This window comes from Aeromonas sp. TECH754, assembly GCF_056279295.1.
The window spans coordinates 288,551-346,221 of sequence record NZ_JBWBRA010000001.1 but is presented as its reverse complement, the minus strand read 5'-3'; the positions used below and the strand labels follow the sequence as shown (position 1 = coordinate 346,221).

46 protein-coding genes and 3 pseudogenes (2 of these 49 running past the window's edge) are annotated in these 57,671 nt (G+C 61.8%); 21 read left to right on the top strand and 28 right to left on the bottom strand.

The genetic code is table 11. From position 1 onward, the window contains the following. The 3 genes from ligA to ACZ9IL_RS01545 all read right to left on the bottom strand — a co-directional run. Nucleotides 1-1,083: the 5' portion of an NAD-dependent DNA ligase LigA gene (gene ligA / locus ACZ9IL_RS01555; RefSeq protein WP_476001907.1), read on the bottom strand. It extends 924 nt beyond the left edge of the window; only the first 1,083 of its 2,007 coding nucleotides appear in the window; the start codon lies at nt 1,081-1,083; the stop codon falls past the left edge of the window. A gap of 100 nt (nt 1,084-1,183) precedes the next feature. Then, the gene (gene zipA, locus ACZ9IL_RS01550; RefSeq protein WP_476001906.1) at nt 1,184-2,317 is read right to left on the bottom strand and encodes a cell division protein ZipA; all 1,134 of its coding nucleotides are present in this window, start codon (nt 2,315-2,317) and stop codon (nt 1,184-1,186) included. A gap of 15 nt (nt 2,318-2,332) precedes the next feature. Beyond that, nucleotides 2,333-5,704 carry an AAA family ATPase gene (locus ACZ9IL_RS01545; RefSeq protein WP_476001905.1) on the bottom strand — a complete coding sequence of 1,124 codons (3,372 nt, stop codon included), beginning with the start codon at nt 5,702-5,704 and terminating at the stop codon, nt 2,333-2,335. Between the two features lie 204 nt (nt 5,705-5,908). Here ACZ9IL_RS01545 and cysZ point away from each other — a divergent pair, with 204 nt between their 5' ends. Together cysZ and ACZ9IL_RS01535 are read left to right on the top strand one after the other, a co-directional pair. Continuing rightward, nucleotides 5,909-6,673, top strand: a complete 765-nt coding sequence (cysZ, locus tag ACZ9IL_RS01540) for a sulfate transporter CysZ (protein ID WP_476001904.1) — start codon at nt 5,909-5,911, stop codon at nt 6,671-6,673. 135 nt (nt 6,674-6,808) lie between these two features. Then, nucleotides 6,809-7,423 carry a trimeric intracellular cation channel family protein gene (locus ACZ9IL_RS01535; RefSeq protein WP_476001903.1) on the top strand — a complete coding sequence of 205 codons (615 nt, stop codon included), beginning with the start codon at nt 6,809-6,811 and terminating at the stop codon, nt 7,421-7,423. Between the two features lie 93 nt (nt 7,424-7,516). On the opposite strand, the gene ACZ9IL_RS01530 is transcribed toward ACZ9IL_RS01535, so the two are convergent. The 3 genes from ACZ9IL_RS01530 to ACZ9IL_RS01520 all read right to left on the bottom strand — a co-directional run bounded on the left by ACZ9IL_RS01530 (nt 7,517) and on the right by ACZ9IL_RS01520 (nt 10,074). Next, nucleotides 7,517-7,768 carry a DUF3862 domain-containing protein gene (locus tag ACZ9IL_RS01530; RefSeq protein WP_476001902.1) on the bottom strand — a complete coding sequence of 84 codons (252 nt, stop codon included), beginning with the start codon at nt 7,766-7,768 and terminating at the stop codon, nt 7,517-7,519. Between the two features lie 129 nt (nt 7,769-7,897). Further along, nucleotides 7,898-8,443, bottom strand: coding sequence for a peptidoglycan L,D-endopeptidase MepK (mepK, locus tag ACZ9IL_RS01525; protein ID WP_042639648.1), 546 nt, complete (start codon nt 8,441-8,443; stop codon nt 7,898-7,900). A gap of 146 nt (nt 8,444-8,589) precedes the next feature. After that, nucleotides 8,590-10,074, bottom strand: a complete 1,485-nt coding sequence (locus ACZ9IL_RS01520; protein ID WP_476001901.1) for a L,D-transpeptidase family protein — start codon at nt 10,072-10,074, stop codon at nt 8,590-8,592. A gap of 484 nt (nt 10,075-10,558) precedes the next feature. Here ACZ9IL_RS01520 and ACZ9IL_RS01515 point away from each other — a divergent pair, with 484 nt between their 5' ends. The 5 genes from ACZ9IL_RS01515 (at nt 10,559) to ACZ9IL_RS01495 (ending at nt 16,038) form a co-directional block, all read left to right on the top strand. After that, entirely contained in the window at nt 10,559-11,104 is a 546-nt protein-coding gene (locus tag ACZ9IL_RS01515) for a hypothetical protein (protein WP_476001900.1), read from the top strand. A gap of 54 nt (nt 11,105-11,158) precedes the next feature. Further along, nucleotides 11,159-12,163: a glycosyltransferase family 2 protein gene (locus ACZ9IL_RS01510; protein ID WP_476001899.1), complete on the top strand. Its 1,005-nt coding sequence runs from the start codon at nt 11,159-11,161 to the stop codon at nt 12,161-12,163. Then, the gene (locus tag ACZ9IL_RS01505) at nt 12,160-12,531 is read left to right on the top strand and encodes a GtrA family protein (RefSeq protein ID WP_476001898.1); all 372 of its coding nucleotides are present in this window, start codon (nt 12,160-12,162) and stop codon (nt 12,529-12,531) included. Before ACZ9IL_RS01510 ends, ACZ9IL_RS01505 begins: the two co-directional genes overlap by 4 nt. Beyond that, nucleotides 12,531-13,691, top strand: coding sequence for a hypothetical protein (locus tag ACZ9IL_RS01500; RefSeq protein ID WP_476001897.1), 1,161 nt, complete (start codon nt 12,531-12,533; stop codon nt 13,689-13,691). The genes ACZ9IL_RS01505 and ACZ9IL_RS01500 overlap by 1 nt, the downstream gene beginning before the upstream one ends. Before the next feature lie 223 nt (nt 13,692-13,914). Beyond that, nucleotides 13,915-16,038: an alpha-amylase gene (locus tag ACZ9IL_RS01495; RefSeq protein WP_476001896.1), complete on the top strand. Its 2,124-nt coding sequence runs from the start codon at nt 13,915-13,917 to the stop codon at nt 16,036-16,038. 65 nt (nt 16,039-16,103) lie between these two features. Here the strand turns inward: ACZ9IL_RS01495 and ACZ9IL_RS01490 are convergent, their stop codons facing one another. Beyond that, a complete protein-coding gene (locus ACZ9IL_RS01490; RefSeq protein WP_476001895.1) occupies nt 16,104-16,730 on the bottom strand; it encodes a glutathione S-transferase N-terminal domain-containing protein in 627 nt (208 codons plus the stop codon). Nucleotides 16,731-16,888: 158 nt separating this feature from the next. On the opposite strand from ACZ9IL_RS01490, the gene ACZ9IL_RS01485 reads away from it, so the two are divergent. The 5 genes and pseudogenes from ACZ9IL_RS01485 (at nt 16,889) to ACZ9IL_RS01465 (ending at nt 20,751) form a co-directional block, all read left to right on the top strand. Then, the gene (locus ACZ9IL_RS01485; RefSeq protein ID WP_476001894.1) at nt 16,889-17,533 is read left to right on the top strand and encodes a response regulator; all 645 of its coding nucleotides are present in this window, start codon (nt 16,889-16,891) and stop codon (nt 17,531-17,533) included. 9 nt (nt 17,534-17,542) lie between these two features. Beyond that, nucleotides 17,543-17,644: pseudogene (locus tag ACZ9IL_RS01480) on the top strand (DNA-binding response regulator); the annotation flags it as partial. Nucleotides 17,645-17,944: 300 nt separating this feature from the next. Then, nucleotides 17,945-18,526, top strand: a complete 582-nt coding sequence (locus tag ACZ9IL_RS01475) for a TetR/AcrR family transcriptional regulator (protein ID WP_476001893.1) — start codon at nt 17,945-17,947, stop codon at nt 18,524-18,526. Between the two features lie 57 nt (nt 18,527-18,583). Beyond that, nucleotides 18,584-19,432, top strand: coding sequence for an alpha/beta hydrolase (locus tag ACZ9IL_RS01470; protein WP_476001892.1), 849 nt, complete (start codon nt 18,584-18,586; stop codon nt 19,430-19,432). Nucleotides 19,433-19,605: 173 nt separating this feature from the next. Further along, entirely contained in the window at nt 19,606-20,751 is a 1,146-nt protein-coding gene (locus tag ACZ9IL_RS01465; RefSeq protein WP_476001891.1) for a patatin-like phospholipase family protein, read from the top strand. 13 nt (nt 20,752-20,764) lie between these two features. Here the strand turns inward: ACZ9IL_RS01465 and ACZ9IL_RS01460 are convergent, their stop codons facing one another. After that, complete coding sequence (locus ACZ9IL_RS01460) at nt 20,765-22,723, bottom strand: cation:proton antiporter domain-containing protein (protein ID WP_476001890.1); 1,959 nt, start codon at nt 22,721-22,723, stop codon at nt 20,765-20,767. A gap of 322 nt (nt 22,724-23,045) precedes the next feature. Between ACZ9IL_RS01460 and ACZ9IL_RS01455 the strand changes: the two genes are divergently transcribed. Further along, nucleotides 23,046-23,939, top strand: a complete 894-nt coding sequence (locus tag ACZ9IL_RS01455) for a GGDEF domain-containing protein (RefSeq protein ID WP_476001889.1) — start codon at nt 23,046-23,048, stop codon at nt 23,937-23,939. Between the two features lie 53 nt (nt 23,940-23,992). Here the strand turns inward: ACZ9IL_RS01455 and tilS are convergent, their stop codons facing one another. Beyond that, nucleotides 23,993-25,330 carry a tRNA lysidine(34) synthetase TilS gene (tilS, locus tag ACZ9IL_RS01450; RefSeq protein WP_476001888.1) on the bottom strand — a complete coding sequence of 446 codons (1,338 nt, stop codon included), beginning with the start codon at nt 25,328-25,330 and terminating at the stop codon, nt 23,993-23,995. A gap of 269 nt (nt 25,331-25,599) precedes the next feature. Here tilS and ACZ9IL_RS01445 point away from each other — a divergent pair, with 269 nt between their 5' ends. The 4 genes and pseudogenes from ACZ9IL_RS01445 to ACZ9IL_RS01430 all read left to right on the top strand — a co-directional run bounded on the left by ACZ9IL_RS01445 (nt 25,600) and on the right by ACZ9IL_RS01430 (nt 30,881). Further along, nucleotides 25,600-27,633 (top strand): M13 family metallopeptidase, encoded by a 2,034-nt coding sequence (locus tag ACZ9IL_RS01445; RefSeq protein ID WP_476001887.1) that lies wholly within the window; start codon nt 25,600-25,602, stop codon nt 27,631-27,633. 113 nt (nt 27,634-27,746) lie between these two features. Continuing rightward, the gene (locus tag ACZ9IL_RS01440) at nt 27,747-28,184 is read left to right on the top strand and encodes a PliI family lysozyme inhibitor of I-type lysozyme (protein WP_476001886.1); all 438 of its coding nucleotides are present in this window, start codon (nt 27,747-27,749) and stop codon (nt 28,182-28,184) included. 383 nt (nt 28,185-28,567) lie between these two features. Then, nucleotides 28,568-30,298 carry an ABC-F family ATP-binding cassette domain-containing protein gene (locus tag ACZ9IL_RS01435; RefSeq protein WP_476001885.1) on the top strand — a complete coding sequence of 577 codons (1,731 nt, stop codon included), beginning with the start codon at nt 28,568-28,570 and terminating at the stop codon, nt 30,296-30,298. A gap of 60 nt (nt 30,299-30,358) precedes the next feature. Beyond that, nucleotides 30,359-30,881, top strand: a pseudogene (locus ACZ9IL_RS01430) (GNAT family N-acetyltransferase). A gap of 53 nt (nt 30,882-30,934) precedes the next feature. On the opposite strand, the gene yjeH reads toward ACZ9IL_RS01430, so the two are convergent. After that, nucleotides 30,935-32,221, bottom strand: a complete 1,287-nt coding sequence (gene yjeH / locus ACZ9IL_RS01425) for an L-methionine/branched-chain amino acid transporter (RefSeq protein WP_476001884.1) — start codon at nt 32,219-32,221, stop codon at nt 30,935-30,937. 134 nt (nt 32,222-32,355) lie between these two features. Further along, nucleotides 32,356-33,651, bottom strand: coding sequence for an HAAAP family serine/threonine permease (locus tag ACZ9IL_RS01420; RefSeq protein ID WP_476001883.1), 1,296 nt, complete (start codon nt 33,649-33,651; stop codon nt 32,356-32,358). A gap of 501 nt (nt 33,652-34,152) precedes the next feature. Here ACZ9IL_RS01420 and ACZ9IL_RS01415 point away from each other — a divergent pair. Then, a complete protein-coding gene (locus tag ACZ9IL_RS01415; RefSeq protein WP_476005288.1) occupies nt 34,153-35,079 on the top strand; it encodes a LysR family transcriptional regulator in 927 nt (308 codons plus the stop codon). An 86-nt stretch (nt 35,080-35,165) separates the two neighbouring features. Beyond that, entirely contained in the window at nt 35,166-36,572 is a 1,407-nt protein-coding gene (locus tag ACZ9IL_RS01410) for an MATE family efflux transporter (protein WP_476001882.1), read from the top strand. 96 nt (nt 36,573-36,668) lie between these two features. Here ACZ9IL_RS01410 and accA read toward each other — a convergent pair whose 3' ends face one another. The 17 genes and pseudogenes from accA to rpsB form a co-directional block, all read right to left on the bottom strand. After that, nucleotides 36,669-37,619: an acetyl-CoA carboxylase carboxyl transferase subunit alpha gene (accA, locus tag ACZ9IL_RS01405; RefSeq protein ID WP_476001881.1), complete on the bottom strand. Its 951-nt coding sequence runs from the start codon at nt 37,617-37,619 to the stop codon at nt 36,669-36,671. Nucleotides 37,620-37,635: 16 nt separating this feature from the next. Then, nucleotides 37,636-41,115, bottom strand: a complete 3,480-nt coding sequence (gene dnaE / locus ACZ9IL_RS01400) for a DNA polymerase III subunit alpha (protein ID WP_476001880.1) — start codon at nt 41,113-41,115, stop codon at nt 37,636-37,638. Between the two features lie 2 nt (nt 41,116-41,117). Continuing rightward, the gene (rnhB, locus tag ACZ9IL_RS01395; protein ID WP_476001879.1) at nt 41,118-41,708 is read right to left on the bottom strand and encodes a ribonuclease HII; all 591 of its coding nucleotides are present in this window, start codon (nt 41,706-41,708) and stop codon (nt 41,118-41,120) included. Between the two features lie 80 nt (nt 41,709-41,788). Then, complete coding sequence (lpxB, locus tag ACZ9IL_RS01390; RefSeq protein WP_476001878.1) at nt 41,789-42,928, bottom strand: lipid-A-disaccharide synthase; 1,140 nt, start codon at nt 42,926-42,928, stop codon at nt 41,789-41,791. Next, nucleotides 42,921-43,712 carry an acyl-ACP--UDP-N-acetylglucosamine O-acyltransferase gene (gene lpxA, locus ACZ9IL_RS01385; protein WP_476001877.1) on the bottom strand — a complete coding sequence of 264 codons (792 nt, stop codon included), beginning with the start codon at nt 43,710-43,712 and terminating at the stop codon, nt 42,921-42,923. Before lpxA ends, lpxB begins: the two co-directional genes overlap by 8 nt. A gap of 2 nt (nt 43,713-43,714) precedes the next feature. Beyond that, entirely contained in the window at nt 43,715-44,176 is a 462-nt protein-coding gene (gene fabZ, locus ACZ9IL_RS01380) for a 3-hydroxyacyl-ACP dehydratase FabZ (RefSeq protein ID WP_277605030.1), read from the bottom strand. A 24-nt stretch (nt 44,177-44,200) separates the two neighbouring features. After that, on the bottom strand, nt 44,201-45,220 hold the full coding sequence (lpxD, locus tag ACZ9IL_RS01375; protein ID WP_476001876.1) for a UDP-3-O-(3-hydroxymyristoyl)glucosamine N-acyltransferase: 1,020 nt from the start codon (nt 45,218-45,220) through the stop codon (nt 44,201-44,203). Between the two features lie 3 nt (nt 45,221-45,223). Beyond that, nucleotides 45,224-45,736, bottom strand: coding sequence for an OmpH/Skp family outer membrane protein (locus tag ACZ9IL_RS01370; RefSeq protein WP_476001875.1), 513 nt, complete (start codon nt 45,734-45,736; stop codon nt 45,224-45,226). 145 nt (nt 45,737-45,881) lie between these two features. Then, nucleotides 45,882-48,305 carry an outer membrane protein assembly factor BamA gene (gene bamA, locus ACZ9IL_RS01365; RefSeq protein WP_476001874.1) on the bottom strand — a complete coding sequence of 808 codons (2,424 nt, stop codon included), beginning with the start codon at nt 48,303-48,305 and terminating at the stop codon, nt 45,882-45,884. Nucleotides 48,306-48,339: 34 nt separating this feature from the next. After that, nucleotides 48,340-49,692 carry a sigma E protease regulator RseP gene (rseP, locus tag ACZ9IL_RS01360; protein ID WP_476001873.1) on the bottom strand — a complete coding sequence of 451 codons (1,353 nt, stop codon included), beginning with the start codon at nt 49,690-49,692 and terminating at the stop codon, nt 48,340-48,342. 58 nt (nt 49,693-49,750) lie between these two features. Further along, the gene (gene ispC, locus ACZ9IL_RS01355; RefSeq protein WP_476001872.1) at nt 49,751-50,947 is read right to left on the bottom strand and encodes a 1-deoxy-D-xylulose-5-phosphate reductoisomerase; all 1,197 of its coding nucleotides are present in this window, start codon (nt 50,945-50,947) and stop codon (nt 49,751-49,753) included. Next, nucleotides 50,947-51,804, bottom strand: a complete 858-nt coding sequence (locus ACZ9IL_RS01350; protein WP_476001871.1) for a phosphatidate cytidylyltransferase — start codon at nt 51,802-51,804, stop codon at nt 50,947-50,949. The genes ispC and ACZ9IL_RS01350 overlap by 1 nt, the downstream gene beginning before the upstream one ends. A 27-nt stretch (nt 51,805-51,831) precedes the next feature. After that, a complete protein-coding gene (gene uppS / locus ACZ9IL_RS01345) occupies nt 51,832-52,608 on the bottom strand; it encodes a polyprenyl diphosphate synthase (RefSeq protein WP_476001870.1) in 777 nt (258 codons plus the stop codon). A 72-nt stretch (nt 52,609-52,680) separates the two neighbouring features. Next, a pseudogene (frr, locus tag ACZ9IL_RS01340) lies at nt 52,681-53,239 on the bottom strand (ribosome recycling factor). A gap of 94 nt (nt 53,240-53,333) precedes the next feature. Next, the gene (gene pyrH, locus ACZ9IL_RS01335) at nt 53,334-54,068 is read right to left on the bottom strand and encodes a UMP kinase (RefSeq protein WP_042639589.1); all 735 of its coding nucleotides are present in this window, start codon (nt 54,066-54,068) and stop codon (nt 53,334-53,336) included. 71 nt (nt 54,069-54,139) lie between these two features. Further along, nucleotides 54,140-55,021, bottom strand: a complete 882-nt coding sequence (gene tsf, locus ACZ9IL_RS01330) for a translation elongation factor Ts (protein ID WP_476001869.1) — start codon at nt 55,019-55,021, stop codon at nt 54,140-54,142. A gap of 104 nt (nt 55,022-55,125) precedes the next feature. Beyond that, entirely contained in the window at nt 55,126-55,854 is a 729-nt protein-coding gene (gene rpsB, locus ACZ9IL_RS01325) for a 30S ribosomal protein S2 (protein WP_042639587.1), read from the bottom strand. A gap of 360 nt (nt 55,855-56,214) precedes the next feature. Between rpsB and map the strand changes: the two genes are divergently transcribed. Both map and glnD read left to right on the top strand, forming a co-directional pair. After that, complete coding sequence (gene map, locus ACZ9IL_RS01320; RefSeq protein WP_476001868.1) at nt 56,215-57,003, top strand: type I methionyl aminopeptidase; 789 nt, start codon at nt 56,215-56,217, stop codon at nt 57,001-57,003. Between the two features lie 74 nt (nt 57,004-57,077). Next, nucleotides 57,078-57,671, top strand: partial view of a bifunctional uridylyltransferase/uridylyl-removing protein GlnD gene (gene glnD, locus ACZ9IL_RS01315; protein WP_476001867.1) — the beginning only. The gene runs 2,085 nt beyond the window's last position; the window shows 594 of its 2,679 coding nt (coding positions 1-594); it begins with the start codon at nt 57,078-57,080; its stop codon lies beyond the right edge, outside the window.

Below are 57,671 nucleotides of genomic sequence, written 5' to 3'. Positions count from 1 at the left end.
GTCGGCATTGTGCAGCGTCGCGTTGGATACGGTGACGCCACCGACGAACACGGGTTTGAGCTTGGCGACCGGCGTCACGGCGCCGGTGCGACCGACCTGGAACTCGACGTTCTCCAGCAGGGTCATCTCTTCTTCTGCCGGGAACTTGTGGGCGGTGGCCCAGCGCGGGGCGCGCGCCACGAAGCCGAGCTCCAGCTGCAGCGCTATGTCATCCACCTTGTAGACCACGCCGTCGATCTCGTAGGGCAGCTCGCCGCGACGGGCCAGGATGTCGTCGTGGAAGGCCTGGCAACCGGCGGCGCCCTCCTTGAGTTTCACCTCGGGGCTGAGCGGCAGGCCCCACTCTTTCAGTTGCTTCAGACGGCCGAAATGGGAATTCCCCAGTTCATCACCGCCGATGCCGACCCCGTAGGCATAGAAGCTCAGAGGGCGGTTGGCGGTGATCCGTGAATCAAGTTGACGCAGGCTGCCCGCCGCGGCGTTGCGCGGGTTGACGAACACCTTCTCGCCGGCGGCCAGGGCTTTGGCATTCATCGCCTCGAAGCCGGCCTTGGGCATGAAGACCTCCCCTCTCACCTCCAAACGAGCGGGCCAACCGCTGCCACGCAGGAGGAGCGGGATGGCCTTGATGGTGCGCACGTTCTCGGTGATCTCCTCACCGCTGGCGCCATCCCCACGGGTGGCCGCCTGCACCAGTTGCCCATCCACATAGAGCAGGCTGACCGCCAGGCCGTCGAGCTTGGGCTCGCAGCAGAACAGGAAGCTTATCTCGCGCTTGAGGCGATCGCCCATGCGCTGCTCGAATGCCAGCAGTTCCTCGGCGCTGAACACGTTGTCCAGGCTCAGCATGGGGATCTCGTGACGCACCTGCTTGAAGGCCGCCAGCGGCTGGCCACCGACCCGTACGCTGGGGGAGGCCGGCGTCTTCAGCTCGGGGTGCTCGGCCTCCAACGCGATCAACTCGCGCATCAGGCGATCGTATTCGGCGTCCGGCACAGTGGGGTTGTCCAGCACGTAGTACTGATGACCGTAGTCGGTCAGTAGCTCACACAGTTGACGGTGACGGGAGAGGATGTCGCTCATGGAGAAGTCTCGGACTGTGATTGAAATAAGAAGGTAGCCATACAAACAAAAATGCGGCACCTGGGTACCGCATTTTTAATCTCATCGACCCGCAGCTGCCTTAGTCGCGGCTCGCCTCGTAGGCCGCCAGCTCGTGACGGCAACTGGCGATGTCATCGTCGCTCAAGGGGCTGCGGCTGGCATCGGTCAGCATGGCATCGAGATCGCTCGCCAGCTGGTCCGCTGCCTGCAACATGTGCTCGAATGCAAAGGCCGCGTTGCTGCGCAGGGGCAGTTGCATGAACAGGGAGACACCCGGGGTGCTGAACTGTTCCATGCGGTAAGGATTGAAGGTGCCCGGCTTGACCATGTTGATCATGGAGAACAACACCTCACCCTTGCCACCCAGATCCTCGTGGCGGTGGAAGATGTCCATCTCGCCAAACTTGAAGCCCAGCGCCAGCAGGGAAGAGAGCAGCGTCGCCCCTTGCAGATCGTGACCGGGGCGGGCCATCAGGTTGATGACATAGACATCCTGCCAGATCTTCTCGACCGGCGGCTGTTCGAAGCGAGGCTCTGCCACCATGGGCGCCTCATAGGCAGGCTCGTCGTCATAAGCCGGCTCTTCATAAGCGGGGACCGGCGCCGCGTGACGGGCCTGATGCACGGGGGCAGGCTCACGTGCGCCGAAGGTTGGCGCCTGGGCGTAAGCCGGCTCCATCAGCGGCTCTTCATCGAGCGGCTGCATCATGGGTTCGCGCTGGGGACGGGAGCGGTGCACCGGGGTACGACGGATCACCTGAGCAGGCTTGCGTACCGGGGCGGCAGGCACCTCTTCCAGGGGCTCGGCCGTCGGCGCATCATATTCTTCCTCGTCTTCTTCATAGACAGGAGCTGGCGCAACCGGACGAGCAGCAGGTTTGCGAACCACGGGGGGCGGCAGATCCTCGACCTCATCGTCTTCATCATCGAAGTCGGGAACGGCGGCACGACGGCTGACCTCAGGCTGGCGAGCCTCATCGTTGTGCAGCTTGGGCTCGGCACGACGCCCGCCGCTGACCACACGTACCTGGCCGACGCCATCCTTGTCGAATGAATCGTTGTCGCGTTCCCGTGACTTGGATTCCATCCGGCCCATTGGTTTCTCTTTGATCGGTGCCTGACGGTTTTTTCTGTTGCTCCACAACCCGTGAATGAGCAATGCCGCGATGGCAATTCCGCCCAGGGCAACCAAGATGTAACGCAATTCCTGCATTAGCTGCTTCTCTTTCTAGTTTTGCTCAGCCAAAGCGACGGCTTCACCGATGTCGACCGACACGATGCGCGAAACCCCGGGCTCTTGCATCGTGACGCCTATCAGCTGTTCGGCCATCTCCATGGAGACCTTGTTATGACTGATGTAAACGAACTGTACTGTGCTCGACATCTCTTTGACAAGAGAACAGAAGCGACCCACGTTCACTTCATCGAGCGGTGCATCCACTTCATCCAGCAAACAGAAGGGCGCTGGATTGAGTCTGAAGATGGCAAAAACCAGCGCAAGGGCGGTTAGCGCCTTCTCCCCCCCGGAAAGCAGGGCAATGGTAGCATTCTTCTTGCCCGGAGGTCTTGCCATGATGCTCACTCCGGCCTCCAAAAGATCATCGGACGTCAGCTCGAGCCAGGCACTGCCCCCCCCGAACACTTTGGGGAACAGGGATTTTAAATCTTCGTTGACCTTATCGAAAGTGTCGCGGAAGCGTATTTGTGTTTCTTTATCAATTCTTTTAATGGCTTGGCTCAATGTTTCCAGCGCTTGCTCCAGATCCTGGCACTGGTTTTCGAGATAGGTTGAGCGGGTTTTCGCCTCCTCATACTCTTCCAGTGCGGCCAGGTTGATGGCGCCTAACGCATCCACTTGTGCCTCCAGGGTCTGGATCTCCTGCCGCAGCTTGCCGCGATCGGCGGCGATCAGCACCGCCTGATCGAGATCGATCAGGCGCACGCCCAGTTCCTCGAACTGTTCATGCAATCCCTGACGCCGGGTCAGGTTGCGTTCCCGCTCCAGCCGCAGCGTCGCCAGCTTCTCTTGTATCTGCACGAGCTGCTTGTGATCGGCGCTGCGGGTCTGCTCCAGCTCGCTCAGTTGTTTCTCCAACTCGGCGAGTCGCTGATGGCAAGCCAACTGCTGCGTCTCGAGGTTGCGCTGCTCGCTCAGCAGGGGGGAGATGTCCTGTACAACCTGCGCATCCGGCCCCTTCAGCTCGGCCAGCTCCAACCCGAGCCGCGCCAGCTCCTGCTCACGCAGGGTGATGAGCTGAGACAGATTCTGCTGCTCCAGTTGCCAGCGCTGACAGCTGGCCTGCTGCTGCTCGCGCCGTCCCCGCGCCTCCTCCAGCGCCCGCTCGGCACTGCCGACCCGCTCCTGAGCCAGCAGCAGCGCCTCGGCCAGCGGCTCCCCCTGCTCCTGCAACTCGGCAAGCTGCGCCTCACCCAGCTCGAGCTGCGCCCTGGCCTGCGCCAATCGCTGTGCCTCATCGGCCTGCTCCCTGTCAAGGCGCAGCAGCTCTTCGCCGAGCTGACCGAGCCGTTGCAACCGCGCCTGCCGCTGTCCCTCGCGCAGGCTCCAGGCTTCACGCAGTTGCTGCCATTTCTGCTCCAGCTCGCGCACCCTGTGCTGGCTACCTTCATGGGCCCCATGCAGTTGGGCACGCTCGGCATCGGCCGCACTCAGCCGCTCATTTAACTGGAGCAGCGCCTGTTGGCCCGCCGCCAGCTCGGTATGTAACCGCTCACGTTCACCGAGCAGCCCCAGGGTGCCGAGCGCCCCGCCCTGACCGAGATCGGCCCAGTTCGGGCCAAACCAGTCCCCCGCCGGGGTCAGCAGTGACTCACCGGCCACAAGAGCTGACTGGCGGGCCAGCGCCTCTGCTCTGTCTGCCACCAACCAGATGGCGTTGAGGAAGGCAGGAATGTGCTCGCCCTCCAGCTGCGCCGCCAGGGTGCCGGGCAGCGCAGGCTGGGCCGGCCCAATCCAGAGTCCATCCTGTTCGAGATTGCACTCGTCGGCGGGCAGTGCGGTGAGCCAGCGGCCGAGCACCTTGTCCAATGCCTGGGCCCACTCGGGCGCCACTTGCAGACTGTCCGCCAGGTTGGCCCCCTGCATCTGCTCCCCCAAAATTTGGTCAAGCGTGGTGAGGCGGGCCTCCAGTTCCCGCAGCAAGCCAGTCTGCCGCCCCTGCTGCGCCTTGCCCTCTTCGTGGCGAATCACCGCCGCCTGCCACTGCTGCTCCAGCTCGGCCTGGCGGGCCCGGCCGAGTTCCAGCTCGGCGGCCAGGGCGTCGAGCCCGGACTGCAACGCCTCCACGCCTTCGAGCGGGCCACTCTGTTCGTCTTCCAACTTGAGCCTGGCCAGCCGGGTCTTGGCCTGCAGCTCCTGCAGGCCGTTCACCTCGGCCCGGGTCTGGTTGAGCTGCCCCTGCAACTGTCCAAGCCGCTGCTGCCACTGCTGTTGATGCTGGCGCGCCTGCTCCAGCCCTTCGGAAGCGGCAAGTCGCACCGCTTGCTGGTCGGTGAGCAACTGCTCACACTGCTCGAGCCGCGCGGACTCCAGCTCCCCCTGCAAGGAGCCTTCGACAAGCAGCTCATGCTGGCTCACCAGCTGAGTCTTGATGCCGTCGATCCGCTCGCCAAGCAGAGCGCGCCGGGCCTGCCAGTCACGACCGAGTTCGGTCTGATGGAGTTGTTGCTGTTCGAGCCGGGCGATGGCCTGGCCACCGAGGAAGAGTTGCTGCTGACGGCTGGTCTGCTCGGCCTGGGCCTCCTGGCGGGCCACCGACAGGCTGACGTGGCGCCCCTCGTCCTGGGTGCGCTTCGCATCGAGAGCGGCCAGTGCCTGCTCAGCCTGGGTCAGTTCGGCCTTGGCCTCGCCGAGCCGGGTCTCCAGCGCCCACAGCTCCGAGCCGATGAGCTCGGCCCGGGCCGCGCGGCTGCGCCCCTTGAGCTGCTTGTAGCGCTCGGCGGTCTCGGCCTGGGCCCGCAAGTGTTCGAGGCGTGAACCCAGTTCGCCGCGGATGTCGCCGAGCCGCTCCAGGTTCTCCTGGGTGTGGCGGATGCGCAGCTCCGTCTCCCGCCGCCGCTCCTTGTAACGGGAAACCCCGGCGGCTTCTTCCATGAACAGCTTGAGATCGGCCGGGCGCGACTCCACCAGCCGGCTGACGGTGCCCTGCTCTATGATGGCGTAGCTGCGGGGGCCGAGACCGGTGCCGAGGAAGAGATCGGTGACGTCCTTGCGGCGGCACTTCTGACCGTTGATCTGATAGTGGTTGGAGCCGTCGCGCAGCACTTCCCGGCGCACCGAGATCTCGCTGAAACGGCCAAATTCACCGGGCACCCGGTTGTGGGGATTGTCGAACACCAGCTCCACCGAGGCGCGGCCATGGGCGCTGCGATTGAGGGAGCCGTTGAAGATGACGTCCGTCATGTTCTCGCCCCGCAGATGGCGGGCCGAGCTCTCCCCCAGCACCCAGCGCACCGCGTCGATGACGTTGGATTTGCCGCAACCGTTGGGCCCGACCACGGCGGTCATGTCGGCGCTCAGCTCGATGCGGGTCGGCTCGACAAACGACTTGAAACCGGCGAGTTTGATCAATTTCAGACGCATGAGGGCCTATCTGAGTAACAAAATAAAGGGAGAGGCGGGTTGCCGGCGTGACCGGATCCCACGTTGCATCTGTTGGCAACCCCTGGCCGTCGTCCATCGGCATCCGGCACAGCCGGGTCGGCAGAGGAATGGACAGGCGACTTTACCAAATCAAAGGCTTGTTTGTAATATGCAGGCAGTTTCCCGTTAACAGATGGAGCTCCGATGAGCCAATCCCCCCACATTGCCAAAGATTCAGTCAGCGGCGCAGATTACTTCCTGCGCGGCTTCACGCTCATCCGTCAACCCGGCATCCGCACCTTCGTGCTGATCCCCCTGCTGGTCAACGTCGTGCTGTTTGCCGGCGCCTTCTACGCGCTCTTGCTGCAACTGGACGGCCTGTTCGCCTGGCTGCACCAGCAGATCCCGTCCTGGCTCAGCTGGCTCGACTACCTGCTGTGGCCCATCGCCCTGGTCACCATACTGGTGGTGTTCTCCTTCATCTTCAGCTCGGTGACGAACTGGATCGCGGCCCCCTTCAACGGTCTGCTGGCAGAGAAGGTGGAGCAGGTCCTCACCGGCGAAACCATGAGCGACACCGGCATGCTGGACGTGGTCAAGGACGTGCCGCGCACCTTCGGCCGTGAGTGGACCAAGCTGAAGTACTACCTGCCCAAGGCCATCGGCTGCCTGATCCTGTTCCTCATCCCGGTGGTGGGCCAGACGCTCGCCCCCGTGCTCTGGTTCCTGTTCAGCGCCTGGATGATGGCGATCCAGTATGTGGATTACCCGTTCGACAACCACAAGATCGACTTCATCACCATGCGCGACGCCCTCAAGCAGCGCCGTGGCAAGTGCCTGAGCTTCGGTGCCCTGGTCACCCTCTTCTCCGCCATTCCGGTGGTGAACCTGTTCGTGATGCCGGTCGCCATCTGTGGCGCCACCGCCATGTGGGTGGATCAATACCGAGCCGAACAGCTGCGCCGCTAGGCCGGCTTTGAGATAACCAAAAACGGGGGCGAAAGCCCCATTTTCATTACTTAATCTAATGCCAATATGAGATAGCTTGTCCAGCCAGCACAGGCTTGTTAGGATGCGGGCCTTTCTCGCACCCTGGGATATCTCATGTTACATGCACTCTTCTTGCTCGGCCTGGTGGCCGAAGGGATGACTGGCGCGCTGGCGGCGGGTCGGCGACGGATGGATCTGTTTGGCGTGGTGATCATCGCCTCGGCGACCGCCATAGGTGGCGGCACCATCCGGGATGTGCTGCTGGGGCACTACCCCCTGCTCTGGGTAGAGCACCCCGAATACGTGCTGCTGGTGGCCGGCGCCGCCATGGTGGGCGTCATCTCGGCGCCGCTGATGCGCTATCTCGGCAAGCTGTTCATGGCGCTCGATGCGCTGGGGCTGGTGGTGTTTTCCATCTTCGGTGCGGCCCGGGCGCTGGAGATGGGCCACGGGGCCGGCATCGCCTGCATCATGGCGGTGGTGACGGGGGTCTTTGGCGGAGTATTGCGCGACTTGTTGTGCCAGCGTATTCCGCTGGTGTTTCGCCGCGAGCTCTATGCCGCGGTGTCGCTGGTGACGGCGGCCCTGTACTGTTTCGCACTGGATCAGGGCCTGCCCAATGACTGGGCCGCCTTCGGTGCGATCGGCATCGGCTTCGTGTTGCGGTTGCTGGCGGTGCGCTTCAAGTGGGGATTACCCACCTTCAACTACCAGTACGCCACTCACTGAGCGCGCCAATTTCTGGCGATTCTGAATGGATCACGACCAACAAAAAAGCGCCTTCAGGCGCTTTTTTGTTGGGGGTCACAATGAAAAACTGGCTCAGTTGATCCCTTCCGAGCTGAAGAAGGTGGCCTTGTCGGCGATGAAACGGACCTGGATGTTCTTGCCCTCACCGCCCCAGATGCAGCTGGTGGTACCGAGCGCATCGTCGCAGCGCTCCGCCTTGCCAAGGACGGTGCTCGCCTCGGCGTAGCTCATGCCCATCTTCAGCTTGTCGTAGTTCTCCCGGTTCAACTTGCTGCAACCGGTCAGTAGCAGGGCGATCAAGCCCCCGATCAGAATCTGCTTCATCTGCTTCTCCTCTGGCTAGAGACCAGAGCCTAGCAGCTGGCACCCGTTCATTGCCAGTGCCAACCAGCTACGAACGGGGCCTTCATCAGAGTCTGTGACACTATCCCTTGGGTCAGACAACACCAGGGACTACCAGCTACGAACCGGGCCGGTATCGAGGTGCACGAAGTTATCCGACGGATAGTAACCCACCCCGCCGACCTTGAGGTTCAGGGCCGCCTTGCGCAAATGTGCCAGCTGTACGCCGGGGATGCGCACGTCCACCGCCTGCCCCAGGGTGTGATAGCTGTGCTTGGCGACGCCCCGGCTCTTGCGACGCTTCTGGTTGTTCGTCTGGGGAGAACGATAACCTGAGATAAGCTGGATCTCGCCCTGGCGGCCCAGCTTGTGTTGCAACAGAAACAGCTGATCGAACAGCTTCTTGTCGATGTTGAACACCTCGTTGCGACGGTAGTCGCGGAAGATATGGTTGAGCTCGGCCAGACCGTCGCTCAGGTAACGCCCATTCTCCCAGTAGCTGGCCTGCACCCGCTCGCCGGTATTGAGGTTGAAGAAGCTGAGTTCACGCCCCGAGGTACTGCGGCTCGCCATGGCCGGGAACGACAACAGGCTGGCGCCCATCAGGCAACCGGCTCCCAGTAGCAGACGGCGTCGGCTTATCTCTTGTTCAAGCATCTGTCCGTCCATCGCATAGTTAAGTAAAACTGATGAGTAAATTTGATACAGACGTCTGAAACTACCTGTCGATAAAAGCCCTGTCAAACCGCAAACGCCCATAGAAAAGCCCGGCATGAGCCGGGCTTTTCACTCTGTGGCGAGGATCACAACAAGCGGCTCTGGAAGCTAACCCGATCGAAACCATAGATGTCATTGCGCAGTTGCTGGCGCCCCTCCTCGTCGATCCAGCTGCTCCAGTAGACGGTGAACACCGGGATCGGGCTGGTCAACGGCAGCCACTTGGTCTGGCTCTCCTTCAGGATGTTGGCGACCTTGTCCGGCTGGTAGCGGGAGTCCGCCAGCAACAGCTCGGCCAGATCGTCTGCATGTTCGACCCGAATACAGCCGGAACTGAAGGCCCGCGCCCCCTGCTCGAACAGCGCCTTGCGCGGCGTCGAGTGCAGGTAGATGGCATCGTTGTTAGGCAGATAAAACTTGTAGCGACCCAGCGCATTGTGATCGCCGGGCTTTTGCCGCAGCCGATAGGGGAAGCCCGAGGCCAGCGCCTGATGCCAGCCATCTTCACTGAACTGCACCGGATTGCCCTCCCCATCGATCACCTCGAACTGCTCCCGATCGAGGTAAGCCGGATCCCGCCCCAGCTTAGGCAGAATGTCCTTGCTCAGAATGGAGCGCGGCACGTGCCAGGCCGGATTGAGCACGATGGAGCGGATCTCGCTGGCGAGGATCGGGGTGGCCCGCTGCTCTTTGCCAACGATGACCCGGCTGGTGAAGACCTCGTTGCCGGACTCCACCACGCTCAGGCGGTAATCCGGGATATTGACCAGCACATAGCGACCGGCCAGGTGATCCACCAGATCCCGGCGCCACAGGTTGCGCAGCAGCAGGCTGGCGCGCACTTGCGGTCCGGTGTTGAGCCAGGAGCGGGTCTGACGGCCAATGATGCCATCGGCGGTCAGGCCGTGGCGGCGCTGGAACTGCTTGATGGCCGCTTCGGTGTCCGCGTCATAGATGACCTCCTCATCACCGCCCGTGGCACCGTCCCCCAACGCATTGAGGATGGCGCGGATCTGGCCGAGCTCGGCCGAGCTCTCGCCGGAGCGCAGGGTGGGTATGTCCAGATTGGGCCAGTGCTTGGCCATGGGCATGGCCAGCAATTTGCGCACTTCCTCGCGCACGGCTTCGTACTCGGCGACCTGGGGCCTGAGCTGCTTGACCTGATCCAACAGGTTGTCGCCCACCGGCTCATGGACCAGAGGCTTGGTCAAATCCAGCTTGAGAGTCTGCATCTGCTCACGGGCGACCAGATCCATGGCACGCCAGGCTTGCTGAAAACGGGCCAGCTTGCCAAAGGCTTCATCGTAGAGCGCACCGCGCCGCTCGGCGGGGGTCTTCTGCAACTGTTGCCAGAGCCGGTAGAAATCCGGGTGCAACTGGGCCAGCACCGCCTCCTGCAACTGGCTCTCCAGCTCGTGGCGCGCCAGCTCCGCGGAGCTGTTCTGATACCAGTCGTGCTGGACGCTGGGACTGGCCATCACTATCTGTTCTGCGCTGGCATGCGCCATGCCTGCGGGCCAGCAACCCAGCCAGATAAGATTCGCCAATGCCAACCAATACTTCTTACCCATGCTTACCTCAAATCGGTTCACTTCGGCCTGTCAGGCGCAACGGTCAGAAACCCATGATGCGTGAATGGCGTTGAGTTTGCTAGCATGCGGGCGCGCAACGGTGCCAGATAGGCGCCTGCTCGCCCCCCTTGCCGGGAGTGCGAGAACGGGGAGACCGTCGAGATCCCGTATCGTCTGACGACGGGACGCACCATTTTATCGGCAACCAAGAGCAAATGACGACAGATCCTGCCACAGCAATGTGCAATATCAGTCATTTGCCTGATAGGATCGGGACCTCACGAAGGGCCGTGGTCGGCGTCAGACCCCGCATATTGTGCTCACCAGCCGAAGATCCACAGATGCCAAAGGCATTTGGTGAGCAGGGGTATTGGGGTTAATATCTGAGCAAATATATTTTTGTGATCTACTATGCTTTTTTTGCAATTGGATTAGCATATGCGCGAAATCTGCCTACCCATCCGTCAGGCGTCGAGTGAGTAATATGACCTACAAAAAGTTTGGTTTTCTGGCTGCCATCCTGGCACTGAGCGGTTTTTATCTTTACACCCTCTATCTGGCCGCTCACCCCAACGTGAGCCTGGCTTACAAGCTCTATTACCTGGAAGGCAAGACCCGCTTCTGGGAGCACAACTCCAGCATGACCTACCAGCCGGGCAACGAACTCAACCTGACCAAACCGAGCCGCTTCCTCTCCAGCGAAGGCTGGGCCAAGAAGCCGAGCGCCGAAGGTACCGAACTCAGCGGCCAGGGTGGCCTCTATTTCGTGCTGCCCAAGCAGCAGGCCCAACCGGAGCAGCTCACCATCCAGGCCAGGATCAGCAGTCCACAGGCGGGTACCCTGCTCAAGGTGGCCCTGGGTCATGACTTCACCACCACGGTCAAGCTGGCCAAGGCGGGCATCAACGAGATCCGTCTCAACCTGCCGGGCGAGTCCCTGACTGCCGATCCCAAGCGCCCCAATTTCCTGGCCCTGTCCGCTCCGACGCCGCTCAACGTCCAGTCGGTGCGCCTGACCGTCGCCCAGTGAAGCTAAAAACTAAGAATCTGGTTTATCAAATCATTCTTTAATAAGGAAGTTCCCATGTCCCGTGCCGATTTTCGACTCTCTCTGGTCGTGCCCGTTTATAACGAGGAAGAGAGCATTGACGCCTTCATCAGCGCGATAGATGACGAACTGGCCCCGCTCAAAGACCAGCTTGAAATCGTGTTCGTCAACGACGGCAGTCGCGACCGCACCCGCGAAGTGGTCGAGCAGGCCATCGCCCGCGATCCCCGTGTCACCCTGGTCAACCTCGCCCGCAACTTCGGCAAGGAGGCGGCCATGACCGCCGGCCTGCATCACGCCAAGGGCGATGCCATAGTGCCGATGGACGTGGATCTGCAAGATCCCCCCGCCCTCATCCTGGAATTCGTCAAGCTGTGGCAGACCGGTGACTACGACACCGTCTACGGCATCCGGGTCGATCGCAGTGCCGACACCCCGATGAAACGCCTGACCGCCGGTGGCTTCTATCGCTTCTTCAACGCGCTCTCCACCAGCACCAAGCTGCCGGAGAACGCCGGTGACTTCCGTCTGATCGACCGCAAGGTGGTCGAGGCGATCAAGCAGTTGCCGGAACGCAACCGCTTCATGAAAGGCCTGTTCGCCTGGGCGGGCTTCCGCGCCGTCGGCGTACCCTACGAGCGTCCCGCCCGTCATGCCGGTGAGACCAAGTTCAACTACTGGAAACTGTGGAACTTCGCCCTCGACGGTCTGCTCAGCTTCTCCAGCTGGCCGCTGCGGGTGTGGAGCTACGTAGGGGTCGGCGTCTCCCTCATCGCCTTCCTCTATATCCTCAAGATCATCACCCAGGTGGTGTTCTTCGGCATCGACGTGCCCGGTTACGCCTCGCTGATGTCGGTGATGCTGTTCCTCGGCGGCATCCAGCTGCTCTCTCTTGGCATCATCGGCGAATACATAGGCCGCATGTTCGTCGAGGTGAAGCAACGCCCGGTCTACCTCATCGAAGGGGTCTATGGCCAATATGCCCAACCGGCGGCAGACAAGGCACAAGAAGCCGACAAGCAGGAGCCGACGCCTCAATGATCTCCCGTGAGGAATTCTGGCGTCTGGTTCGCTTCGGTTTCGTCGGCGGGGGAGCGACCCTCGTCGACCTTGGCACCTCGTTCGCGCTGTTTCGCAATTGGCCCACCATCTCGGAACACCTGGTCACCACCCTGGCCTTCGCGGTGGCGTTCTGGTTCTCCTTCTTTGGTCATCGTTACATCACCTTCCAGAAGCAGGGAGCGGCCGGCAAGTTCCTGCTGGTGGCGCTCTTCTCGCTGGCGGTGCGTAACCTGCTGTTGAGCGGCCTGCTGTTTGCGGGCCTTTCCGGCTTGCTGCCCGTGGTGATCGCCACCCTGACGGTGACCGTGCTCACCTATATCCTCTCTCGCGTCTGGGTATTTGCCTGATGAATGACATGACTATGCCGACTCCCGCCACCGCGGGTCCCTATCGTCCTTCTTTACGGATCAGCGGTCGCGACTGGCTGATGATCATCGCCGCCTTCGTGCTGAGCCGGGCCGCCCTCTACGGCATGGGCTACTTTGGCGTCCAGCTCTACGGCACCACCGACATAGGCCCCCTGCAGGCTTACTGCCAGTTCGACTGCGTCTGGTTCCAGCGCATCATCGAGAACGGCTATGACCTCTATCCGCGCTGGCTCAGCAAGGGCAACGCGGCAAACTGGGCCTTTATGCCGCTCTACCCGATGATCTCGGGGGCACTCTCCAGCCTGCTCAACATCGAGAGCCTGATCGGCCTGATGCTGGTGGCCAACATCGCCTTCTTCCTCAGCCTGCCGCTGATGCTGCTGGTGCTGCGCCAGCTCAAGCTGGGGGATGACAGCGCCCGCTTCGGGGTCTGGTTGCTGGCCTTCTCCCCCTTCTCCGCCTACTTCGTGTCCGGCTACACCGAGCCCATGTTCATGGCGCTGATGCTGGGCATGTTCCTGTTCGCCTATCGGGAACAGTGGTTGATGGTGGCCCTGTTCGGCGTCTTCATCTCGGGTACTCGCAACCTGGGGGTGATGATGGTGTTCCCGGTGCTGATCCTGGCATTGCAGGCCTATGGCTGGCGCGAGTTCTTCCGCTTCACCGAGCGGGCCTTCAAGGTGGTGTTCACCCTCTGGGTCATCCCGTTCGGCCTGTTCGCCTACATGGTCTATCTCTACCACCTGACCGGAGATGCCCTCGCCTTCAAGCACATCCAGGTCGCCTGGGGCCGCTACATGGACAGCCCGCTCGACTGGTGGCTGAGCGGTTTCGAGCTCGGCGGACGCAAAGCCTACCTCTCCATCATGGTGATCTTCGGCTGGTGTCTGAACGGCTATCTGTTCAGCCAGAAGCGCTGGGCCGAGGCGACCCTGATGTTCATCTGCACCACCATACCGCTGATGACGGGGCTCAATGCAATGCCGCGCTACATGTTCGGCCTCTACCCGACCCTCCTGGCCATCGTCCTGCTGGCCCATCGCTGGCCTGCCATCCGCCCGGCCATCTTGTGTGTCAGCGGCATGGTTGCCTCCTTCATCGCGGTGGCCTTCGTCAACTTCAAGTTCTTTACCGTCTGACGAACCCCTCAGCTAACAATGCCGGTCAATCGACCGGCATTTTTTATGGGCTCGTCCAGAGACCAGTACGGCAGGCATCACACTTTGCCTCCCTTGAAAACGTAACCATTTGAACTGACCTCACAAATCGGGATTTTGCCGATCCATCTCCCCTCGCCATGCCCCCTAGAATGAGTGCCTTAACGGAACCCGGATTGCTCACCCTCTGCTCAAGGAATGGCTTATGCGCCCCTCTGTTCGCCTCGATCGCCGCCGCTCACCCCTGTGGCTCGCCCTGCTTGCCTCGCCACTGTTTGCCGGCCAGGCCCTGGCCGCACCGACGGTGCACCTCTACGTGGATGGCAAGCCGGTGGCAGAGGCATTGGTGCTGGACAAGGGCACCGTCAGCCTGACCCACAAGCTTGACAAGGGCAGCCACCAGATCCGCATCGGCGACGCCGCCAACAGCTGCGGCACCAGCTTCGGCCCGAGCGAGGCCAAGCCGTTGCCGTTCGGCACGGCCCAGCCCATGGACAAGTGCGCCAAGGATCAGAGCTTCACCCTGAGAGTGATGCTGGCGGGGGACTATGAGTTCACCTTCAACCCGGATACCCCCAGCCTCAAGGTCTTGCGGGCGACCAAGAAGAGCGAGTTCAAACGCCAGCCCCCCGAGGAGCCCTGCATCGCCTGGGATGGCGGCCCGGTCACCGTTTCGCTCAAAGGGGTCTGGCCGGATGGCACAAAACTGCGGGATGCCTACTCAAAACAGGAGGCTGTGGTCAAGGAGGGCAAGCTGACGCTGACCCCATCGAAAGAGAGTGGCGGCCTGCTGCTGCTCGAGCCCGTAGCGGCGCCCCAGCCCGAGCCCTTCAGCTGGGATCAGGCCAGCGTCTATTTCCTCTTGACCGACCGCTTCCACAACGGCGATCCCACCAACGATCACAGCTTCGGCCGCCAGAAGGATGGTCAGGACGAGGTCGCCACCTGGCACGGCGGCGACTTCAAGGGCTTGACCGAGAAGCTCGACTACATCAAGTCTCTCGGCATGAATGCCATCTGGATCACCCCCATGGTGGAGCAGGTGCACGGCTTCATCGGCGGCGGTGGGCAGGGCAACTTCCCCTTCTACGCCTACCACGGCTACTGGGCGCTGGACTTCACCAAGATTGACCCCAACTACGGCGACGAGGAGAGTCTCAAGACGCTGGTGGACGAGGCCCACAAACGCGGCATGCGCATCATACTCGACGTGGTAATGAATCACGCCGGTTACGCCACCCTGGCCGACTTGCAGGATCTGGGGCTGGAAGATCTGGCCCGGAACACGGGTAAATTACCGAGCCGCTGGAACGATTGGCGCCCGAGCGGTGGCCTCAACTGGCATGGTTACAACCAGTTCATCGACTACCAGTCCTCGAACTGGAACAAGTGGTGGGGCCCTGACTGGGTACGGGCCGGGCTGCCCGGCTATCCGCAACCCGGCACCGACGACGTGACCGGCTCGGTGGCCGGGCTGCCGGACTTCCTGACTGAGTCCGGCAAGCCGGTAGGCTTGCCCCCCCTGCTCGCCCACAAGGGCGATACCCGGGCCAAGCCGCTGCCCAATGCCAGCGTGAGCGACTACCTCATCGCCTGGCACACCGACTGGGTGCGACGCTTTGGCATCGATGGCTTCCGGGCCGATACCGTCAAGCACCTGGAGCCAGCGGTCTGGGCCAAACTCAAGCAGGAAGGCACCGCTGCACTCAAGGAGTGGAAGACCGCCAACCCGGCCAAGGCCCTGGATGCGCTGCCGTTCTACATGGTGGGCGAGGTCTGGGATCACGGGGTCGCCAAGGATTTCTGGTATCAAAACGGCTTCGACTCGCTGATCAACTTCGACTATCAGCGTGAGTTCGCCCTGCCCCAGGCCCAGTGCATGGCCGGTGCCGAGCCGACCTATGCCAGCTACGCCAGCCGCATCAACCAGGATCCCGAGTTCAACGTGCTGAGCTACATCAGCTCCCACGACACCAAGCTGTTCTTCGGCGACTATCAGGATGTGCCGCTGCAACGCAGGGTGGCGAACAGCTTCATGCTGCTGCCGGGCGGCATCCAGCTCTACTACGGTGACGAGTCCGGTCGCGGCCTGGCCAAGGATGGGGGCGTGTTCGATCAAAGCGTGCGCAGCGACATGAACTGGCAGGAGCTGGCGAGCGGTGACAAGGCCGAGCTGGTCAAACACTGGCAGCGCCTCGGCCAGTTCAGGGCGGCCCACCCGGCGGTGGCGGCGGGCAGCCACCAGAAGCTCTCGGATGCCCCTTACAGCTTCGTGCGCGAGAAGGGGGCCGACAAGGTGGTGGTGGTCTTCGCCGGGCGGCAGAAGTGACCCGGCAACGAGCCTGACAAGAAGACAAAAAGGGGAGCCATCGGCTCCCCTTCATATTTCGCACCTCAGGCTGGCTGGCGGGCCTGTTCCGGCCACTGCAGCCGCGCCTTGACCAGAGTTTCCTGCCACAGGGGCCAGGCCAGCAGGGCCTGCTGATAAGCCCCGGCCTGACCGGGCAGCTGAATGCCGTAACTCGCCAACCGGTAGGCCATCACCGCGTAGAAGGCGTCGATGATCCCCGCCTCCTCGAAATAGAAGGATCCCTTCGCCTGGGCCCAGAGCGTCTGCAGGCGAGCCAGCTCGGTGATAGTCTCTACCGGCGGCTCATTCTGGGTCGGTGCCCCCAGGAAGAACGGCAGGCGGCTGCGGATCTGGCCATAGCCCGAATGCAGCTCGGCGCACAGGCTGCGGGCCAACGCCCGCTCTGCCTGATCGGCGGGATACAGTCGCCGCGTCGGGCACAGCTCATGCAGGTATTCGGCGATGGCCAGGGAGTCGTGAATGCGCAGATCCCCATGATCCAGCCAGGGCACCAGCCCGGTCGGCGAGACCCGTTTCAGCCGTGCCAGCGCCTTGGCGTCTTCCAGATCGAACACCTGCTCCTGCCACATCAGCCCGCTCAGGCCGAGCACCAGCGCCGCCCGCATCGCCCAGGTGGAGCCGGTGCCCACCGTCAATACCAAGGATCCCATTTTTATGCCTCCTGCTTGGGTTGTTGATGACCCCGTATCGGCCCTGTTGGCACGACATCTCATGGTCGCCTCACATTTGCACACCTGCGGGTTTGACCCCTCAGGGGCGCGGTGCTAGTTTGATTTTTCAAAACAATCAGTTAGCAATAATGTGAGCAATGGATAGCCAATTTACCATCGTCATCGCAGATGACCACCCCCTGTTTCGGGGCGCCCTCTATCAAGCGGTGCACATGGCCATCGACGAGGCCCATCTGCTGGAAGCCGACTCCATCGACAGCCTGACCCGCCTGCTGGGAGAGCATCCCGAGGTGGATCTGCTGCTGCTCGATCTCAAGATGCCGGGGGCCAATGGCTTCGAAGGGCTCGCCTATCTGCGCGGTCAATACCCGGACTTGCCGATCGTCGTGGTCTCCGCCTCGGAAGATCCCGCCATCATTCAGCAGGTGCTGCGGCTCGGTGCGCTCGGCTTCATCCCCAAGTCCGTGCCCATGAAGGAGCTGGTCAGCGCCCTCAATACGGTGATCGGCGGGGATAACTGGATACCGGAGGGGATCTCCCTGCATCCCGAGTCCGAGGATGGCCCCGACTTTGCGAGCAAGCTGGCCAGCCTCACCCCCCAGCAGTACAAGGTGCTGATCATGCTGCGGGACGGCAGCCTCAACAAGCAGATCGCCTGGGAGCTCAACGTCTCCGAGGCCACCATCAAGGCCCACATCACCGCCATCTTCCGCAAACTCGGGGTCAAGAACCGCACCCAGGCCGTGATCGCACTGCAGCAGATGGGTATCAAAGACGATTGAGTCATTACGACCATCAACATCCACATCACCACGACCTTCCGCACACTCGGGGTCAAAAATCGCACCCAGGCCGTGATCGCACTGCAGCAGATGGGTATCAAAGACGATTGAGTCATTACGACCATCAACATCCACATCACCACGACCTTCCGCACACTCGGCGTCAAAAATCGCACCCAGGCCGTGATCGCACTGCAGCAGATGGGTATCAAAGACGATTGAGTCATTACGACCATCAACATCCACATCACCACGACCTTCCGCACACTCGGCGTCAAAAATCGCACCCAGGCCGTGATCGCGCTGCAGCAGATGGGCAGCCGAGCTTGATAAGCAGTCTCTCGGGCTGTTTGTTGCTCGACAAATAGTACGGTCGTACTTTATGCTGCTGACAACATCGAGGAGCGCGTGATGAGCAAGGGCCGGTTGACCCGCGAGAGTATTTTGCAGACGGCATTCGAGCAGGCCAGCCAGCAGGGGCTGGAGAGCCTGACCATAGGGTCGCTGGCCAGCGCCTGCGAGATGTCCAAGAGCGGCCTGTTTGCTCACTTCCAGTCCCGCGACAACTTGCAGATAGCCGTGCTGACCTACTCCGCCGAGGTGTTTCGTGAGCGGGTGATCCAGCCGGTGCGCCAGCAGCAGCACCAGAGCCAGCAAGGGAAGCTGCTCGCCCTGCTCCAGGCCTGGCTGGCCTGGAACCAGAGTTTCGCCGGCCGTTGCATGTTCCTCGACGCCTGGACCTCGGCCCAGGAGGGGGAAGTGCAGCAGGCAGCCCGCCGGCTGGTGCGCTTCTGGCTCGACTACCTGGCCCGTCAGGTGGTGCAGGGCCAGGCCCGGGGTGAGTGGCGCAGCGATCTCGATCCCTGGCGCGCCGTCTACCGGCTCTATGGCCTCTATCTGGGAGATCAGGTGTTCAACGCGCTGGACTTGTGTCAGGATCCGGCCCGCCACTTCTGGCCCGAGGTGGAAAATCTGCTGATGAGCTGGCACTAGCTTTTAAAAACGCGATAAAAAGCACGACCGTTCGCACATAAAAACGACAGGATGACCATGAGCAGCAAGATCTACTTCAACACCCGCCGCTTCAGCCCGAGCAAATTGTTGCTGGGGCTTGGCACCCGTTTGCACCACGCGCTGGCCCCCGCCCACGCCAGGCGCACCGCCAGCAAGTTGCTACTGACCCCGCAGCGGCCCGGCCGCGATGCCGCCGCCCCTGCGGGGGTGGTACAGCAAGCGGTGCACACCAGCGAAGGGAACCTGATGAGCTACCGGCTCGGTCAGGGGCCGGTCTGGCTGCTGATGCACGGCTGGTCCGGCAGCGCCAGCCAGTTCTACCCGCTGATGGCGCATATCGCCGCCCAGGGCTTCACGGCGCTGGCCTACGATCATCCCGCCCACGGCCAGAGCGAGGGCCACACCGGGCACCTGCCCCGTTTCGTGCGCGCCTTCGATGAGCTGCTCGAGCGCTTCGGCCCCATCGAGGGCGTCATCACCCACAGCATGGGGGGCGCCGTCACCCTCGCCAGCCATCATCCCGCCCTCGACAAGCTGCCGCTGCTGCTCATCTCGCCGGTGCTCGACTACGTGCCCCAGCTCTACGGCATGGTGGCGCGCTCCGGCTATTCCATCCGGCTGTTCGATGCGGTGGTCAAAGAGATCGAGCACGAATACCAGCATCCTCTCAGCACGGTGGATCCCCTCGGTCGACTCGCGGATCGCGCAGGGCTGGCGCTCATCGTCCACGACGAGGAAGACAGATTCGCCCCCCATCAGGACTCCCTGCGCGCGGCCCAGGATGGCCGCACCCGGCTGGTGAGCACCCGTGGCCTCGGCCACGGTCGCATCCTCGCCAGCCCGCCGGTGTTCGCCGCCTTCGATCAGTTGATCCAGCCGGCCTGATCACGCCCCGCGGCCGCCATAAAAAATGATGTGTCGACCCATTTTTATATTTGATACAGCGCCTTATAGTTAAATTGCGCGGTGGCAACCCGCCCTTGCAATCACAATAAGGCGCTTCATCATGGCCGACCTCCTTTGATCAGCCGTGGCGCTATCACAATAAGGACAGCATCATGGCCAGACCCAGTACAGCTCTCCTGTTGACCGGTGGTGGTGCTCGCGCCGCCTATCAGGTCGGTGTCCTCAAGGCAGTGGCCGAGCTCTATCCCCGCAATCTCGGCATCCCCTTCCCCATACTGTGCGGTACCTCGGCTGGGGCGCTCAACATCACAGCGCTGGCCTGCTACGCCTCCTGCTTTCATCTGGGGGTACGCAAACTGGAGTGGGTCTGGCGCCGCTTCGAGACCCACCACATCTTCGACTTCCACCCCTGCCAGTTGCTGTGGCGCACCCTCTATCAGGGCTCGGCCGGCCTCATCAGCCCGGACAGCAACCGCGCCTTCCACCTGTTCGACAACGCCCCATTGCGCCGCCTGCTGGATCAGCTCATCGACTATCACCGCATCGATGACAACATCCTCTACGGCAGCCTGGAGGCCATCGCCATCACCGCCTCCGACTATGACGACGGTCTCTCCACCACCTTCTTCCAGGGCCGGGCCGAGCACCAGCCCTGGGAGCGGGCGCGGCGGCGCGGCCTGCGCACCCTGCTCACCTCGGATCACCTGCTGGCCTCCGCGGCGCTGCCCTTCGTCTTCCCGGCCACCCGCATCGGCGAGCGCTTCTACGGGGATGGGTCCATCCACCAGCTGAGCCCCCTGAGCCCCGCCATTCACCTGGGGGCGGAGCGGATCCTGCTGGTAACTCTGGACTCGCCCCCCCAGGGAGGCCTGCCTCCCCGTCAGGGGCACCTGACCAGCTCCAACATCGCCGGCCACCTGCTCAACACCGTCTTCTCCGACACCCTCAACTCGGATCTGGAACGGCTAGGTCGCATCAACCAGACCCTGTCGCTCATCCCCGAGCGGGAGCGCAATCGCTTGAAGCTGCGCCAGGTGGAGACCTGCGTGATAAGGCCCAGCCAGGATCTGGATCTCATCGCCCTCGACTACCTGCACAAGTTGCCGACCCAGCTGCGCCGACTGCTGCGGGTGCTGGGAGTGAACGGCCGCGAGAGCAGCAGCCTGGCGAGCTTCCTGATGTTTCATCCGGGTTACTGCCAGCAGTTGATCAAACTGGGTTATCAGGATGCGCTGAACGAGCGTCAGCGCATTGAGAACTTTCTGGACATCGCCGAGCGGGTGCGCGAGGAGGCTTGAAGGCGGGGGGCGCCTAGTGCCCCTCCAGCAGCCGCTGCTCGGCCTGCTCCATCGCCACCGCATTGCCAAACAGCACCAGCCTGTCGCCTGCGACCAGCCTCAGTTCGGGTCTGGGCTCCAGACTCTTGTCCCCACGCTGTATCGCCTTGATCCGCACCCCGCCGAGGGGCAGGGCCAGCTCCCGCACCGGACGCCCCACCGCCCAGGCCTGATCGTGCAACAGCACGGGGTGCAGGCGCTCGAGCTGTTGATCCGTCTCCAGATTGCTGGCGCTCTGATCCCCCCAGTAGAAACCGTGCAGGAAGCGGTATTGACTGCTGCGCTCGTGCTCCATGCGCCGGATCACCCGGCCGATGGGAATGTCGCAGTTGAGCAGCAGGTGGGACACCAGCATCAGGGCCCCCTCCTGGGATTCCGGGATCACCTCGAAAGCCCCGGCCTGCTTGTAGCGCTCGAGGAAGCTGTCATCCCGGGTGCGCACCAACACCTTGACCCCGCTCGCCAACTCCCGGACCAGCATCAGCATGGCATCGACCCGCTTGGGATCGTCGAAGGTGATGATCACCAGCCGTGCCCGCATCAGGCCGGCCGCCAGCAGGATGTCGCGCCGGCTGGCGTCGCCGAACGCCACCTGCTCCCCCGCCAGCTTGGCCTCGCTCACCCGCTCGGGATCCAGATCCAGCGCGAGGAAGGGCAGCTCCTCGAGTTTGAGGAAGCGGGCACAGGTCTGCCCGGTGCGCCCGAAGCCGGCGATGATGACATGCTGATGCTTGCTCAGGCCCGACTGGGCGACTTCGGAGCGAGAGAGCAGCGCCGTGTCGGTGAGGGAATGGGCGAGCCACTGCGCCTGCTGCACCAGCCAGGGGGTCAGGGCGATGGAGGTGACCCCGATACCGATGAGCAAGGAGACCTGCTGCTGGCTGAGCAGGCCGTGGTGACTCGCCAGCGCCAGCAGCACGAAGCCGAACTCGCCGACCTGGCTCAGCATGATGCCGGCCGCCATGGCATCGCGCTTGCGCTCCCCCATCAGCCGACCCGCCAGCAACACCAGCAAGGACTTGAACAGGATGAGCCCGAGCACGCAGGCGATGACCTGCCACCAGAAGCGCGCCACCAACTGCCAGTCCATGGTCATCCCGATGGTGATGAAGAAGAGCCCCATCAGCACATCCCGAAACGGCTTGATGTCCACCTCCAGCTGATGGCGATAGTGGGACTCCCCCAGCATCATGCCGGCCAGGAAGGCCCCGAGCGCCATGGAGAGCCCCATCCATTGAGTGAGAGACGCGGCGAGCAGGGCCACCAGCAGGGCGCTGAGCACGAACAGCTCGTCGGAGCGTGCCCGCGCCACCTCGTGAAACACCATGGGTAGCAGCCATTTTCCCACGGCGAGCAAGGCGGACAGGGCGATCAGCCCCTTGAGGGAGGCCCAGGCGATCTCCGCCAGCAGGGCGCTGCCCTGCACCTCGGGCCGGGCCAGGATGGGGATCATCACCAGCAGCGGCACCACCGCCAGATCCTGGAACAGCAAGATGCTCACCCCGAGCTGGGCACGCCGGGTGTGCATCTGCTTCAGTTCGCCAAGCTGCTTGATCACCACGGCGGTGGAGGAGAGTGCCAGGGTGCCCGCCACCACCAGCGCCTGGGGCAAACTCAGCCCCCACCACCAGGCGAGCCCGAAAAACAACGAGGTGGTGAGCAACACCTGCAGGCCGCCGACCCCCAGCACCAGCTTGCGCATGGAGAGTAGCCGTGGCAGCGAAAACTCGAGGCCGAGGGAGAACATCAGGAAAACGATGCCCAGCTCCCCTATGGTCTGCATCATGGCCTGGCCGGTGACGATGGCCACCCCGTGGGGGCCGAGCAGCATGCCGGTAAACAGGTAGGCGAGGATCACCGGCTGACCGAGACGCCGGAAGATCGCCACCAACAGGACGGCGGCAAGCAGCAGGATCAACACATCTGCATACACTTTTCCCTCCCTTCTCTCTACCGATGCAACACCCAGCGACATAACACGCTGCCACCCACCGTCACCTGGCACCATGTCCCCCTATCAAGCGCTCGATACCTCTCCACCTCTTTCTTCTCAAGCCGAATGCTTCGAGCTGAAATGGAGGCACTAGCCCCCTCCGGCGGGATCACCGAGAGGAAAAAACCGGACGCCATGGCCCCTTTTTCCTCTCTTTTTATTTCATTAAGCCTAGTTAGCCTCTTGTTTCTCATCGCGCATATTTTGGGCACAAGGATTGCAGGCAAAGCGCCAATGAGTGGAGAGGTCGAAGGGCTGCAACGTGGAAAACACATCGTCATTGAATGGCTTCGGGCATGGCATAGAGCAGTGGGTCCAGCAGATGGAGCGGCTCTCGCCGCTGGCCGGCCAGGATCGCAACCTGTTGCTCGAGCAGTTGCTGGCACAACGGGATCTTGGCGCACTGCTGGCAATCTTTGCCGAGCGGGCGGCAAGCATTGTCCGGATCCAGACCCTCTATTTTGACGCCGACCAGCCCCATGCCCTCATCTCTCATCCTCCCCAGGCCAGGCAGGTGCTGCACAGCTACAGCTTCGAGCTGCGCGGCCAGCACGATCTGCGGCTCGGCCAGCTGCAATACGAGCTGGAGCAACCCATGAGCTGCAGCCAGCAGCGGATCCTGCAGCAGTATCACCAGGTGCTTTGTCTGCCGCTGCCACTCTATCTGCGTCTGGACGGGCTGGAACAGCAGGTACGGCTCGATCACCTGACCGGGCTCGGCAATCGCTCCTATTTCGACGAGGCCATCGGCCGCGCGGTCGAGCAGCACTGCCGGGAGTCTCATGGCTTGGTGCTGGTGTTGCTGGATCTCGACAGATTCAAGCAGGTGAACGACACCTGGGGTCATCCGGTGGGGGATCTGGTGCTCAGCCGCTTCGCCCAGCTGCTCACGAGCTGCATCCGCAGCACGGATCAGGCGTTTCGCCTCGGGGGCGACGAGTTTGCTCTGCTGTTGCAACCGGCCGAGCCCGAGGCCTGGCGCCCGGTCTGGCTACGGCTGCAACATGTGCTGCACAGCCACAAGGAGCTCAGTGCCTTCGCGGTAGGCTGCAGTCTGGGGGCCGCCAGCTGGCACTCAGGGCTGGATGTGCAGAGCCTGTACGAGTCGGCGGATGCCCATCTCTACTCTCGCAAGAAGGCCGGGCTGATCGACTGACAGCGGATACCCTTCTCACGCCCGCAAGAAGGTGGGCGTCGTGAAGGCGTTGTTCACAGATTGTCGGGGATGATGGCGCGCTGCCAATGCCAGTCGATCCCTCCCTTCGGCGCCAGAAAACCGTCACAGATGAAGAGCCCCGCCACCGCCGCCACCTGCTCGCCGTAATAGAGGATGGGGATGCGACCCCGCTGCCAGGAGGGAACCCCGTATTCTTGCAGCAACTTCTTCAGCCGCCGGCTGCCACTACGCCCCACCGGCTTGAGCATGCTGCCCGCCGCCACCCCGAAGCGCACCGTGAGCGGCTCGTCCCCGCGCGGCAGCCGCAGCCCTTCCCCGGTCGAGTGCGACAGCAGGCTGACCAACCCCAGCTCGTCCGGCAATGGGATGGTTTCACCGATCCGGATCGGCAGCACCTCCTGACGCGGCGCGAGATCAGGCCGCACCAGATGGAGTCGCCCCTGAAAACGGCGGCAGTCTTGCGTCTTCAGGCTCAGGCAGGGATTGGCATCCTCCCGGGCCAGCGCCACCTCCTGCCATAGCAGGCCGAGCTGCTCCCGTGACGGCATCTCCTCCCCCTGCAGACGGATCCAGTGGCGCAGCAGGTTGTTGCGCCGGATCGGCGACAGGGCCAGCAGCGGCGCTATGTGCAGCGCCTCCCCCTCCCCGGCACTCTGCCAGTCGGCTTCGGCCAGCTCGGTGATCAACGCCTCCTGCTCGGCGCACAGCGCCATGCTGCGCGCCGCGGTCTGGGCCATGGCGGGCCAGCGCGCCTTGAGCCGGGGGATCAACTGCTGACGCAGGAAGTTGCGGTCGTACTCCAGATCCTGATTGCTCTCATCCTCCACCCAGCCATAGGGCAGCGTGGCGGCAAGCTCCGCCAGCTCGTCGCGGCTCACCTCGAGCAGCGGGCGCAGCAGGCGACCGCCAGCAAAGGGCTGGTTCGGCACTATCCCCGCCAGCCCCCGCAGCCCGGCACCGCGCTTGAGGGCCAGCAGCAGGGTCTCCAGCTGATCGTCCTGATGGTGGGCGGTGAGCAGCCACTCCCCCTCTCCCAGTCGGGCGGCGAGGCGCTGGTAGCGCACCTTGCGCGCCTGGGCCTCCAGGCTCTCGCCATTGCCGCGCACCAGTTGCACCCGCTCGACGATGAGCGGCACCGCCAGTTGCTGACACACCTCTTCGCAGTGACGCACCCAGTCATCGGCATGGGGGCTCAGGCCGTGGTGGACATGCAGGGCGCGCAGCGCCAGCCCTTGCTCGCGGGCAAACTGCGCCGCCAGCACCAGCAAGACGGTGGAGTCGAGCCCGCCACTGAAGGCCACCAGCATGCCATTGGAACCTTCCGGTGCTGGCAGAGTCTGACAAAAGCGAGAATACATACGAGAAATCATTGGCTTCCCCAACATGCTAGAGTCGATCCGGCAACCCGCGCCGACGCTCAAGTGCGTTCATCGCGGAAGTTGGGATCCCCACAGGAACTGGATTTTATACCAATGGCCGTCGATTCCGAGCAGCATATGATCCCGCTGCATCCCCGGATTGCTCCCGGGCAGGCCGCCGATGGCTCCGTCAGGCTTATCAAGCCCCGAGCCGGCTGCTAGAGTGAGGCTCCTCCCGGCATGCCAGGGAAACGGAATAACCCGAATTGGAACAAAGCAGAATGAACAATAAGAAGAGCATACTGGCTGGCCTCATCGGGCTGGCCCTGCTGATCGGTTGCAGTCAGGCACCGGACAACGGCAGCAAGCACTCCGGCCTCGCGCTGGCCAACATGGATACCCGGGTCAAACCCGGTGACGACTTCTTCCGCTACGTGAACGGCCACTGGCTCGGCACCGCCAAGATCCCGGACGACAGGCCCGCCGATGGCGCCTTCTACATGTTGCGGGACAAATCCCTGGCCGACGTGCGCGTGCTGGTGGAAGGGTTGGACGGCAAGTCGGCAGCTCAGGGCTCCCCGGCCCAGCAGATCCACGATCTCTACCGAAGCTATCTGGATCAGGGGACCCGGGATGCCAGAGGCACGGCTCCGCTGCTGCCCCTGCTCGGCGAGATCGACCAGATCCGCGACAAGAGTGCCTTGGCCAGGGCCTTTGCCCAGGCCGGCCGCAGCGGTGGCGATGCGCCCTTCGGTTTCTGGATAGGCGCCGACGCCAAGGCACCGGACAGCTATGCGGTCTACCTCTACCAATCCGGGCTCGGCCTGCCGGATCGGGACTATTACCTCAAGACAGATGCGGCCAGCGAGGCACTGCGCCAGAAATACGAGCAGCACATCGCCGCCATGCTGAGCCGCTTCGAGGAGGCGGATGCCAAGGCCAAGGCCAAGCGCATCCTGGCCCTCGAGACCCGGATCGCCCAGATCCAGTGGGACAACGTGGCCCTGCGGGATCGGGAGAAGAACTACAACAAGGGGCCGGTGAGCGAGCTCAAGCGCCTCGCCCCCGGCATCGACTGGAGCAGCTACCTGAGCCAGGCCGGTCTCACCGACCAGAGCAGTCTGGTCATCGGCCAGCCGAGCTATCTGGCGGCCCTGGATGGCCTGATGCGGCAGACTCCGATCGGGGACTGGCAGGCTTACCTCAAGTGGCACCTCATCACCGACTACGCCCCCTATCTCGACAGCCAGACCGATGCCCAGAACTTCGCGTTCTACGGCACCACCCTGAGCGGTACCCCCAAGCAGCGCGCCTCTTGGGAGCGCGCCCTCGGCGTGCTGGACAACAACCTGGGTGAAGCGATCGGCCAGCTCTATGTGGAGCGCTACTTCCCGCCAGAGGCCAAGGCCCGCATGGAGCAGCTGGTGGAGAACCTGCGCACCGCCTACGGCCAGAGCATCGAGGAGCTGGACTGGATGTCGCCGGCCACCAAGGCCCAGGCACTGGCGAAACTGGCCAAGTTCAGACCCAAGATCGGCTACCCGGACAAGTGGAAGGATTACAGCGCCATCGAGATCCGCGCCGATGATCTGATGGGCAACCTGCAGCGGGCGCGCGCCTTCGAATACGCCGACAACCTGGCACGCCTCGGCAAGCCGGTGGACAGGGATGAGTGGCACATGTCGCCGCAGACGGTGAACGCCTACTACAACCCGAGCAACAACGAGATCGTGTTCCCGGCCGCCATCTTGCAGCCGCCCTTCTTCGACATGACGGCGGATGATGCGGTCAACTACGGCGCCATCGGCGGCGTGATCGGCCACGAGATGGGCCACGGCTTCGATGATCAGGGTGCCAAGTCGGACGGTGACGGCCTGATGCGCGACTGGTGGACACCGCAGGATCTCAAGGAGTTCCGCACCCGTACCAGCCGGCTGGTGGCCCAGTACAACCGCTTCGAACCCATCAAGGGCCAGTACGTCAACGGCCAGTTCACCCTGGGGGAGAACATCGGCGATCTCGGCGGCCTCACCATCGCCCACAAGGCCTACCTGCTGTCCCTCGATGGCAAGGAGGCACCGGTGCTTGACGGCTTCACCGGTGAGCAGCGCTTCTTCCTCGGCTGGGCCCAGGTGTGGAAGGGCATGTACCGACCCGAGCTGATGCAGATGCTGCTCTCCTCGGATCCCCACTCCCCACCCGAGTATCGGGTCAACGGCGTGGTACCGAACATCCCCGCCTTCTACGAGGCGTTCAACATCCAGCCGGGTGACAAGCTCTATCTGGACCCGGCCAAGCGAGTCAAGATATGGTAACGAGGCGCTCGACATGGCACCGGTCGGCAGAGGCTGTCGGTAGCCGTGTCGAGCGCCGGTATACGGCGGGGATCTTATCCCCGCCATCAACAGCAGCAACAAGGGTCACATCCATGAAAGCCTTATTTATTACTCTCGGTCTGCTCAGCCTGCCCCTGACCACCCAGGCGGCGGACGGTTTCTTCAAACAGCTGACGCTGCCCTCCGGCCAGGTGATCACCGTCAGCCAGGGGCACGGCGAGCCCGCCTCCACCGGCAGCTACGACGTGCGCCTCTACTCAGGAGCCAACCCGCAATTTCCACTGGATCAGTTCATCGATGGCAAGGTGCTGCCGCGGGATGGCAGCATCAGGGAGCTGAAGCTGCAGGATCTCAACGGTGACAAGCAGCCCGAGCTCATCGTCATCGTCGAGAACGCCGGCAGCGGCAGTTACCAGAGCGCCGACGCCTTCACCATCAATCCACAGGAGGGGCTCGACAGCTTCAATCACGTGGAGGGGCTGGCCCCCACCGACGATGTGATCCAGGCGCTCAAGACCCCACGCGACTGAGCCCCACCCGATGAAAAGAGCCCCGCCCTGCGGGGCTCTTGTTTTGCCACGACCTCGATTAACGCTCCTGCCTACCGCTATCGGGTCTCATTTCAGTCCGACCTACCCCCATTCCCCGATAGACGGTCATTTTTTCTGCGCCTATAATCGCCGCACATTGCCATAACGAAACACAAGGAGGTAAAAAATGGTTATCCAAGCGTGTCCGATGTTCTCGGCCCGCCTGTTCGGCACATTCGAGTGCTCTTGCCTGCACACCATCGCGCTGCGATAGCGGGTTCGAGCAAAGCCGACTCCTTTCAAACCGAGACCTTTCTCGACCGTTGTCGCCAGCGCTCCTGATGACAGGGATCTTCGATCCCGTGATTTAAGAGAGCAAGAGCATGACGACCCTGATGAGTACCCATTCCCTGCAGATGACTGCGGGACACCTTCCCTTATTCGACGGCCTCGATCTCAGTATCCAGAGCGGCGATCGCATCGGCCTCATCGGCGCCAATGGCAGTGGCAAAAGCACCCTGCTCGCTCTGCTGGCTGGCCAGATCCCGCCCCAAGACGGACGTATACACAGAGCCGCCCCCTGCCGCTGCGAGTTCGTGTCCCAGCATCTGCCCACGCAGTTGCAGACACTCAGTACCCGCGACGTGCTGGCAGAGACCCTGGCATTCGACCCCAGCCTCGACTGGCAGGTGGACAAGATGCTGACCGAGCTGCAGCTAACCGAGCAGGCAGAGCTTCCGGTGGCAGCACTCAGCGGTGGCCAGCACAGCCGCCTGCAGATAGGACGCGCCCTGCTGCGCCAACCCAATCTGTTGCTGCTCGATGAGCCAAGCAACCACCTGGATCTCCCCGCCCTGCTCTGGTTGGAGCGCTTCCTGCTGGGCTGGCGCGGCGCCCTGGTGCTGGTATCCCACGACGCCCGCCTGCTCGATCGGGTGACCAGCGACACCCTGATCCTGCGGGACCGGCGGCTCTATCGCTTCGCCCTGCCCTGCAGCCAGGCCAGGCTGGCACTGGCCGAGGAGGACGACAATGCCCGTCTGCGCCGGGCCGACGAGCAAAAAGAGATCGATCGCCTGAGCGCCAGCAGCAAGCGCCTCGCCATCTGGGGGCGGGAGCACGACAACGAGAAACTGGTGCGCCAGGCCAAGTCCATGGAGAAACGGATCGTCAAGTTGCAGCAGGAGCAAAGTCAGGTCGGTGCCGGCGCCCCCTGGCGGCTCGAGCTGCACGGGCTGGGGCTGCCCGCCGACGCCCTGCTGCGACTGGATTCGCTCCCCGTGCGGCCAGCCCCCGGACTGCCGCCCTTGCTGCAAGCCGAAGGGCTCTCGCTACGCTCGGGGGACAGGGTCGCCTTGCTCGGCGCCAACGGCACGGGCAAGTCCTCCCTGCTGCGCCAGTGCTGGCGCGAGCTATGCGAACAAGTGCCACCCGAGGGCTGGTATCACCACCCCGGCGCCAGCATCGCCTACTACGATCAGGCCCTGCAGCAGCTCGACGATGGCGCCAGCCTGACCGATGCCCTTTACACCCTTGCGCCTCTGCCTGCGGTGACCCTGCGCCAGTCCTTGATCCGCGCGGGTTTCGCCTACTCCCGGCACGGCCAGCGGGTGCAGGCCTTGAGTGGCGGCGAGCGGGCCAGGCTGCTGTTCCTCGCCCTCTCCTTGGCGAACCATCACCTGCTTTGGCTCGATGAACCCACCAACCACCTGGATCTGGAGGGCAAGGAGGAACTGGCCGAGGCCCTGCTCCAGTTTGCCGGTGGCGTGCTGCTGGTCTCCCACGACAGGGATCTGATCGAGCGCAGCTGCAACCGCTTCTGGCTGATAAAAGATGGGCGGATCCACGAGGCGCACAGCGCCGAGCGAGCCTATGCCGAACTGCTCGGCACGCAAGAAGAGGACAAGGTTAGCGATTCGCCCGACGCGGCCGCCGAGCAGCCGAGCGAGACCGGGGATGACGAAGAGGCGCAGCTGGCGCGCTGGTATGAGCTGGAGGCCTTGCTCGCCGCCGATCTCGCCCGCAGGCCCAGGCACCAGACCCCAAGGCTGCAACAGGCATGGCGCGACGAATTGCACCAGCTCACCGCGCATCTTGGCCTCAACGAACGCTGAGCCAGCCTCTTCCATCCCATCCACTCAAGGGCGGCCAGCAATGGCCGCCGGGAGACACATATGCCACCACCATTCCCCCTCAGGCTGAGCCCCATTAAGGACGGCGACCTTCCCCACATCTATCGCGGCCTGTCGGATCCCGATGTCATCCATCAGCTACGACAGCCTGGCAGCGTGCCAGGCCCAGATGGATTGGTATGCCGAGATGGCCCGAACGGGCAGAGGCGCCTGGTTTCTGATCTGCAGCCGGGATACCGATGAGCCGGTGGGAGCCATCGGCTACAACGATGCCGACCCGCAGCACAAGTGCGCCGAGCTCGGCTACTGGCTCTATCCCGAGTATTGGGGCAAGGGGATCATGGGCGACGCATTGCAACAGGCGCTGGCCTTGATCTACCGCGCGACCGACCTGCATCGGCTATGGGCCGTGGTCGAGGAGCCCAATACCCGCTCGGCGCGCCTGCTCGAGCGGGCCGGCTTTCGCTATGAAAGCACGGCGCGGGAGTGCGAAATCAAAGGAAACTGCTTCATCTCCCTGCGCCATTACGCCCTGCTGCGCAGCGACCTACCAAGCATCCCGTAATCACCAAAAAGCCCCGCACTGCGGGGCTTTTGCTATCGAGTCACCAGCCGAACTTATTTGAGGGCTGAGAGGGTACCCTCATCATGCAAGCGCCGACGACGACGCACCCGGCGCCACACAGAGAAGAGGCCATAACCCGCGCTCAGCAGCACCGCATAGAGCACCTGGGAGGCGAGTGCCACCAGCACGGCGAGACAGAGCAGCACGCTGAGCCCCGCCAATCCCTTGCCCATGCCGCCGAGCAAGCGCCAGCCCGCCGCCATGCAGAGCAGATAGACCAGCACGAAGTTGCCATTGGCATAGCGAATGAGCTCATCGAGCGGCAGCTTGAGCCAGAGGATCAGGGTGATGGAAATGAGACAAATGACAAGCACCCAGCACAGGGCCGCCAGCGGCGCCCCCCGGGCCGAGAGGCGGGAGAGGGAGACCGGCAATTTGCCCTCCCGCGCCATGCTCCAGATCAGCCGCGCAAAGCCCTGCAGGTAGATGTTGATGCTGGCAAAACAGGAGAGATAACCCAGGATCGCCACCAGCCACTTGGCGGTCGGCCCGAACAGCAGCGAGAGCAGGGCCGGGATGGCGGTAGCATTTTTCGCCTCGTCCCCGTAGAGGCCATATTTCAGCACCACCAGCGAGTGGATCCAGTAGATGAGCCCCGCCAGCAGCACGCCGCCGAGCAGTGCCAAGGGATAATCCCGCTCCGGCCGCTTGAACTCCTCCCCCATGTGGGCGAAGGCTTCCAGCCCCACGAAGCACCAGAACATCACCGCCAGCGCCGTGCCCATGGCGGGCCACTGCGCCTCGGTCGGCAGCGGCTGGGCCGCATCGCGCCAACCGAGATCCCCCTTGAACCAGATGAGCAGGGTCAGCCCCAGGATGGCCAGGGCGATCAGCAGTTGCAGGTTGCCCGAGGAACGCGCCCCGCGCAGGCCGAGCAGGAAGACCCCGAGCAGGGTCAGCAGCTGGATGCCCCACAGGGTCCACTCGCCCATGTCGAACAGGGCGTGCCAGAAACCGGCGGCGATGGTGAGGGCAGCGGGCAGCCCCACCGGCAACACCGCCAGGAACAGGAAGGCGGAGAAACGCTCGGCGCCATTGCCAAAGGCGAGGCCGATGAGGTGCGGCGCGCCGCCGGCATGAGGGTAGCGACGACCGAGGCGGGCGAAGGTGAAGGCGATGGGCAGCACCAGCACGATCAGCAATACCCAGGCCCAGAGCGAGGCGCCCCCCGCCAGCGACGCCGCGGTCGCCGGTACCACAAAGATCCCGGTACCGAGCAAGGAGGTGGCGAGCAGTCCCATCCCCTGCCAGAGCCCGAGCTCCTTTTTCAACGCAGACATATTCCTTTTGTCCCGACTCAAAAAAACATCCCGCCATGTTAGGCCGCCATCACGCACTTGTTAAGGGCTATCGTGCTCCCATAAAAAAAGCCGCCTCTTTCGAGGCGGCTTTCTCACAAGGTCTTGCTTTGTTATCAGGCAATCAGCTTGTAGATGATACCGGACATGGCGATCAGGCCAATCAGGGTCACGAAGCCGTTACTGATGTTGCCAGCGTATTTGCGCATGGCAGGCACCTTGGTGATGGCGTACATCGGCATCAGGAACAGCAGCATCGCGATGATGGGGCCGCCCAGGTCTTCGATCATGCCGAGGATGCTCGGGTTGATGGTGGCGATGGCCCAGGTGGTCAGGATCATGAACACCGCAGTCACTTTGTTGAGCTGCTTGATCTCGACCTTCTTGCCCTTCTCACGCAGCGCTTTGGCCATCAGGCCGTTCATGCCCTCTTGTGCACCCAGGTAGTGACCCAGGAAGGACTTGCTGATGGCGACCAGTGCGATGAGCGGAGCTACGGTGGCGATGACCGGGTTGTCGAAGTGGTTGGCCAGGTAGGACAGGATGGAGATGTTCTGCTCTTTGGCGGCAGCCAGATCGGCCGGGGACAGGCTCAGTACGCAGCTGAACACGAAGAACATCACTGTCATGACCATCATGACGTGGGCACCCAGCAGGATGTTGCTGCACTTCTTCTCGGCGTTCTCGCCGTAGCGACCCTTGTTGTCCACCGCGAAGGAGGAGATGATCGGGGAGTGGTTGAAGGAGAACACCATTACCGGGATCGCCAGCCACAGGGTCTTGATGAAATCACCGTTGAAGGCATCGGACAGGGCCGGCGCTTCGGTGATGATGGCACCGTTCCAATGGGGGATCAGGTAGAGCGCCAGACCCATCAGGGTGATGACGAACGGGAACACCATCACGCTCATCGCCTTGACGATGACCTGACCGCCGAGGCGAACGATCGCCATCAGACCCAGGATCAGTACCAGCGACAGGATGGCACGGGGCGGAGCAGACATGCCCAGCTGGTGCACCATCAAGCTCTCGACGGTGTTGGTGATGGCTACCGAGTACATCAGCAGAATGGGGTAGATGGCGAAGAAGTAGAGCAGGGTGATGAACTTGCCTGCGGTCTTGCCAAAGTGCTCTTCCACCACCTCGGTGATGTCGCCATCACGGGTGGAGCCGGACAGCACGAAGCGGGTCAGGCCGCGGTGGGCGAAGAAGGTCAGCGGCAGGGCCAGGACCAGCATGGCCACCAGCGGCCACAGACCACCGACACCGGCGTTGATCGGCAGGAAGAGGACACCGGCACCGATGGCGGTACCGTACAGGCCCAGCATCCAGACCAGATCGGCCTTGTTGATGCCACGGGAAGATGCATTACTGGCTAAGCTGCCTTCAACTGCAATATTCATGTCAGACATAGGGTTGTTCCTGTCATCAAGGAAAGTGGAATCTTACTAGTCGGGTGTGGGCCATGGGCCCGGTTCCATCTCCTTGGAACGCCTGCTCTTCGTCCTTTTAACTCTCACACCCCGGCAATCGGGCCATCACTCCTTGTGGCAACCAAATCGCAACAAACGTAGGCATGAGATCGTGATGCTGATGTGTGCCGCCTGCAATGATTAACAATCTCGCAACAACCACCTCATTCGATGGGCTGACTCTAATTAAAAGGGGCTATTAATCACAGCGTTTTTTTGAATTAATCAACCAAAGTTTGACTCCAGTCGCCTTTCAACCGCGCAAGATCACATTGCAGGCGCCTGTTTGTTAGTTTTTTTTAACAATTAAAATTTGTTTCACTGGATTCCATGGTCTGCGAGCAACAACAATTTATTCACAATTTCCATTTTTGTGTGCTGATTGTGTCCTGCAGTGCCATGGCGTACCCTTGTTTTCCCCCTCCCAGTTGCTTAATGACCATGACCATCACCCGCACCGACCTCGCCGAACTTGCGGTATTCGCCGCCGTTGCCCGCCACCAGAGTTTCAGCAAGGCGGCGCTCGAACTCGGGGTCTCTGCCTCGGCTCTGAGTCACTCGCTGAAGGGGTTTGAGCGTCGTCTGGGGATCAGGTTGCTCAATCGCAGCACCAGAGCCGTGGTCCCGACCGATGCCGGCCAGCGGCTGCTGACACAATTGCTGCCGACCCTGAGCCAGCTGGAAGGGGCGTTAGAGGAGTTGACCCGTCACGGCGACGAGCCGGTCGGCCGCTTGAAGATCTGCGCGCCACGCGCCGCCATTCACGATCTGCTGGCCCCGGTGCTGATCGACTATCTGATCCGCTACCCGCGCATGCGGGTGGAAGTGGTGGAGCAGGAGCTGATGCCGCGCCTCATCGAGGATGGCTACGACGCCGCCCTCTTCTATGGCGACCTGTTGCCCAAGGAGATGATCGCCGTGCCGCTTGGCCCGCTGCATCGCTATCTGGTAGTGGGATCCCCTGATTATCTGGCACGCCGCGGCATACCCCACCATCCTTCAGAGCTTAGCCAGCATGATTGCATCGGTTATCGCCTCACCCCCCATCACCACTATCGCTGGGCCTTTGCCGCCGACGGTGAGCTGCTGGAGATCGAGGTGAGCGGGCCCCTCACCACCAGTACCCCGGCGCTCTATCTGGGGGCGGCCGAGGCGGGATTGGGGCTGGCCTATTGCTATGAGGAGGAGGTAACGGAAGCACTGGCGGCGGGTCGGCTGGTGACGGTGCTGGCTCCCTGGAGCCCCGTTTTTGCCGGCTTCAATCTCTTCTATCCCAGTCGTCACCAGCTCGGCAGCGGCCTGCGAGCCCTGATCGATATGTTGAAGGCTCACCATCGTCAGCCTTCATTGATGAGCAATACTCAGTAATCCATCAAGTAAAACCATAATTATCAATTAAAACATGACAATCTACACTGTGGCTTCGATCCCTGAACTCGGCGAGAAGCACAGATATGTCAGCCCATTTCATCCGACGCCAGCGGGCCATGACCCAGCGCTTCTGGGGCTATGCCCTCCCCTCCATCCTCGCCATGCTGGTCTCCGGCGCCTATTACCTGGTCGATGGCATCTTCGTCGGCCACTACGTGGGGGCCGCCGGTCTCGCCGGCATCAACCTGGTCTATCCCGTCATCATGGTGCTGATAGGCCTCGCCGCCATGCTCGCCATGGGGGCCGCCACCACCATCTCCCTCCTGCAGGGGGCCAGACAGCTCGAGCATGCCCGCCAGACGCTAGTCAATGCCCTCTGGCTGGTGCTGATCCTCGGCGCAATAGCGCCGCTGTTGCTGCACCACTGGCACGGCGACCTCCTGCTCGCGCTGGGAATAGCGCCGGGCTCGGCCATCTGGCAGCAGGCCAGCGACTACCTCAGCTGGATAGGTGGCGGTACCCTGCTGCTGGCCGCCAACCTGGCGGTGCCCTATCTGCTGCGCAATGACGGACGCCCCAGGCTGGCCATGATCCTGGTCAGCAGTGGCGCCGTGCTCAACATCCTCCTCAACTACATCATGGTCGGTCGGCTGGGGTTGGGACTGGTGGGCACCGCCCAGGCAACCCTCATCTCCGAGGCGGTCGTCAGCCTGATCGGGTTGGGTTACTTCTTCACCCCCTACGCCCGGCTGCGCCTCTCCCCGTCCATGCTGCTGCCCAGGATAGGGGGCATGCCCGGCCTGTTGTTCTGCGGCCTGCCGAGCCTCATCGCCCAGTTCAACCTGGGGCTGCTGCTGCTGCTGCACAACAGCCAGCTGATGGTGCACGGCTCGGTCAAGGATCTGGCCGGTTTCACCGTGGCGGGCTACACGGAGGCGGTGTTCGTGGTGATCCTGCAGGGTCTGGCCTTCGGCATTCAGCCTCTCATCGGCCAGGCGGCCGGGGCCGGACGCCATCGCGATCTGCGATTCCTGATGATGATGGGGCTCAAGATCACGGTGATCTACGGCATGGCGGTCTGGTTGCTGATCCAGTTGCTGCCGCAGCAGGTCGCCATGCTCTATACCGGCGTTCAGGATCCCGAGCTGCTGGCGGCGGCGGTGCGCAGCCTGACCCTCAACCTGGCCGCCATTCCGCTGGAAGGGGTGTTGCTGTTTGGCATAGTGCTGCTGCAATCCATGGCCCGTACCCGCCAGGCGCTGGCGCTCTCCCTTGGCAAGACCCTGCTGCTGCTGCCGATAATCCTCCTGCTGCCGCGCTGGTGGGGTCGTGACGGCGTACTGCTGGCCCAGCCCGTCAGCATACTGCTGCTGGCCCCGCCGCTGTGCTACCTGCTGTGGCGAGAGTGGCGCGCCCTGGCCCCGGCCAACCCGGTCAGGCGCACCAACCCCCTGTCCATCCAGCGCCACCAGGGGGTCGCGCAGGAATAAGGCCCAAGGCCCACTTGACGTATGCCCATCGAAAATTGCCCATAAAAAAAGTCCCCGCATGACGGGGACTTTTCTTGGCTCGCATTGCAGCGGGGATCAGCAGTAGCCGTAACCCAGCAGACGCTGGTAGCGCTGCTCCAGCAGTTGCTCGCTGTCCAGCGGTCGCAGGACATCCAGGTCTTGTTTGATGCGGTCCTTCAGGCGCTTGGCCATCAGCTCCAGGTTGCGGTGGGCGCCGCCGAGCGGCTCCTCGACGATGGCGTCGATGAGCTTGAGCTCCTTCAGACGCTGGGCGGTGATGCCCATGGCATCGGCCGCGACCGGCGCCTTGTCCGCGCTCTTCCACAGGATGGAAGCGCACCCTTCCGGCGAGATGACGGAGTAGGTGGAGTACTGCAGCATGTTGACGCGATCGCCGACACCGATGGCCAGGGCGCCGCCGGAGCCGCCTTCACCGATCACGGTACAGACCACCGGCACGGTCAGACCGGCCATGACTTTCAGGTTGCGGGCAATGGCCTCGGACTGGCCACGCTCCTCGGCACCCACGCCGGGATAGGCGCCCGGGGTGTCGATGAAGGTGATGATCGGCATCTTGAAGCGCTCGGCCATCTCCATCAGGCGCAAGGCCTTGCGGTACCCTTCCGGGCGCGGCATGCCGAAGTTGCGTCGGATCTTCTCTTTGGTCTCGCGACCCTTCTGCTGACCAATCACCATCACCGGTTCGCCGTCAAGACGGGCGATGCCGCCGACGATGGCTTTATCATCGGCGTAGGCCCGATCGCCAGCCAACTCGTCGAAGTCGGTGAAGATCTGCTCGATGTAATCGAGGGTGTAAGGGCGCTGGGGATGACGCGCCATCTGGGACACCTGCCAGGCACCCAGATCGCCGAAGATCTTCTTGGTCAGCTCTTCGTTTTTCTTCTCCAGCCGACGGATATCTTCGCTCAAGTCCACGGCACTGTTGTGCTCGCTCACATGGCGAAGTTCATCGATCTGTGCCTGCAATTCGGCGATCGGCTGTTCAAAATCCAGAAAAAGACTCATAGGGACTATAGATCCTCTAATCAAAAACCAATTCAACCCGCTCTCGTCCAAGCAGGACTCGCAAGTCATCTATCAGTTGATCGGTGGGCGTCACCCGCCACTCGGTACCGAGCGTCAATCGCACCCGTGAACCGGGCCGACGATAGTTTACCTGAACCGGACAGACTCCGGCACGGGCGGGCTCCAAAATCTCGCACAAACGCGGGAAAAAGCGCTCATCAATGCGTTGTTCATCGAGGGAAATCCGGATCGCCCTGGCGAAACGCTCCCTCGCATCGTTGATATCCAGCAATTCGCGGGCCGACATTTTAAGGCCACCGGAGAAGTCATCAAAGCTGACCTGTCCAGAAACCACCAAAATACGGTCTTTTTGCATCAATTCTTCATATTTTTCCAGCGCTTCACTGAACAGGGTCACATCCAGCCGACCGGATCTGTCGTCCAGGGTGAAGATCCCCATCTTGTTGCCACGCTTGGTCACCATGCTGCGCGCGGCGATCACCAGCCCGGCGGCCGTGGTCACGGTGTCACGGGAGGTGGGGTGCAAGTCGCACAACCGGCCCGAGGTATAGCGGCGCAGCTCGCTGCTGTATTGATTGATCGGATGGCCGGTCAGATAGAGACCTAAGGTCTCCCGCTCCCCCTCCAGCCAGACCTTGTCGGGCCAGTGCGGCACGTTGGCAAACGCCTTCTTGACGTCGTCCACCTCCTGGGTGAGCACCCCGAACATGTCGACCTGGCCCACCGCCTGCGCCTTGGCGTGCTGCTCGGCGGCGCGCATCGCCTCTTCCAGGGTCGCCATCAGCGCCGCCCGGTGCGGACCGAGCCGGTCCATGGCGCCGGAGTAGATGAGCTTCTCCATCACCCGCTTGTTGATCTTCTTGATATCGACTCTGTTGCAGAAGTCGAACAGATCCCGGAAGGGACCGTCGCTGTCTCGCGCCGCCAGGATGGCATCGATGGGGCCCTCACCGACCCCTTTGACCGCCCCTATGCCGTAGACGATATGACCGTCTTCGTTGACGCTGAAGCGGTAGAGGCCGGTGTTCACGTCCGGCGGTATCACGGTGATCCCCATCCGCTGGCACTCGTCCACCAGGGTCACGATCTTGTCGGTGTTGTCCATGTCCGCGGTCATCACCGCCGCCATGAACTCCGCCGGGAAGTGGGTCTTGAGCCACAGGGTCTGATAGGAGACCAGCGCATAGGCGGCGGAGTGGGACTTGTTGAAGCCGTAGCCCGCAAATTTCTCCACCAGATCGAAGATCTTCACGGCCAATTCGCCGTCGATGCCGTTCTTTACCGCTCCTTCCTCGAAGCCGGAACGCTGTTTGGCCATCTCCGCCGGGTTCTTCTTGCCCATGGCCCGGCGCAGCATGTCCGCACCGCCCAGGGTATAGCCTGCCAGGGTCTGGGCGATCTGCATCACCTGCTCCTGATAGACGATGATGCCGTAGGTGGGCTCGAGTATGGGTTTGAGGCTCTCGTGCTGCCAGGTTGCATCCGGGTAAGAGATCTCCTCAACCCCACGTTTGCGGTCGATGAAGTTATCCACCATGCCGGACTGCAGCGGGCCCGGACGGAACAGGGCCACCAGGGCGATCATGTCTTCGAAGCAGTCGGGCTTGAGCCGCTTGATCAGATCCTTCATGCCGCGGGATTCGAGCTGGAACACCGCCGTGGTCTCGAAGCGCTGCAGCAAGGCAAACGACCGCTTGTCGTCCAACGGGATGGCGGCGATGTCGACCGGTGGTTTGCCCTCTTTGGCCAGGCGCGGGTTGATCATGCCGAGCGCCCAGTCGATGATGGTGAGCGTACGCAGCCCCAGGAAGTCGAACTTCACCAGCCCGGCGTATTCCACGTCGTTCTTGTCGAACTGGGTGACCGGGTTGTTGCCCTCGTCATCGCAATAGAGCGGCGCGAAGTCGGTGATCTTGGTGGGGGCGATAACTACCCCACCGGCGTGTTTGCCGGCGTTGCGCACCACCCCCTCCAGCCGCCGCGCCATGTCGATGAGGTCTTTGACCTCCTCGTCCTGCTCGTACAACTCCGGCAGCTTGGGCTCGGCCTCGAACGCCTTGGCCAGGGTCATGCCCGGATCCGGCGGTATCAGCTTGGATATACGATCGACGAAGCCATAGGCGTGGCCCAGCACCCGGCCCACATCCCGCACCACCGCCTTGGCCGCCATGCTGCCGAAGGTGATGATCTGGGAGACCGCCTCCCGGCCATACATCTCGGAGACGTGGTCGATCACCTCGTCCCGTCGGTCCATGCAAAAATCGACGTCGAAGTCGGGCATGGAGACCCGCTCCGGGTTCAGGAAGCGTTCGAACAGCAGATCGTATTCGAGGGGATCCAGATCGGTGATCTTGAGGGCGTAGGCCACGAGCGAACCCGCACCCGAGCCCCGGCCCGGGCCAACGGGAATGCCGTTGTCCTTGGACCACTGGATAAACTCCATCACGATGAGGAAGTAGCCAGGGAAGCCCATCTGGTTGATCACCTTGAGCTCGATCTCGAGGCGCTCGTCATACTCGGGGCGACGCTCGGCCCGCACCGCCGGATCCGGGAACAGGAAGGCGAGGCGATCCTCCAGCCCTTCCCGGGATTTCATCACCAGGAAGTCTTCGGTGCTCATGTCACCGGTCGGGAAGTTTGGCAGGAAGTATTCGCCTAGCCGCACCGTCACGTTGCAGCGCTTGGCGATCTCCACCGTGTTTTCCAGTGCCTCGGGGATGTCGGCGAACAGCTCGCACATCTCTTCCTGGCTGCGCAGGTACTGCTGAGGGCTGTAGCGGCGCGGCCGACGCTTGTCCATCAGGGTATAGCCATCGTGGATGGCAACCCGGATCTCATGGGCGTCGAAGTCCTCGGCATTGAGGAACACCACCTCGTTGGTAGCCACCACCGGCATATCGTTCACCATGGCAAGCTCGACCGCCATGTGCAGATAGGCCTCCTCATCGGGTCGGCCGGTACGCAGCAGCTCGAAATAGTAGGCGTCGGGGAAGTGCGCCTGGTAGAAGGCGAGACTCTGCTCCACCATCTGCCGGTTGCCCTTGAGCAGAAACTTGCCCACGTCCCCCTCGCGACCGCCGGAGAGCACGATCACCCCCTTGGCGTGATCGGCGAGCCACTCCTTGTCGAGGACCGGGCGACCCTGCACATGGCCGCGCTGATAGCCGCGGGAGATCAGCAGGGTGATGTTTTGATAGCCCTCGTTGTCCATGGCCAGCAGGGTGAGGCGGAACTGCTCGTCACCGAGCTCCTGGCTCTGCACCCAGACATCCGCCCCGACCAGCGGTTTGAGCCCCTTGCCATGAGCGCCGCCATAGAAGCGCACCAGGCCGCACATGTTCATCTGATCGGTCAGCGCCAGTGCCGGCATGTCGTTGGCCGCGGCGGCGCCGACGATGGGGCCAATCTTCTGCAAGCCATCGACCATGGAGAAATCGGAGTGGACCCGCAGGTGGATGAAACGAGGTTCGGCCATGGTTATTCGATCCCCAACGCCCGGCGCACCGGTTTGAAGCTCTTGCGATACTCGGGCAAGGGGCCGCGTTCAGCCAGGATGGCGAGGTGCTCCGCAGTCGGATAGCCCTTGTGGCGGGCGAAGCCGTAGTCGGGATGACGGCCATCCAGCTCGGTCATCTCGGCATCGCGAGTCACCTTGGCGAGGATGGAGGCGGCGCTGATGGCGGCCACCAGGCTGTCGCCCTTGACCACGGCGCGGGCCTCCATCGGCAAGGCCGGACAACGGTTGCCATCGATAAAGACCAGCTCAGGGGTGATGGCCAGACCCGCCACCGCTCGCTGCATCGCCAGCATGGTGGCGTGCAGTATGTTGAGCTCATCGATCTCTTCGGGACTGGCGCGGCCGATGGACCAGGCCAGCGCTTTCTCCTTGATCTCGTCAAACAGGGCGAGGCGCTTCTTCTCGGAGAGCTTCTTGGAGTCGGCCAGCCCGATGATGGGGTTGGCGGGATCCAGGATCACGGCGGCGGTGACCACGTCCCCCACCAGGGGGCCACGGCCCACCTCATCAACCCCGGCTACCAGCTTGTCTTGCGGAATATCGATTTGCATATCAACGCCTTGAATCAAAACCGGCCCCGCAGGGCCAGTATCAGCACAACCTAACGCCTCGGGCGCACCTGCCACCACACCTATCTGCCGAGCAGCTCGGCCACCGCCTCGGCGGCCTGCACATCGGCATTGCAGCGAATGCTCTTGTGCAGCCTGGTGAAGGTAGCGATGAGTTCACTGTTGTCTTGATCCAGCAACTTGCTGACCTCCTCCACCAGATTGGCGGGGATGCACTCGTGCTGGATGAGCTCGGGTACCAGCATCTGGTCTGCCAGCAGATTGGGCAGGGAGACGTAATCCGTCTTCACCAGCCACTGGGCCAGCCAATAACTGAATGGCTTGAGTTTGTAGCCCACCACCATGGGTTTTTTCACCAGCATGGCTTCCAGCGCCGCCGTGCCGGATGCCAGCATCACCACGTCGGCGGCTATCATGGCCTCGCGGCCCTGGCCATCGAGCATGACCATCTCGAGATCCGGCGCAACGTCGGCCTTGATGGCCAGGAATTGCTCACGCCGCTGCTGGTTGACCAGCGGTACGATGAAGCCGAGATCCGGGCAGTGCACCGTCAGGTGCTTGCAGGCCTCGAGGAACACCGGCGACATGAAACCCACCTCGGCGCTACGGCTGCCAGGCAGTACCGCCAGCCAGCGGCGGGAGGGGTCGATGCCCAGTTCCCGGCGCACCAGGGCTTGATCCGGTTCGAGCGGAATGGCATCGGCCATGGTGTGGCCGACGAAGCGACAGGGGGCATCGAATCTGTCGTAGAAGGCTTTCTCGAACGGCAGGAAGGCGAGCACCATGTCGGTGGCGGCCTTGATCTTGTGAATGCGGCTCTGCCGCCAGGCCCAGACGGAGGGGCTGACGTAATGAACCGTCTTGATACCGGCGCGGCGCAGCTTGAGCTCCACCCCGATATTGAAATCCGGTGCATCCACCCCGATGAAGATATCGGGTGGATTGGCAAGAAAGTGGCGCAGCAGTTCGCGGCGCACCTGCAGGATGCGGGGCAGACGACCCAGCACCTCGCTGATACCCATGACGGAAAGCTCTTCCATCTCGAACAGGGCCTTGACGCCGAGCGCCTGCATCCGCGGTCCGGCAATGCCTTCAAACCGCGCATCCGGGTAGCGGGCCTTGAGCTCGCGCACCAGACCGGCGGCCAGGATGTCGCCGGAGGTCTCTCCGGCGACGATGCCGATGCGGATGGGATCAGGCACGGATGATCCCGCGCTCATTGTCTTTGAGGAAATCGACATAGAGCTGGACCGCAGGCTCGCTGACGGCCATCTCGGTCAGTACCGGCAGCACCTCTTCGATGGTCTTGCCGGAGCGGAAGATCTCTTTGTAGGCGCGTTTAACAGCAGAAATCGCTTCCGGGCTGTAGCCACGACGACGCAGCCCCTCGGAGTTCACCCCGAACGGTTTGGCGTAGTTGCCGGCGGCCATCACGTAGGGCGGCACGTCCTTGTTCAGGGCGGCGCAGCCACCGACGAAGGCGTGGGAGCCGACGCGACCGAACTGGTGAATGGCGGAGAGGCCACCGAAGATGACGAAGTCACCGATCACCACGTGACCCGCCAGAGTCGCGTTGTTGGCGAAGATGCAGTTGTCACCGATGATGCAGTCGTGAGCCACGTGCACGTTGACCATGAACAGGTTGCCGCTGCCCACCTTGGTCAGGCTCTGGTCCTGGGTGGTGCCACGGTGCACGGTGCAGTTCTCGCGAAACACGTTGTTGTCGCCGATCTCGAGGAAGGTGCGCTCACCGGCGTACTTCTTGTCCTGACAATCCTCACCGATGGAGCTGTGCTGGAAGATCTTGTTGCCGCGACCGATCTTGGTCGGGCCCTTGATCAACACGTGGGAGCCGACCCAGGTGTTGTCACCGATCTCCACCTCGGCACCAATGACGGAAAAGGGGCCGATTTCCACCCCTTTGCCGATCACGGCAGACTCATGGACGATAGCGGTATCGTGAATGATGGCAGTCTGGTCGATCACGGTTACACCTCGCGTTTGGCACACATCAGTTCGGCGGTACAGACCACTTCACCATCGACGGTGGCGACACCGGTGAACTTGGCGATGCCGCGGCGCTCCTTCAGGAACTCCACGTCCAGCACCAGCTGATCGCCGGGGCCGACCGGGCGCTTGAAGCGTGCGTGGTCGATGGAGGCGAAGTAGTAAAGTTCGTTGGGGGACGGTTTGCCCACCATGGTAAAGGCCAGGATACCGGTGGCTTGCGCCATGGCTTCCAGGATCAGCACACCGGGAAACACCGGCTTGGCCGGGAAGTGGCCTTGAAAGATCGGCTCGTTGAACGAGACGTTCTTGATGGCACGCAGGGTCTTGCGCTCATCGCTGATCTCGTAATTCTCCACCTTGTCCACCATCAGGAACGGATAACGGTGGGGCAGCAGATCCATGATTTCCTGGATGCCCAGGCTCTTCTTTTCAGTAGTCAAAACAGTACCCTATACCAATAGTGGTTATTCTTGTTCCAGCGCTTTCTCGAGCCGGCTCAACCGTTTGTGCATCTCTTCAATACGCATCACCCGAGCGGCGGTCTTGCGCCACTCCTTGTTGGTCTGCAGAGGGATACCGGAAGAGTAGACGCCGGGCTCGGTAATGGGTCGCATCACCATGGCCATACCGGTGACGGTGGCCTGGTCGCAGATTTCCATGTGCCCGTTGAAAACGGAGGCGCCGCCAATGATACAGTATTTGCCAACCTTGAGACTACCGGCCATCACGGTGGAGCCCGCCACGGCGGTGCCGTAGCCGATCTCGACGTTGTGAGCTATCTGGCACTGGTTGTCGATAATGACGTTATCCGCGATGCGGGTATCTTCCAGCGCACCCCGATCTATGGTGGTACAGGCACCGATCTCGACCCGGTTGCCGATGGTCACGCCACCGAGCTGGGGGATCTTGATCCACTCGCCACGCTCATTGGCATAACCGAAACCATCTGCCCCGATCACGGTGCCGGCTTGCACCAGACAATCCGTGCCCAGGATCACGTTGTGATACAGGGTGACGTTGGCCCACAACCGGGAGCGTGCTCCCAGCCGAGTATTCTTGCCAACGAAACAACCCGGACCTATACGCACGTCATCCCCCAGCACGACGCCGGATTCGATGACGGCGTTGGCGCCGATGGCCACTCTCTCGCCCAGTTGCACGCCCGCCGCGATGACGGCGCTCGGATGAATATCCGTGGCCGGCTGCGGGGTGGTATCCAGCAGTTGGGCGACCCGGGCAAAGCCCACATAGGGATCTTTGAGCACCAGGGCATTGGTGGGACAAAATGGCAAATCCGCCTCTGTGATGAGCACGGCCGTGGCCTTGCTCTGCTCCAGATAGTGCCGGTACTTCTTGTTGGACAGGAAGGTAATCTCACCCTCCCCGGCCTTTTCCAGTGTCGCTACCTTGCGGATTTCCTGGGTCCCATCGCCATGGACCTGGGCCCCCAGTTGCTGGGCCAGCTGTGCGAGAGTGAATGCCATCAATTAGTTGCTCTTGCTTACCTGAGAGATAACCTGACCGGAGATGTCCAGCTTGCTGGCGGCATAGGGCGCTGCATTGCGCTCCAGTACCAGATCGTAACCATTGCTCTTGGCGATGGAGTCGATGGCAGCCTGAACCTTGGTCAGGATCTTGTTGCGCTCTTCCGCCTGGCGACGACCGTTGTCCTGCTCGAACGCCTGACGCTTCTGGTTGAATTCCATCTGCAGCTTGGCCAGCTTCTCCTGGTTCTGCTTCTTCTGCTCGGCGCTCATGAAGGCTTCATCCTTCTTGAACTTCTCGACCAGCTGCTGACCATCGGACTCGAGCTTCTGCAGCTCACGCATGCGCGGCTCGAACTCGCTCTTCAGCTTCTTGGCCACGGCGTCACGCTGGGGCAGCTTTTGGAAGACTTCACTCATGTCGACCACGGCAATCTTGGTCTCAGCCCAGGCGGAGCCCATACCGGCAGCCATCAGTGCAAAACTCAAACCAGCTACTTTCAACGCTTTATTCACACTTACTCCTTGGTCCCTCGGTTGAGGGCTACCTGATTTACCTGATAATGCAAGCGATCCTCAGGATCGTCTTGTTGCCTGGTGAGGCACGCAGATTGCGCGTCCCATCATTGATGCCCCCGCCGAAGCGGGGGCGCGTCCGTCCTTAGAAAGTACGGCCGATGTTGAACGAGAAGACTTCAGTATCATCCCCTTCGTACTTCTTGAGCGGCTGGGCCAGCACGAACACCAGCGGGCCCATGGGGGAGAGCCACTGCAGTGACAGACCGGCCGACACCCGAATGTTGCTGGGGTCGGAGTAGTCCATCAGGTAGTTACAACCGCTGAAGCAGCGATTCTTGTACTGGTTGAAGTCGAAGTTGGTGTCCCAGACAGTACCGGCATCGAGGAAGAAGCTGGTTCTAAGCTGAGGCTGGTAGCTCTCGGCCGCGAACGGTGTCGGCACTATCATCTCGAGAGAAGCGACCGCCAATGCGTTGCCCCCTACCGAGCTGTCGGTGCCCTGCACGACGTCGTTACCGCCCAGGTTGTAGTAATACAGCGCCTTCGGCCCCACGGTGTTGCTCTTGAAACCGCGCAGGGTATCGAAACCACCGGCGTAGTAGTTCTCGAAGAACGGCAAGACGTGGTCGTAGCTGCCGTTGCTGCCATAGCCGTTACCGTAAGAGGCACGCGCCTTGGCCAGCATCACCCACTGGTGATCCGCATCGAACGGGAAGTAGTGCGAGTCTTCGGCGTTCAGCTTGTAGTACTGCAAGTCCATGCCCGGCACCGTCACCTTGGCGTTCACCCGCTGACGGTCACCTGCGGTCGGGAACTGGCCCTTGTTGAGGGTGGAGCGGGTCCAGCCGGCGGTGACGTCGACGGTGTTGAACACCAGTCGGTTGTCACCGTCCAGATTGCCGCTGTACACCCGCCAGAACTCATCCACCTGCACGTAGGGGTTGGGCTGGGACAGCTTGTTGTTCTCGTAGCCGAGGCTGAAGTCGAGGCGGTTGTTCTCGTTGACCGGGAAGCCGCTGGAGAGACGGAAACCGATGGTGGTGTTCTCATAGTCAACGATGTTGGCATCTGCCGCACTGAACTCGTTGTAGTAGAGACGACCACCCAGGCTGACACCATCGACGGTGAAGTAGGGATCGTTGTAGCTGAGATCGATGCTCTTCGAGTAGTCGTTGGTGCTGGCGTTGATGCCGATCTTCTTGCCGGTACCCATGAAGTTGTCTTGCTGCAGACCCGCCTGCAGGCTCAGACCGGACTCGGTACCATAGCCGATACCCGCGTTGATGGACCCCGCCGGCTGCTCCTTGACCTTGAAGTCGAGATCGACCTGATCATCGCTGCCAGCAACCCGCTTGGTATCCACCTCTGCGGTCTCGAAGAAGCCGAGCCGGTTGAGACGGGTCTTGGACTGCTCGACATTGTCGGAGGAGAGCCAGGTGCCTTCCATCTGGCGCATCTCGCGCCGCAGCACTTCGTCCTTGGTGGTGACGTTGCCGCTGAAGTTGATGTTGCGCACATAGACGCGGGGACCGGGCTCTACGTTGACGATGAGCTCGACCTCTTTGGTCGCATCGTTGACCTGCGGGAAGGTGGTCACCTTGGGATAGGCGTAACCGTAACGGCCGAGGAACTTGGAGAGCACCTCTTCGGTGTGGGTGACCTGGCTGGCGGAGTAGACGCTGCCCGCTTCAATGGGGACCAGCCCTTTCATCTCGGCGCCGCGATCGATGAGATCGCCCTTGATCTCCACCCCGGAAACCTTGTACTGCTCCCCTTCCTTGATGTTCAGGGTGACATAGACCCCTTTCTTGTCAGGGGTCATGGAGACCTGAGTGGACTCCTGCTGGAAACGGATATAGCCGCGGTCCATGTAGTAGGAACGCAGCACTTCGATGTCACCGGCCAGCTTCTGCTTCTGGTAGCGCTGATCGCCGGTGAAGTTCCACCAGGGCACATCGTCCTTGAGGGAGAGCTGGGCCAGCAGCTTCTCTTCCGGGAACACGTTGTTGCCGACGATGTTGATCTGCTGGATCTTGGCCGCCGCCCCTTCCACGAAGGTGAACTTGAGGTCAACCCGGTTGCGGGGCAGAGGGGTCACGATGGCCTTGACCCTGGCGGAGTATTTACCCACGCCATAGTAGAAATCTTCCAGTCCCTTCTCGAGGGAGCTCAGCACGGTACGATCCAGGGGATCACCGACCCGGATGCCGGAGGATTCCAGGCTCTGGGTCAGCTGCTCTTCCTTGATGTCCTTGTTGCCGGAGAACTCGATGCTGGAGATGGTCGGGCGCTCCTTCACCACGACCTGCAGCACCTGGCCGTCACGATAGACTTTGACGTCCTCGAAGTTGCCCGAGGCATAGAGCCGCTTGATGGCGTTGGCCAGGGTCACGGAATCGACAGAGTCTCCGACCCGGACCGGCAGATTCAACAGGGCGGCGCCCAGGGTCACCCGCTGCAGACCCTCGACCTGAATGTCTTGCACCACAAAAGAGGCAGGGGCCGCCTGAGCCAGGAGGCTGGCTCCCAGCAGGCAACTCAACACCAATGCTTTTTTAACAGCCATTTTGTTCTTATGTGTCCTTGTTGATGCTCTAGCCTCAGAGGCGAGCGAAATCATTAAACAGCGCAATGCCCATCAGTAACATCAGAATGGCGGCGCCTATCCTGAACCCAACTTCCTGAATTTTTTCTGGTACCGGCTTGCCGGTGACTGCCTCGATGAGGAAGTAGACCAAATGGCCCCCATCCAGCACCGGCAGGGGGAACAGGTTGATGATCCCCAGGTTGACGCTGATCAGCGCCAGGAAACCGAGGAAGTAAACCAACCCGTAATCGGCGCTGCTGCCGGCTCCCTTGGCAATGGAGATGGGGCCGCTCAGGTTGTCCAGCGAGACGATGCCACCGATCAGCTTGCCGATCATATCAAAGGTCAGCGTGGTCAGGCTCCAGGTCTTCTGGGCCCCATGCCACAGGGCTTGCAAAGGCCCATACTGTAACAGAACTCGATACTCATCCGGTAATGGAACCAGTTGCGGCGACAGGCCGACAAAACCAACCAGCTGGCCGCGTACTTTTTTCGCATCCGGCAACAGCGTGAGGGTCAGATCGCTGCTCCCACGCGCCACCATGACCTGCAGTGGCTGCTCGGGAGACTGCTGCACCCGCAGCACAAACTGCGACCACTCGGTGATCTCCTGTTCACCCACCCGCTTGATGCGATCCCCGACCTGCAGACCGGCTTTCTCGCTGGCGCTCCCCGAGACTATGGCTTCCACCACGGGCAACACCTTGCCACCGAGCGGGACTATCCCCAGGCTGCCGATGGGCGATTCTTTTTCCGGATCAAATTTCCAGTCGCCCAGCTCGAGCGTCTTGTCGACCGCGTAGCTGGTATCCACCGCCTTCAGCTTGATTCGAACCGAGTCATCCCCCAGATGGCTGATGAGGGCATAGGTCACCGACTCCCAATCTCCGGTCTCTTCATCACCGACCCCGACGATCTCCATGCCAGGCTCGACCCCGGCGCGGGCCACGATGGATGCGGGACGCACCTCATCGATCACCGGCTTGACGCTGGGCACCCCGATCATGAACATCAGCCAGAAGGCGAACAGGGCGAACAGGAAGTTCGCCATGGGACCGGCCGCAACGATGGCCATCCGCGCCCAGACGCTCTTGTGATTGAACGCCTGCGCCTCCTCGCCGGGTTTGAGCTCATCGACCCGGCCGTCCAGCATCTTGACGTAGCCACCGAGCGGGATGAGGGCCAGCACATATTCGGTGCCATCCTTGCCGATGCGGCGCCAGATGGCCTTGCCAAACCCGATGGAGAAACGCTCGACCTTGACGCCGCAGCGGCGGGCCACCCAGAAGTGGCCGAACTCATGCACCGCCACCAGCAGGCCGAGGGCGACGACAAAGGCGCCGAGATTCCACAAGACGCCGCCCATCAGTGCAGTACCTCGACATCATGGGCGTAGAGAGCGGCCTCTGGCCACCACAGTCCGTTCATCGAGCAAGCTCCTCAATCAGTTCGTGGGCACGGGCGCGCGCCATGTCATCCAGGGCAATCAGATCGTCGAGGGACCCGGCGGCGCAGCCACCCAGTGCCGTCATGATGGATTGATTGACTCTGGCAATATCCATAAATCCGATCCGCTCTGCAAGAAAAGCCGCCACGGCCTCTTCATTGGCCGCATTGAGCGAGGTGGTGGCAGCCTGCCCTTGCTGGCAGGCAGTCATGGCCAGCGCCAGGCAAGGATAGCGTTCGTAGTCGGGACGAATAAAGCTGAACTCTCCGACACTGAAGAAATCCAAAGGTTCCACGCCAGACTCAATGCGACCCGGATAGGCCAAGGCATGAGCGATGGGGGTACACATGTCGGGGTTGCCGAGCTGGGCCAGCACCGAGCCGTCCTTGTACTGCACCATGGAGTGAATGACCGACTGGGGATGGATCACCACCTGGATTTGCTCGGGCCGGGCATTGAACAGCCAGCGCGCCTCTATGTACTCCAGCCCCTTGTTGATCATGGTGGCGGAATCCACCGAGATCTTGGCCCCCATGGACCAGTTGGGGTGCGCGACTGCCTGGGCCGGTGTGACCCTGGCCAACTCGTCGATGTCGGTATAGCGGAACGGACCGCCTGAGCCGGTCAGCAATATCTTGCTGATGCCCGCCTCGGCCAGAGAGCAAAAGCCCGGCTGGCGTTGAATGCTCTCGGGCAGGCACTGGAAGATGGCATTGTGCTCGCTGTCGATGGGCAGCAGCTCGGCGCCATGGTGGCGTACCGCCTCCATGAAGAAGGCACCGGACATCACCAGCGCCTCTTTATTCGCCAGCAAGATACGCTTGCCCGCTCGTACCGCGGCCATGGTGGGCGCAAGTCCGGCGGCGCCGACGATGGCCGCCATCACGCTGTGCGCCTCGGGGTGAGCGGCCACTTCGCACAGGGCAGCCTGACCGGACAACACGCGAGTGGAAGAGCCGTGGGTCTTGAGCCGGGCGGCCAGATCGGCAGCCGCGGCGGCATCCACCATGACGGCAAAACGGGGGGAAAATTCGAGGCAATCGCGCAGCATGGCAGCCACACTGCGAGCGGCGGTCAACGCCAATACCTGCCAACGGCCAGGGTTCTGCCGCAGTACCTTGAGGGTGCTCTGACCGATGGAGCCCGAGGCTCCCAGGATCACCAGGTTATGCATCAAAACTCCTGACCAAGTAGCAGATAGCTGAGCAGGAACACCGGCAGAGCGGCCGTCAGGCTGTCGATCCGGTCGAGAATACCGCCGTGGCCCGGCAGCAGGGTACCGGAATCCTTGATGCCCGCCTCGCGCTTGAACATGCTCTCGGTGAGGTCACCGAGTACCGAAGCCAGCACCGCCAACAGGGAGCAGAGCAGCACGACCCCCATCTTGGCGGGTACGAAGCCCATGAACCAGGTCACGCCGACGGCCAGGAGGCTCGCGGTAAACAGGCCACCCAACATGCCTTCGATGGTTTTACCCGGGCTGACGGCCGGCGCCAGCTTGTGTTTGCCGAAGGCCTTGCCGAAAAAATACGCGCCAGAATCTGCCGCCCAGACCAGACCCATGACGAACAACAGGATCCAGGCCCCCATGGTGTGATCGTGATAGAAGTTATAACCGCGGATGGCCACCAGTGACCAGAAGAAGGGCACCAGGGTCACCAGGCCGAACAGGGACTTGAGCCAGATGGAATGTGTCCACAACCTGGCGCTTTGGGGATAGCGCAAGACCAATAGCAGGCCCAGCAGCCACCAACTGACGGCGGTCCAGAGCACGCCCATCAACAAGGGGTGCAGCTGCGGGATCCAGAGTTGCTCCACCGGCACCCAGAACAGGCTGGCGCCGAGCAGCAGGCAGAACACCAGCGGCAACCATTGTTGCGGCTGGGCGGAAACGAAGGCACTCCACTCACGACTGGCCAGCAGAAAGACCAGTGCAGCGAGCAGGGCAAAGAATTTCAACGGCAGGAAAAACAGTGCTCCCAACACCATGGGCACTAGCAGTAATGCGGTAATAATTCGTTGTTTTAGCAAAAGAAACCTCTCTCTTGGGAGCGGGGTTTAGCCGGTCTGTTGTGCGGCGATGAATTCCCGTATCTGTTCACCCGTACAGCCGAAGCGACGCTCGCGAGCAACGAAGGAGGCAACGGCCCCACTGAACTCGGCCTCGTCGAAATCGGGCCACAATACCGGGGTAAAATAGAGCTCGGCATAGGCAAGCTGCCATAACACAAAATTGCTGATGCGATGATCGCCACCGGTGCGGATCAGCAGATCCACCGGTGGCAGGTCGGCCATGCAAACCTGTTGCGCCAACGCCGTCTCATCGATGGCCTCGGCATCCAGCTCACCGGCCGCTACGGCGCGCGCCAGCTTACGAGCCGCCTGGGCGATATCCCACTGGCCACCATAGTTGGCCGCAATGTTGAGGGTCAGACCCTGGTTGTCTGCGGTCAGCGCCTCCGCCTTGGCAATCTTGGCCTGCAGCCGTTCGCTGAAACGGGCGGTGTCACCGATCACCTTGAGCCGAATGTCGTTGCTGTGCAACTTCTTCACCTCGCGGCCGAGCACCGTCAGAAACAGTTCCATCAGGGCATTGACCTCCCCTTCCGGGCGCCGCCAGTTCTCGCTGGAGAACGCAAACAGGGTCAGTGCCTCCATCCTGGCGCGGGCGGCGAAGGTCACGGCCTCACGCACGGACTTCACGCCCGCCTTGTGGCCAAAGACCCGCATCTTGCCACGGTTCTGGGCCCAGCGGCCGTTGCCATCCATGATGATGGCGACGTGACGAGGCAAGGACGAGCTGGCGCTATCGCCTAGCGCTGCCAAAAGCGACATTCATTTCTCCCACAAAGACAAAAACGCCGTGCAGGGGCACTACACGGCGCTCGTAATATACCTGTCGGAGGCTTAGATTTCCATTAGCTCCTTTTCCTTCGCAGCCAGGGCGTCATCGACCAGCTTGATGAAGGCGTCGGTGAGCTTCTGGATCTCTTCCTGGCCACGACGGTCGTCGTCTTCGGAGATCTCCTTGTCTTTGAGCAGCGCCTTGAAGTCGGCGTTGGCATCGCGGCGGATGTTGCGCACGGCAACCCGGGCCGCTTCCGCTTCGCCGCGGACGACCTTGGTCAGATCGCGACGGCGCTCTTCGGTCAGCGGCGGCAGCGGCACGCGCAGAGTCTGGCCATTGCTGGACGGGTTCAGGCCGAGATCAGACTTCAAAATCGCCTTCTCTACCGCCTGGATCATGGAGCGATCGAAGACAGAGATAGACAGGGTACGGGCATCTTCAGCCACCACGTTAGCCAACTGATTGAGTGGAGTAGCTGCGCCATAGTACTCCACCTGGATGCCGTCGAGCAGGCTCGGGTGAGCACGGCCAGTGCGGACCTTGGACATCTGGGTCTTGAGCGATTCTACGCTCTTGGCCATACGGTCCTTGGCGTCGGTTTTTAATCTCGTTGATCACAGTGGTTTTCCTTCTGGCAAACGAGCCGCCACGCGGCCCGTATCTAGCTTGTTTTACTGGCGTGATGGATAAGAGCGCCTTACAGCCTCATTGCTTACTTGCTGATATGGTGGATCAGCGTGCCTTCCGGCTCACCCATGACCACCCGACGCAGCGCACCCGGTTTGTTCATGTTGAACACCCGGATCGGCAGATCGTGGTCGCGGGCCAGAGTAAAGGCTGCAAGATCCATCACCTTGAGTTCTTTTTCAAGCACTTCGTTGTAGCTGAGCTCATGATACAGCACGGCGTCCGGATTCTTAACCGGATCCTCGTTGAATACACCATCGACCTTGGTGGCTTTCAGCACCACGTCGGCTTCGATCTCGATGCCACGCAGGCAGGCCGCGGAATCGGTGGTAAAGAAGGGGTTGCCGGTACCGGCAGAGAAGATCACGACCTTGCCGGCGCGCAGCTGGCTGATGGCCTCGGCCCAGCTGTAGGAATCGCAGACGCCTTGCAGCGAAATGGCAGACATCAGACGGGCATTCACATAAGCACGATGCAGGGCATCACGCATGGCCAGGCCGTTCATCACGGTCGCCAGCATGCCCATGTGGTCACCCACCACGCGGTTCATCCCCGCCTTGGCGAGACCGGCACCACGGAACAGGTTGCCGCCGCCGATGACCAGACCGACCTGAACACCCAGCTCAACCAGCTCTTTGATCTCTTGGGCCATCCGCTCCAGCACCGCCGGATCAATGCCAAAACCCTCGGATCCTTGCAGGGCTTCACCACTCAACTTCAGAAGAACACGTCTGTATGCAGGCTTGGGATTGGTACTCATGTCACTGATTCCTGGTCATATAAAGACCGCGACATAAGTCGCGGTCTGGGGAAACGGAAAAACCGGTTCGATTAAGCCTTCTGAGCGGCTGCGATCTGGGCTGCTACTTCAGCAGCGAAGTCGGTCTCTTGCTTCTCGATGCCTTCACCGACTTCGAAGCGAGCGAAGGAGACAACGTCAGCACCTTCTTTCTTCAGCAGCTCGGCAACGGTCATGGAAGGATCCTTCACGAACGGCTGACCAGTCAGGGAAACCTCACCGGTGAACTTCTTCATGCGGCCTTCAACCATCTTCTCGGCGATGTCTTTCGGCTTGCCGGAGTTGATGGCGATGTCGATCTGGATTTCGCGCTCTTTGGCAACGACTTCGGCAGACACGTCTTCCGGCTTGACGAATTGCGGGCTGTTGGCAGCAACGTGCATGGCCAGGTCTTTGGCCAGCTCGGCAGAACCGCCGGTCAGCTTGGTGATAACACCGATACGGGAACCGTGTACGTAGGTACCCAGGTTGTCACCTTCAACCAGCATCACGCGACGCAGGTTCATGTTCTCACCGATCTTGGCGATCAGGTTGGTGATGGTCAGCTCAACGGACTCACCGTTACCGAAGTCGGCGGCCTTCAGGGCGTCAACGTCAGCAATTTTCTGGGTAGCGGCGATGTCGGCGATCTTCTGACCCATGGCCATGAAGCTGGCATCTTTGGCGACGAAGTCGGTTTCGCTGTTCAGCTCGATCATGACGGCAACGTTGCCTTCGGTACGGGCGAAGATCACGCCTTCAGCGGCGATACGGCCGGCTTTCTTGGCGGCCTTGGCCTGACCGGACTTGCGCATGTTCTCGATTGCCAGCTCGATATCACCAGCAGCTTCTTCCAGTGCTTTTTTGCAATCCATCATGCCAGCGGCGGTGCGCTCGCGCAGTTCTTTTACCAGGGCGGCAGTAACGTTAGCCATTTTCAGTATCCTCGGTCTTGATTTGACAAGAAACAGGGGCCACAAGGGCCCCTGCTAACCAATTACATCAGCTTGGTTAATAAGGGCTTTTCAGTCCTTATCAATTACTCAGCTTCAACGAAACCATCTTGTTCGGCTTGAACAACGATGTCCTGAGCGCGAGCTTCCAGTACGGTGTCAGCAGCAGCATTCAGGTACAGGTTCACAGCACGGATAGCATCGTCGTTACCCGGGATGACATAGTCAACGCCGTCCGGGTTGGAGTTGGTATCAACGATGGAAACGACCGGGATACCCAGGTTATTGGCTTCTTTGATAGCAATGTGCTCGTGGTCGGCATCGACAACGAACAGCACGTCAGGCAGGCCGCCCATGTTCTTGATACCACCCAGGCTCTTCTCCAGCTTTTCCATTTCGCGAGTACGCATCAGCGCCTCTTTCTTGGTCAGCTTGTCGAAGGTACCGTCTTGGCTCTGGGTTTCCAGATCTTTCAGGCGCTTGATGGACTGACGAACGGTTTTCCAGTTGGTCAGCATGCCGCCCAGCCAGCGGTGGTTAACATAGAACTGATCGCAACGATCAGCGGCTTCTTTTACGGCTTCAGACGCGGCACGCTTGGTACCTACGAACAGTACCTTGCCTTTCTTGGCAGCTACGGAGCTGATGAAGTTCATGGCATCGTCAAACATCGGAACGGTTTTTTCCAAGTTGATGATGTGAACCTTGCTGCGGGCGCCGAAGATGTAGGACTTCATTTTCGGGTTCCAGTAACGAGTCTGGTGACCGAAGTGAACGCCGGCTTGCAGCATGTCGCGCATAGAAACTTTAGCCATTTTATACCTCTGTATTGGGGTTAGGCCTCCACACATCCCATGTAACCGACCCCAAAGGGGCACCCCGGTACAGGTGTCGATGTGTGTGTGTTATTGAGTAAGGGTGATGGAAGGAGGACACAAGTTCCCCATTCCGGCGCGCTTTATACCATAACTTCGCTCAGGATACCACCGGCCGCCTCGCTAAAAATGGATCCCCCGAACGATGCTGCGACCGCTGGATGACGCTGGGATGACGATCACACTGGAAGTAAACGGGGGTTGGGGATAAAATTTTGGCCTGATTGCAAACGCATCTATTTTTCATTACCTGATTGTCGGTCATCCACCGGATGCAGATCAGGCCGCAAGAGAGATCCCATGTCCATCCAAATCAAGACGCCGGAAGAGATTGAAAAAATGCGTGTCGCCGGCCAGCTGGCTGCCGATGTGCTGGTGATGATCGCCCCCCATGTCAACGCCGGGGTAACCACCGACGAGCTGAACACCCTGTGCCACGACTACATCGTCAACGTGCAGCAGGCCGTGCCAGCGCCGCTGAACTATCACGGTTTTCCCAAGTCCATCTGCACCTCGGTCAATGATGTGATCTGCCACGGCATTCCCAATCACAAGAAGCTGCGGGAAGGGGACATCATCAACCTGGACATCACCGTCATCAAGGACGGCTACCACGGCGACACCTCCGCCATGTTCATCGTGGGCCAGACCACTCCGCTGCGCCGCCAGCTGTGCAAGGTCGCCCAGGAGAGCCTGTACGCCGCCATCAAACGGGTACGCCCCGGCATGTGCATCACCGAAATTGGCGCCGTGATCCAGCCCATCGTCGAGCAGGCCGGTTTCTCCGTGGTGCGCGACTACTGTGGCCACGGCATCGGTGCCGAGTTCCATGAAGAGCCGCAGATCCTGCACTACCGCAACGGCGGCAAGCTGGAGCTCAAACCCGGCATGTGCTTCACCATCGAGCCCATGGTCAATAGCAAAAAGTATCACTGCCGCGTCAACCCGAAGGATGGCTGGACCGTGACCACCAAGGATGGCGGCGACTCCGCCCAGTGGGAACACACCCTGCTGGTGACCGAGGATGGCTGCGAGGTGCTGACCCTGCGCCCCGATGACACTATCGACCGGGTCATCAAACACGGTTAACATCAAACCCCGGCCCTTCGCCGGGGTTTTGTTTTTATCCGCCGTGCATGCGTGCGACAAGAGTGTGAGATGCCATGGATGCCAGCCTGCTTTCCCCCCATCTGTTACCCGACGATCAGCTTACCCGTGAGAACTGCAAGGAGTATCTGAGCCGCTTCCTCGGCTGGCTGCATGAGCGCTTCGATGCCGGCGACAACATCATCGAACTGGTGGCCACCCGCTCCGAATACATGGATGCGCTGCTGACCCGGCTGTGGCACAAGTTCGGCTTCGACAAGACCAGCCTCACCCTGATTGCTGTGGGGGGCTATGGCCGCGGCGAACTGCATCCCCACTCCGACATCGACCTGCTCATCCTCTATGAAGGCAAAGACCTCGACGAGGTGCTGGGGTTGCGCATTGGCGAGTTCATCACCCTCTTGTGGGACCTCAAGCTGGAGGTCGGGCAATCGGTGCGCAACGTGACCGAGTGCATCGAGCAGGGCCGCGCCGACATCACGGTCGCCACCAACCTCATCGAGGCGCGCTACATCACCGGCCGCGAGGCGGGCTTCGAGCAGCTGCAGGCCGCCACCCAGCCCCAGCATTTCTGGCCGAGCGAGGAGTTCTTTCGCGCCAAGCGTGAGGAGCAGAGCCTGCGCCATCAGCAATTTCTCGGCACCGCCTAC

Coding starts and splice junctions, on each gene's coding strand:
- zipA (WP_476001906.1), bottom strand. CDS start 2,317: ATGCAGGAATTGCGTTACATCTTGGTTGCCCTGGGCGGAATTGCCATC.
- ACZ9IL_RS01545 (WP_476001905.1), bottom strand. CDS start 5,704: ATGCGTCTGAAATTGATCAAACTCGCCGGTTTCAAGTCGTTTGTCGAG.
- cysZ (WP_476001904.1), top strand. CDS start 5,909: ATGAGCCAATCCCCCCACATTGCCAAAGATTCAGTCAGCGGCGCAGAT.
- ACZ9IL_RS01535 (WP_476001903.1), top strand. CDS start 6,809: ATGTTACATGCACTCTTCTTGCTCGGCCTGGTGGCCGAAGGGATGACT.
- ACZ9IL_RS01530 (WP_476001902.1), bottom strand. CDS start 7,768: ATGAAGCAGATTCTGATCGGGGGCTTGATCGCCCTGCTACTGACCGGT.
- mepK (WP_042639648.1), bottom strand. CDS start 8,443: ATGCTTGAACAAGAGATAAGCCGACGCCGTCTGCTACTGGGAGCCGGT.
- ACZ9IL_RS01520 (WP_476001901.1), bottom strand. CDS start 10,074: ATGGGTAAGAAGTATTGGTTGGCATTGGCGAATCTTATCTGGCTGGGT.
- ACZ9IL_RS01515 (WP_476001900.1), top strand. CDS start 10,559: ATGACCTACAAAAAGTTTGGTTTTCTGGCTGCCATCCTGGCACTGAGC.
- ACZ9IL_RS01510 (WP_476001899.1), top strand. CDS start 11,159: ATGTCCCGTGCCGATTTTCGACTCTCTCTGGTCGTGCCCGTTTATAAC.
- ACZ9IL_RS01505 (WP_476001898.1), top strand. CDS start 12,160: ATGATCTCCCGTGAGGAATTCTGGCGTCTGGTTCGCTTCGGTTTCGTC.
- ACZ9IL_RS01500 (WP_476001897.1), top strand. CDS start 12,531: ATGAATGACATGACTATGCCGACTCCCGCCACCGCGGGTCCCTATCGT.
- ACZ9IL_RS01495 (WP_476001896.1), top strand. CDS start 13,915: ATGCGCCCCTCTGTTCGCCTCGATCGCCGCCGCTCACCCCTGTGGCTC.
- ACZ9IL_RS01490 (WP_476001895.1), bottom strand. CDS start 16,730: ATGGGATCCTTGGTATTGACGGTGGGCACCGGCTCCACCTGGGCGATG.
- ACZ9IL_RS01485 (WP_476001894.1), top strand. CDS start 16,889: ATGGATAGCCAATTTACCATCGTCATCGCAGATGACCACCCCCTGTTT.
- ACZ9IL_RS01475 (WP_476001893.1), top strand. CDS start 17,945: ATGAGCAAGGGCCGGTTGACCCGCGAGAGTATTTTGCAGACGGCATTC.
- ACZ9IL_RS01470 (WP_476001892.1), top strand. CDS start 18,584: ATGAGCAGCAAGATCTACTTCAACACCCGCCGCTTCAGCCCGAGCAAA.
- ACZ9IL_RS01465 (WP_476001891.1), top strand. CDS start 19,606: ATGGCCAGACCCAGTACAGCTCTCCTGTTGACCGGTGGTGGTGCTCGC.
- tilS (WP_476001888.1), bottom strand. CDS start 25,330: ATGATTTCTCGTATGTATTCTCGCTTTTGTCAGACTCTGCCAGCACCG.
- ACZ9IL_RS01445 (WP_476001887.1), top strand. CDS start 25,600: ATGAACAATAAGAAGAGCATACTGGCTGGCCTCATCGGGCTGGCCCTG.
- ACZ9IL_RS01440 (WP_476001886.1), top strand. CDS start 27,747: ATGAAAGCCTTATTTATTACTCTCGGTCTGCTCAGCCTGCCCCTGACC.
- ACZ9IL_RS01435 (WP_476001885.1), top strand. CDS start 28,568: ATGACGACCCTGATGAGTACCCATTCCCTGCAGATGACTGCGGGACAC.
- yjeH (WP_476001884.1), bottom strand. CDS start 32,221: ATGTCTGCGTTGAAAAAGGAGCTCGGGCTCTGGCAGGGGATGGGACTG.
- ACZ9IL_RS01420 (WP_476001883.1), bottom strand. CDS start 33,651: ATGTCTGACATGAATATTGCAGTTGAAGGCAGCTTAGCCAGTAATGCA.
- ACZ9IL_RS01415 (WP_476005288.1), top strand. CDS start 34,153: ATGACCATCACCCGCACCGACCTCGCCGAACTTGCGGTATTCGCCGCC.
- ACZ9IL_RS01410 (WP_476001882.1), top strand. CDS start 35,166: ATGTCAGCCCATTTCATCCGACGCCAGCGGGCCATGACCCAGCGCTTC.
- accA (WP_476001881.1), bottom strand. CDS start 37,619: ATGAGTCTTTTTCTGGATTTTGAACAGCCGATCGCCGAATTGCAGGCA.
- dnaE (WP_476001880.1), bottom strand. CDS start 41,115: ATGGCCGAACCTCGTTTCATCCACCTGCGGGTCCACTCCGATTTCTCC.
- rnhB (WP_476001879.1), bottom strand. CDS start 41,708: ATGCAAATCGATATTCCGCAAGACAAGCTGGTAGCCGGGGTTGATGAG.
- lpxD (WP_476001876.1), bottom strand. CDS start 45,220: ATGGCATTCACTCTCGCACAGCTGGCCCAGCAACTGGGGGCCCAGGTC.
- bamA (WP_476001874.1), bottom strand. CDS start 48,305: ATGGCTGTTAAAAAAGCATTGGTGTTGAGTTGCCTGCTGGGAGCCAGC.
- rseP (WP_476001873.1), bottom strand. CDS start 49,692: ATGGGCGGCGTCTTGTGGAATCTCGGCGCCTTTGTCGTCGCCCTCGGC.
- ispC (WP_476001872.1), bottom strand. CDS start 50,947: ATGCATAACCTGGTGATCCTGGGAGCCTCGGGCTCCATCGGTCAGAGC.
- uppS (WP_476001870.1), bottom strand. CDS start 52,608: ATGTCGCTTTTGGCAGCGCTAGGCGATAGCGCCAGCTCGTCCTTGCCT.
- pyrH (WP_042639589.1), bottom strand. CDS start 54,068: ATGAGTACCAATCCCAAGCCTGCATACAGACGTGTTCTTCTGAAGTTG.
- tsf (WP_476001869.1), bottom strand. CDS start 55,021: ATGGCTAACGTTACTGCCGCCCTGGTAAAAGAACTGCGCGAGCGCACC.
- rpsB (WP_042639587.1), bottom strand. CDS start 55,854: ATGGCTAAAGTTTCTATGCGCGACATGCTGCAAGCCGGCGTTCACTTC.
- map (WP_476001868.1), top strand. CDS start 56,215: ATGTCCATCCAAATCAAGACGCCGGAAGAGATTGAAAAAATGCGTGTC.